The sequence below is a fragment of the Pseudobutyrivibrio sp. YE44 genome, assembly GCF_900104335.1.
GTDB lineage: Bacteria > Bacillota > Clostridia > Lachnospirales > Lachnospiraceae > Pseudobutyrivibrio.
This window is the reverse complement of sequence record NZ_FMXT01000007.1, coordinates 1-57,671: the sequence shown is the minus strand read 5'-3', so window position 1 is coordinate 57,671 and position 57,671 is coordinate 1. Positions and strand designations below refer to the sequence as shown.

51 protein-coding genes, 3 tRNA genes and 1 rRNA gene are annotated in these 57,671 nt (G+C 40.1%); 53 read left to right on the top strand and 2 right to left on the bottom strand.

The genetic code is table 11. The annotated features are described in order from the left end of the window. Positions 1-73: 73 nt before the first annotated feature. Positions 74-1,741 (top strand): hypothetical protein, encoded by a 1,668-nt coding sequence (locus BLR54_RS10600; RefSeq protein ID WP_090420775.1) that lies wholly within the window; start codon positions 74-76, stop codon positions 1,739-1,741. An 83-nt stretch (positions 1,742-1,824) separates the two neighbouring features. On the opposite strand, the gene BLR54_RS10595 is transcribed toward BLR54_RS10600, so the two are convergent. Then, positions 1,825-2,136, bottom strand: a complete 312-nt coding sequence (locus BLR54_RS10595; RefSeq protein WP_090420772.1) for a hypothetical protein — start codon at positions 2,134-2,136, stop codon at positions 1,825-1,827. A 211-nt stretch (positions 2,137-2,347) separates the two neighbouring features. Here BLR54_RS10595 and BLR54_RS10590 point away from each other — a divergent pair. The 17 genes from BLR54_RS10590 (at position 2,348) to BLR54_RS10510 (ending at position 21,146) form a co-directional block, all read left to right on the top strand. Then, positions 2,348-2,420, top strand: a tRNA-Pro gene (locus BLR54_RS10590). Between the two features lie 27 nt (positions 2,421-2,447). Then, complete coding sequence (locus BLR54_RS10585) at positions 2,448-3,188, top strand: alpha/beta hydrolase family protein (RefSeq protein WP_090420769.1); 741 nt, start codon at positions 2,448-2,450, stop codon at positions 3,186-3,188. 129 nt (positions 3,189-3,317) lie between these two features. Next, a complete protein-coding gene (locus tag BLR54_RS10580) occupies positions 3,318-3,875 on the top strand; it encodes a GNAT family N-acetyltransferase (RefSeq protein ID WP_090420766.1) in 558 nt (185 codons plus the stop codon). A gap of 6 nt (positions 3,876-3,881) precedes the next feature. Further along, positions 3,882-4,376 carry a GNAT family N-acetyltransferase gene (locus BLR54_RS10575; protein WP_090420763.1) on the top strand — a complete coding sequence of 165 codons (495 nt, stop codon included), beginning with the start codon at positions 3,882-3,884 and terminating at the stop codon, positions 4,374-4,376. A 33-nt stretch (positions 4,377-4,409) separates the two neighbouring features. Beyond that, complete coding sequence (locus tag BLR54_RS10570) at positions 4,410-5,147, top strand: YdcF family protein (RefSeq protein WP_242871238.1); 738 nt, start codon at positions 4,410-4,412, stop codon at positions 5,145-5,147. Between the two features lie 118 nt (positions 5,148-5,265). Next, positions 5,266-7,182, top strand: coding sequence for an NAD(+) synthase (locus BLR54_RS10565; RefSeq protein ID WP_090420756.1), 1,917 nt, complete (start codon positions 5,266-5,268; stop codon positions 7,180-7,182). Continuing rightward, entirely contained in the window at positions 7,179-7,685 is a 507-nt protein-coding gene (locus tag BLR54_RS10560) for an FUSC family protein (protein ID WP_090420750.1), read from the top strand. The genes BLR54_RS10565 and BLR54_RS10560 overlap by 4 nt, the downstream gene beginning before the upstream one ends. Before the next feature lie 77 nt (positions 7,686-7,762). Further along, positions 7,763-8,557: a pyrroline-5-carboxylate reductase gene (gene proC / locus BLR54_RS10555; protein WP_090420748.1), complete on the top strand. Its 795-nt coding sequence runs from the start codon at positions 7,763-7,765 to the stop codon at positions 8,555-8,557. 80 nt (positions 8,558-8,637) lie between these two features. Beyond that, positions 8,638-9,762 carry an SLC13 family permease gene (locus BLR54_RS10550; RefSeq protein WP_090420746.1) on the top strand — a complete coding sequence of 375 codons (1,125 nt, stop codon included), beginning with the start codon at positions 8,638-8,640 and terminating at the stop codon, positions 9,760-9,762. A gap of 18 nt (positions 9,763-9,780) precedes the next feature. Then, a complete protein-coding gene (locus tag BLR54_RS10545) occupies positions 9,781-12,027 on the top strand; it encodes a glycoside hydrolase family 31 protein (RefSeq protein WP_090420743.1) in 2,247 nt (748 codons plus the stop codon). Then, positions 12,024-12,305, top strand: coding sequence for an antibiotic biosynthesis monooxygenase family protein (locus BLR54_RS10540; protein WP_090420741.1), 282 nt, complete (start codon positions 12,024-12,026; stop codon positions 12,303-12,305). The genes BLR54_RS10545 and BLR54_RS10540 overlap by 4 nt, the downstream gene beginning before the upstream one ends. Positions 12,306-12,307: 2 nt before the next feature. After that, complete coding sequence (locus tag BLR54_RS10535) at positions 12,308-13,360, top strand: extracellular solute-binding protein (RefSeq protein ID WP_090420739.1); 1,053 nt, start codon at positions 12,308-12,310, stop codon at positions 13,358-13,360. A gap of 2 nt (positions 13,361-13,362) precedes the next feature. After that, entirely contained in the window at positions 13,363-15,096 is a 1,734-nt protein-coding gene (locus BLR54_RS10530) for a sensor histidine kinase (protein ID WP_176761924.1), read from the top strand. Then, complete coding sequence (locus tag BLR54_RS10525; protein ID WP_090420733.1) at positions 15,089-15,850, top strand: response regulator transcription factor; 762 nt, start codon at positions 15,089-15,091, stop codon at positions 15,848-15,850. The genes BLR54_RS10530 and BLR54_RS10525 overlap by 8 nt, the downstream gene beginning before the upstream one ends. A gap of 298 nt (positions 15,851-16,148) precedes the next feature. Next, on the top strand, positions 16,149-17,489 hold the full coding sequence (locus BLR54_RS10520) for a hypothetical protein (protein WP_442960232.1): 1,341 nt from the start codon (positions 16,149-16,151) through the stop codon (positions 17,487-17,489). Positions 17,490-17,692: 203 nt separating this feature from the next. Further along, positions 17,693-19,498 (top strand): ABC transporter permease, encoded by a 1,806-nt coding sequence (locus BLR54_RS10515; protein WP_090420727.1) that lies wholly within the window; start codon positions 17,693-17,695, stop codon positions 19,496-19,498. 1 nt (position 19,499) lies between these two features. Beyond that, positions 19,500-21,146 carry an ABC transporter ATP-binding protein gene (locus tag BLR54_RS10510; protein WP_090420724.1) on the top strand — a complete coding sequence of 549 codons (1,647 nt, stop codon included), beginning with the start codon at positions 19,500-19,502 and terminating at the stop codon, positions 21,144-21,146. Positions 21,147-21,861: 715 nt separating this feature from the next. Here BLR54_RS10510 and BLR54_RS10505 read toward each other — a convergent pair. After that, positions 21,862-24,444: a transglycosylase domain-containing protein gene (locus BLR54_RS10505; RefSeq protein ID WP_090420721.1), complete on the bottom strand. Its 2,583-nt coding sequence runs from the start codon at positions 24,442-24,444 to the stop codon at positions 21,862-21,864. Positions 24,445-24,524: 80 nt separating this feature from the next. On the opposite strand from BLR54_RS10505, the gene BLR54_RS10500 reads away from it, so the two are divergent. From BLR54_RS10500 to BLR54_RS10330, 35 genes are all read left to right on the top strand, one after another. Beyond that, the gene (locus tag BLR54_RS10500; protein WP_090420718.1) at positions 24,525-25,178 is read left to right on the top strand and encodes a YigZ family protein; all 654 of its coding nucleotides are present in this window, start codon (positions 24,525-24,527) and stop codon (positions 25,176-25,178) included. A 92-nt stretch (positions 25,179-25,270) separates the two neighbouring features. Beyond that, positions 25,271-25,342: transfer RNA gene (locus tag BLR54_RS10495), tRNA-Gln, on the top strand. A 219-nt stretch (positions 25,343-25,561) separates the two neighbouring features. Beyond that, positions 25,562-26,260 carry an acyl-[acyl-carrier-protein] thioesterase gene (locus BLR54_RS10490; protein WP_090420715.1) on the top strand — a complete coding sequence of 233 codons (699 nt, stop codon included), beginning with the start codon at positions 25,562-25,564 and terminating at the stop codon, positions 26,258-26,260. Then, the gene (locus tag BLR54_RS10485) at positions 26,261-27,091 is read left to right on the top strand and encodes a CvfB family protein (RefSeq protein ID WP_090420712.1); all 831 of its coding nucleotides are present in this window, start codon (positions 26,261-26,263) and stop codon (positions 27,089-27,091) included. Between the two features lie 205 nt (positions 27,092-27,296). Next, positions 27,297-27,671 carry a RidA family protein gene (locus BLR54_RS10480; protein WP_090420710.1) on the top strand — a complete coding sequence of 125 codons (375 nt, stop codon included), beginning with the start codon at positions 27,297-27,299 and terminating at the stop codon, positions 27,669-27,671. Positions 27,672-27,694: 23 nt separating this feature from the next. Beyond that, positions 27,695-28,603 (top strand): thioredoxin-disulfide reductase, encoded by a 909-nt coding sequence (gene trxB / locus BLR54_RS10475; protein ID WP_176761923.1) that lies wholly within the window; start codon positions 27,695-27,697, stop codon positions 28,601-28,603. A gap of 136 nt (positions 28,604-28,739) precedes the next feature. Continuing rightward, positions 28,740-29,954: a C40 family peptidase gene (locus BLR54_RS10470; protein ID WP_090420704.1), complete on the top strand. Its 1,215-nt coding sequence runs from the start codon at positions 28,740-28,742 to the stop codon at positions 29,952-29,954. A gap of 602 nt (positions 29,955-30,556) precedes the next feature. After that, positions 30,557-31,645 (top strand): PucR family transcriptional regulator, encoded by a 1,089-nt coding sequence (locus tag BLR54_RS10465; RefSeq protein WP_090420701.1) that lies wholly within the window; start codon positions 30,557-30,559, stop codon positions 31,643-31,645. Positions 31,646-31,667: 22 nt separating this feature from the next. Beyond that, positions 31,668-32,348 (top strand): cell division ATP-binding protein FtsE, encoded by a 681-nt coding sequence (gene ftsE, locus BLR54_RS10460; protein WP_090420698.1) that lies wholly within the window; start codon positions 31,668-31,670, stop codon positions 32,346-32,348. Continuing rightward, on the top strand, positions 32,338-33,246 hold the full coding sequence (gene ftsX / locus BLR54_RS10455; protein WP_090420696.1) for a permease-like cell division protein FtsX: 909 nt from the start codon (positions 32,338-32,340) through the stop codon (positions 33,244-33,246). Before ftsE ends, ftsX begins: the two co-directional genes overlap by 11 nt. Before the next feature lie 73 nt (positions 33,247-33,319). After that, a complete protein-coding gene (locus BLR54_RS10450) occupies positions 33,320-34,615 on the top strand; it encodes a S41 family peptidase (RefSeq protein WP_090420694.1) in 1,296 nt (431 codons plus the stop codon). Positions 34,616-34,767: 152 nt separating this feature from the next. Further along, positions 34,768-35,905, top strand: a protein-coding gene (gene prfB, locus BLR54_RS10445; protein WP_143008432.1) for a peptide chain release factor 2 whose coding sequence is annotated in 2 segments (ribosomal slippage) — positions 34,768-34,842 and positions 34,844-35,905 — 1,137 coding nt in all. Because the reading frame shifts where the segments join, the coding sequence is not laid out codon by codon here. Positions 35,906-36,100: 195 nt separating this feature from the next. Then, positions 36,101-36,544: an ACT domain-containing protein gene (locus tag BLR54_RS10440; RefSeq protein WP_090420688.1), complete on the top strand. Its 444-nt coding sequence runs from the start codon at positions 36,101-36,103 to the stop codon at positions 36,542-36,544. Between the two features lie 4 nt (positions 36,545-36,548). Then, complete coding sequence (locus tag BLR54_RS10435; protein WP_090420685.1) at positions 36,549-37,745, top strand: homoserine dehydrogenase; 1,197 nt, start codon at positions 36,549-36,551, stop codon at positions 37,743-37,745. 148 nt (positions 37,746-37,893) lie between these two features. Next, positions 37,894-38,496: a bifunctional phosphoserine phosphatase/homoserine phosphotransferase ThrH gene (gene thrH, locus BLR54_RS10430; RefSeq protein ID WP_090420682.1), complete on the top strand. Its 603-nt coding sequence runs from the start codon at positions 37,894-37,896 to the stop codon at positions 38,494-38,496. Between the two features lie 377 nt (positions 38,497-38,873). Further along, entirely contained in the window at positions 38,874-39,452 is a 579-nt protein-coding gene (locus BLR54_RS10425; protein ID WP_090420680.1) for a glycerol-3-phosphate responsive antiterminator, read from the top strand. Positions 39,453-39,519: 67 nt separating this feature from the next. Next, positions 39,520-41,019: a glycerol kinase GlpK gene (glpK, locus tag BLR54_RS10420; protein ID WP_090420677.1), complete on the top strand. Its 1,500-nt coding sequence runs from the start codon at positions 39,520-39,522 to the stop codon at positions 41,017-41,019. A 213-nt stretch (positions 41,020-41,232) separates the two neighbouring features. After that, entirely contained in the window at positions 41,233-41,955 is a 723-nt protein-coding gene (locus BLR54_RS10415; RefSeq protein WP_090420674.1) for an MIP/aquaporin family protein, read from the top strand. A gap of 183 nt (positions 41,956-42,138) precedes the next feature. After that, complete coding sequence (locus BLR54_RS10410; protein ID WP_090420907.1) at positions 42,139-43,596, top strand: NAD(P)/FAD-dependent oxidoreductase; 1,458 nt, start codon at positions 42,139-42,141, stop codon at positions 43,594-43,596. Next, positions 43,596-44,858 (top strand): NAD(P)/FAD-dependent oxidoreductase, encoded by a 1,263-nt coding sequence (locus BLR54_RS10405; protein ID WP_090420671.1) that lies wholly within the window; start codon positions 43,596-43,598, stop codon positions 44,856-44,858. The genes BLR54_RS10410 and BLR54_RS10405 overlap by 1 nt, the downstream gene beginning before the upstream one ends. A 19-nt stretch (positions 44,859-44,877) precedes the next feature. Beyond that, a complete protein-coding gene (locus tag BLR54_RS10400; RefSeq protein WP_090420668.1) occupies positions 44,878-45,243 on the top strand; it encodes a DUF1667 domain-containing protein in 366 nt (121 codons plus the stop codon). Between the two features lie 162 nt (positions 45,244-45,405). Beyond that, positions 45,406-46,464 carry a DUF805 domain-containing protein gene (locus BLR54_RS10395; RefSeq protein ID WP_090420665.1) on the top strand — a complete coding sequence of 353 codons (1,059 nt, stop codon included), beginning with the start codon at positions 45,406-45,408 and terminating at the stop codon, positions 46,462-46,464. A 21-nt stretch (positions 46,465-46,485) separates the two neighbouring features. Further along, positions 46,486-47,532, top strand: a complete 1,047-nt coding sequence (locus BLR54_RS10390; RefSeq protein WP_090420663.1) for an acyltransferase family protein — start codon at positions 46,486-46,488, stop codon at positions 47,530-47,532. Between the two features lie 130 nt (positions 47,533-47,662). Next, positions 47,663-49,822: a Tex family protein gene (locus BLR54_RS10385; RefSeq protein ID WP_090420660.1), complete on the top strand. Its 2,160-nt coding sequence runs from the start codon at positions 47,663-47,665 to the stop codon at positions 49,820-49,822. A gap of 346 nt (positions 49,823-50,168) precedes the next feature. After that, positions 50,169-50,672: a YcxB family protein gene (locus tag BLR54_RS10380; RefSeq protein WP_090420657.1), complete on the top strand. Its 504-nt coding sequence runs from the start codon at positions 50,169-50,171 to the stop codon at positions 50,670-50,672. Further along, a complete protein-coding gene (tsaE, locus tag BLR54_RS10375; RefSeq protein ID WP_090420654.1) occupies positions 50,669-51,100 on the top strand; it encodes a tRNA (adenosine(37)-N6)-threonylcarbamoyltransferase complex ATPase subunit type 1 TsaE in 432 nt (143 codons plus the stop codon). Before BLR54_RS10380 ends, tsaE begins: the two co-directional genes overlap by 4 nt. 14 nt (positions 51,101-51,114) lie before the next feature. Beyond that, the gene (gene tsaB, locus BLR54_RS10370) at positions 51,115-51,834 is read left to right on the top strand and encodes a tRNA (adenosine(37)-N6)-threonylcarbamoyltransferase complex dimerization subunit type 1 TsaB (protein ID WP_090420652.1); all 720 of its coding nucleotides are present in this window, start codon (positions 51,115-51,117) and stop codon (positions 51,832-51,834) included. After that, on the top strand, positions 51,834-52,292 hold the full coding sequence (gene rimI, locus BLR54_RS10365) for a ribosomal protein S18-alanine N-acetyltransferase (protein WP_090420649.1): 459 nt from the start codon (positions 51,834-51,836) through the stop codon (positions 52,290-52,292). The genes tsaB and rimI overlap by 1 nt, the downstream gene beginning before the upstream one ends. 119 nt (positions 52,293-52,411) lie before the next feature. Beyond that, positions 52,412-53,323 (top strand): ribonuclease Z, encoded by a 912-nt coding sequence (locus BLR54_RS10360; protein WP_090420645.1) that lies wholly within the window; start codon positions 52,412-52,414, stop codon positions 53,321-53,323. A gap of 2 nt (positions 53,324-53,325) precedes the next feature. Continuing rightward, positions 53,326-53,910: a DUF6715 family protein gene (locus BLR54_RS10355; RefSeq protein ID WP_090420642.1), complete on the top strand. Its 585-nt coding sequence runs from the start codon at positions 53,326-53,328 to the stop codon at positions 53,908-53,910. Next, the gene (tsaD, locus tag BLR54_RS10350; RefSeq protein WP_090420640.1) at positions 53,900-54,925 is read left to right on the top strand and encodes a tRNA (adenosine(37)-N6)-threonylcarbamoyltransferase complex transferase subunit TsaD; all 1,026 of its coding nucleotides are present in this window, start codon (positions 53,900-53,902) and stop codon (positions 54,923-54,925) included. Before BLR54_RS10355 ends, tsaD begins: the two co-directional genes overlap by 11 nt. A gap of 55 nt (positions 54,926-54,980) precedes the next feature. Continuing rightward, the gene (ispD, locus tag BLR54_RS10345) at positions 54,981-55,673 is read left to right on the top strand and encodes a 2-C-methyl-D-erythritol 4-phosphate cytidylyltransferase (protein ID WP_090420637.1); all 693 of its coding nucleotides are present in this window, start codon (positions 54,981-54,983) and stop codon (positions 55,671-55,673) included. Between the two features lie 139 nt (positions 55,674-55,812). Continuing rightward, positions 55,813-55,898: transfer RNA gene (locus tag BLR54_RS10340), tRNA-Ser, on the top strand. A gap of 146 nt (positions 55,899-56,044) precedes the next feature. Next, positions 56,045-57,067 (top strand): threonine aldolase family protein, encoded by a 1,023-nt coding sequence (locus BLR54_RS10335; RefSeq protein ID WP_090420635.1) that lies wholly within the window; start codon positions 56,045-56,047, stop codon positions 57,065-57,067. A gap of 444 nt (positions 57,068-57,511) precedes the next feature. Beyond that, positions 57,512-57,671, top strand: a 16S ribosomal RNA gene (locus BLR54_RS10330); the annotation flags it as partial.

Below are 57,671 nucleotides of genomic sequence, written 5' to 3'. Positions count from 1 at the left end.
ATCATAAGTGTTACCATTGAAGAAATTATGTGGATATAGATATTGTAAAAGTGCATAAGAAAGCGGGAATGATATGAAGAAAAGATTCTGGTTTATATTAACAATCACAATGGCTACCTGTTTATTAGCCTGCGGTAAAAATGAAGAAGCTGTGGATAACTCAGAGCCAGAAATCCAGGCTGAAGAAATAAAGGATTCGGCTGAGGCTGTGGATTTAACTCAGGAGGAGTTAGATTCATTTACAAAGCTATTTGCCACTGAGGAATACAACGGTTTCTTAGTGAAGCCTTTTAAAGATGCCAGTGAAATCGAATGGGGCGAGGTACTTTATTTAGGAGCGGGCATTTCTGCCAAAGATGTTTCTGAGGATGAAAAGAACGCATTCTATAAGCAGATAGGAGTAGCGGATGGTGAAGAGTGTGGTGATTTGGTTACCCTTAGAGCAGAGGATATAAAGAGTTTTGTTGAGTCTCATACAGACGCTTCCTATGAGGATATTAAGGATAAAATCGACTTCGAATATGTCAAGGAGTACGATTCCTACTATTCCTTACATGGAGATTCAAATTGGGTGAATTACAGCTGCCAAAGTGGCAAGAAGCTTAACGACCAGTATGTAATCCAAATGAAAAATCAATATTTGGAGGATGACAATTCCAACTATTGTGACTATCCAGATATAGAAGTGACCTTTGTTAAAAATGGCGATGACTACAAGATGATTTCTAATGAGTGGTTCTGGGAGGTAGGCAATGATCCAAATCAGACCTTCGATATAAAGGTTCCAGGTCATGACAATCCTGGGCGCTTAATTACTTATCAAGGTAATAGCGAGACAGGAGCAGCGGCTCATATGATTGTCACTGTTGATGGAAAACGCTTTGACTGGCTTGGCACCTGGTATGGGGATGCTGACAATATGTCTATTGATTTTACCACCATAAAGGCTGTTGGAATTTTTGATTTCACAGCAGATGGTGCAGATGACATTGTGGTTGTAGCAGAGGATGCTAATGGCAAAGAGCATGTAGGTCTTTATGAGTATGGTGTCTTTTACGACGTGGAAGGTTACAACTATCTTACTGATGCCTCCAACTGGATAACTAATTATTACTCTGAGGAGCTTACTATTCCAAATGTTAAATCATATCTCTTAGGTGATAATCAGTCTGCAGAATACAAGACTTGGAAGGATGCATACGCACAGGTTGTTCGCATCTGCAATCTTGAGGGAAAATATAAATACAATCTAATCTATTTAGATGAGGATGATGTGCCAGAGCTGGTTGTTGATAATGAGGGTTATTATTTAAAGCTTTATAGCTTTAAGGATGGTCATTCTGTTCCTCTTGCTAACGATTTTGGTTATGGTGCAGCTGGAGTTGTTGACTATGAGTATGCTCCAAAGAAGAATTGCATTAGATATAGTAATTCTGATTATGCTGGATTAATTTGCTTTTTAAACTATATGTCTGTTCATGGCAGTGAGGTTTCATGGGATTATTGCTTGAATATGGACAATTACGACGATTTAGATGGTAATGGATATCCTTCTGAAGATGAAATGACAGACGAGGCTTTAGCAAAGGCCAAGGGCACATCTACTTACACTGCAAAAGATGAAAGCCTCAGCCAGTCTGAAATAAAAGCAAAAATGGATGAGCTGGAAAAGTATGACTTTGAAGCTATCCATGGAAAATATGATATGGTTGAGTTTAATGATGTGATGAAAAAGTTTTAGGAGATATACTAAGGGCGCGGAAATTAATCCGCGCCCTTAATAGTGTAAGGATTGTTTGATTATCTTGTTATAATTAAGAGTTTTTATTTTTCATCCTTTAAATTTTTTCGATACTCTCTATATCGATTAGTCCATGTTCCGATTAATAAGAATATAAGTCCAAGTCCGCCATAAAGAACACAGAACAAGAATCCTACAACTGGAGTCTCTGAATCTGAGCTGATTAAGAAATAATGGAATGCTGTCACAATCACTTCTGCAACTGCAGATGCCAATATAAGCATCCATGCATTTCGATGATGTTTATCGCGGTCAGTAAAAATAATGTTTAGAATTGATATAACAATGATTGAAATCATGGTTAAAGGAATAAACCATGCAACATCAGTTATCATCGATACTAACTCATAAATAATAATTAATAATGCAGGGAAAAAGTTTAATAAGAATAGTATAGTTTGTTTTTCAAATTTTTTATCTTTCATAAATATTGCCTTTCTAAAAACGATGTTTAGATTGTAAAAAATACCAACCAAAATAGCAAGTGGAAAATGACTGTATGTAGAAAAACAGCTTCTCATTGATTATAATTGTAAGAGGGTTTTTCGGGGTGTGGCTCAGTTGGTAGAGCGCTACATTCGGGATGTAGAGGCCGCGCGTTCGACTCGCGTCACTCCGATTTATTAATAGATAGGAGAAGAATATTATGGAAGAATTTTTTATTGAAAGCGATGGCATCAAATTACATTCAAAGCTAGAAAAGCCTGAAGGCACTGATAAGTGTCCTCTTTGTATATTGATTCATGGCTTTACCGGTCATATGGAAGAAGACCACATTATTGCAGTTAAGGATGCAATGCTTAAGGCTAAGGTGGCTGTACTTCGTGTAGAAATGTATGGCCACGGTCAAAGTGAGGGTGAATTTGAAAAGCACACACTCTATAAGTGGGTAACTAATGCACTTTCTGTAGTAGATTATGCTAGGTCTTTAGACTTTGTTACAGATTTATACTTATGCGGTCACTCTCAGGGTGGATTGCTTACTATGCTTGTGGGTGGCATGTGTCCAGATGACTTTAAGGCAATTATCCCTATGTCGCCAGCTTGGATGATACCAGAGATATGTAGAGCAGGTATGATCTTGGGTACTACATTTGATCCAAAACATATTCCTGAGAAGGCATACTCAAATGATGGTTGGTGGTTATGTGGCGATTATATTCGTGTAGCACAGACTATTCATGTAGAAGATGAAATCGAAAGATATGAAAAGGAAGTACTTATTATCCACGGAGATGAGGATGAGACGGTTCCATTTGACTATGCAGAGAAAGCAGAAAAGCTGTATAAAAATGCAAAGCTTATTCCAATCCACGGAGCAGACCACTGCTACGTGAATCATTTAGAAGAGCTTTCAGAAGCTATTTATAGTTTTTTTATTAATTAGTAATTTAAAAATGCTAGTAGGAGACTTGAGATGGTAATGATTACCATCCCAAGTCTTTTGTTGATTTTAGGGGTGTGTTTGGCTATAATCATCATAATTTATTTATGAGCGGAAGATAGGAGACATCAAATGTATTTTGAACCGGAAAAAATTACTAGTAAGAGCGGAAGAGAGTTAAAAATTGCACCTATTGGTCCAGACCATGCAGAGCAGTTCCTTGATTTTATGCGTCAGGTATCTGAGGATACTCATTTTATGTCTAGATATGGAGATGAGGTTGGCCTGACAGATAAAGATATAACTATTGAAAAGAAAAGGCAAAAAGAGCTTTTTGAAGATGAACGACAGGGAATGATTTCCATTTTTGACGGCGAGAGAATAATTGGAAATATTGCTGTCAGAAATGCAGGCAAAGGCAGGAAAACAACTCATCGTTGTAGTGTAGGCCTTGCCGTCAGAAAAGAATATCATGGTGAAGGCTTAGGCACTATTCTTATGGAGTATGCTATAAAATTCGCAAAGTCTGCAGGATATCAGTACATGGAGCTTGGGGTTCTTTCAGATAATATTAAAGCCCAAGGACTATATCAGAAGATGGGATTTGTGGAATGGGGCCGCCTTCCGGAAGCATTTATATTAGATGATGGCACAAGGATTGATGAGATAACTATGTATAAAAAGCTATAGTAGCGGATGGAAAAAATGATAATCAGAAAAAATACAGGTAATGAAGCTGATATTGATGCAGCTTTGAATATATATAATTCTAATAAAGATTTTTTGCTCCATCATATTGGTAGAGATAGTGTTGATAGGGGGTTCATTACAAATGAATTACATGAAATGAAAGACCATGGATTTATTTCCAATATTGTTTATGATGAAGAAAATCCAGTTGGTGTGCTTGACTATATGCTTCAAAAAGATGGGTCTGCATATTTATCACTAATGATGCTGGATTTTAAATATCAAAAAGCTGGAAGAGGAAAATCCCTCTTCAGATTGTTTGAAAATCAGATGATTAATGCGGGTGCAAAGACTATCAGGATTGATGTTGTTAATGACCATGAACCTAATGTGATTCCCTTTTGGGAAAAGATGGGATTCGAAGGCAAGGAGCAACAGGAATTGACCTGGGGAGATAAGACTTCAAGAGTTCTTGTGATGATAAAAAATATAGAAAATTAGGCGATTAGCCTAAAGGAAAGGGTTATAAATAAATTGGCTAAAAGAATTACATACGCTGCACTTGCAGTATTATCATTACTATATTCAGCGACTGTTTTCTTGGTAGGAAGTGGTACATTTTCATTTATTATATGGATTTTTGCAGCAGTCTTCTTTGGATTCCTATGGTTCATGGAGAAGAAGAACTTGTGGGAAAAAGTACCCCAAATCATAAGAAAAATTTTTAGAGCAATCATAGCAGTAGGACTTACTGTATTCATTATCTGTCAAGGTTGCATACTCACTCAGTTCTTTTCAAAAGGTGATGAGGGGGCAGATTACATCATTGTCCTTGGGGCACAAATGAGAGATTGGGGCCCAAGTGTTGTTTACAAGTTTAGATTGGATGCAGCAGCAGAATATCTAAACAGCAATCCAGAAACGGTTGTCATTGTTACTGGTGGACAGGGGGCAAATGAATCAATCAGTGAAGGTGAAGGCGGCAAGGCATATCTTATGGAGCAGGGCATTCCAGAAGATAGAATTCTTGTAGAAAGAGAATCTCTAGATACCAAACAAAATATCAATAATGCTTTGGATTTGATAGATGATGACAGCTCAACTAAGATTGGTATTGTAACCAACAATTTTCATCTTTTCAGAGGAACTCTTTTAGCGAAAAGAGCTACAGATGCAGAAATCACAGGTATAGCTGCATTCACTGAATATCAATTCCTTCCAAACAATATGGTTCGTGAAACCTTTGGAATATTAAAAGATATTATTAAGTAAAACTTGCATCAGGCTCACCATGTTGCCAAATTAGATAAAAAGAATTAAAATTGCATAAGACAATGACGTCTGCTTTTTAGCAGGCGTCTTTTATTTTTTTATGGGAAGGAAAAATAAAGTGAAAGATGGATTTATAAAAATAGCCTGTGCAACACCAGATATTAAGGTGGCTGATACTAAACACAATGCAGACGAGATAGTAAGATTAGTAAAGGAAGCTTCAAATAAGGGCGTAAAGATTATTTGCTTTCCAGAATTATGTATAACAGGATATACCTGTGGTGATTTATTTCTGCAGGATGTATTGCTGAAGGGTTCGATAAAGGCAGTGGAACACATTGCCAGCGCCACAGCTGAAGTGGATATTGTTTCTATTGTTGGCCTACCATATCAAGTGAAAAATAAGCTGTATAATATTGCAGCTGTTATTAAAGCAGGGCAGGTAATTGGTGCCACAGCAAAACGAAATATTCCAAACTATAGTGAGTTCTATGAACTAAGACATTTCACTCCAGCAGATGATGGGCTTACAGAGGAGATTAGCTTTGGCGCAGCAGGAGTCACATTGCTTTGTAGCAACCATATCTTTGCATGTAAGGAGATAAATAACCTTAAATTTGGAATTGAGATTTGTGAGGATCTTTGGGTTGCTGAAACACCATCAGTGAATTTGGCTAAGAGCGGAGCTACAATCATTTTCAATTTATCAGCAAGTGATGAAGTGATTGGAAAAGCAGATTACAGAAGAAATCTTATTAAGTCAAAATCAGGTAGTCTTCTTTGCGCATATGCGTACGCTGATGCAGGTGTAGGAGAGTCAACACAGGATATGGTTTTTGCTGGTCATAATATCATTGCTGAAAATGGTACCGTATATGCGGAATCAAAAATTTTTGACAATGAAATAATAATCGCTGATGTGGATGTGAATAGACTTGTGCATGAACGCAGACGTATGAATACATATATCGTAAATACGAATTGCGACAGCTATGAGTCGGACTTTTCATTAAAACTTGAGGACAACGAGATAACATTTGTTCCACCAAAGACGCCATTCGTGCCCACTGTAAAAAATGATCTGGATAGTCGATGTGAGGAGATTCTTACCATGCAGGCAGTTGGACTCATGACCAGAATCAAACATATTGGCTGCAAGAATGTTGTTATAGGACTGTCGGGGGGACTTGATTCCACACTGGCTCTCATAGTAACTGTTCATGCCTATGACAGACTTGGTCTTGATAAAAAGGGAATCCACTGTATTACAATGCCATGCTTTGGAACTACAGACAGAACCTACACAAATGCTTGCAGACTAGCGGAAGCCTATGGCACAACACTTGAAGAAATCAATATAAAAGCCAGTGTATGTCAGCACTTTGAAGACATAGGACAGGACGCTAACAATCATGATGTCACCTACGAAAATGGACAGGCTAGGGAACGAACCCAAATCCTTATGGATAAAGCAAATATGCTTGGAGGAATTGTAATTGGTACAGGTGATTTGTCAGAGCTTGCCCTGGGATGGGCCACATATAATGGTGACCATATGTCAATGTACGCTGTAAATTCATCTATTCCAAAGACACTTGTAAGATGGCTGGTGGAATACGAAGCAAGCAGAACTGTAGGAGTTCTTAGTAGCACACTAAATGATATTTTTGACACTCCTGTCAGCCCAGAGCTTTTGCCACCAGATGAGGACGGAAAGATTTCTCAGAAGACAGAGGATTTGGTAGGTCCATACGAGCTTCATGATTATTTCTTGTATTACATGCTCAGATTTGGTTTCCCTCCGGCAAAGATTTTTAGACTGGCACAAAAATCCTTTGAAAATGAGTACGGCAAAGAGGAAATACTCAAGTGGATGAAGAAGTTTTATTGGCGATTCTTCACCCAGCAGTTTAAGAGAAGTTGTATGCCAGATGGACCAAAGGTTGGTACAGTGACTTTATCTCCAAGGGGTGATTTTAGAATGCCAAGTGATGCGGCAGTTAATCTTTGGATGAAGGAAATTGAGAAGATTTGAAAAAACTAAAAGAACTAGATTTAGAGTTTCCAAGAATTGGGATGCGAATAATAAAATCTGCAATAGCAGTCCTGCTATGCTTTGTTGTGGATTATTTTAGAAATGGTGCAGGAATAGTTTTTTACTCCCAACTTTCAGCACTATGGTGTATGCAGGCAACACGAGAAAGCACAATTAAAAATGCAAAGCAAAGGATGATAGGAACGTTTATTGGAACCTTTTATGGGTTTCTATATGTTGTTTTAAAGCAACTTCTTTTGCCGAAAACAGCAGACTATGATTATATTGGATCAGTTATAACCTCTGGTATGATTGTGTTGGTAATTTATACTTCTGTGATGATTAAGAAAAAGCAGGCCTCGTATTTTTCGTGTGTAGTGTTTTTGAGTATTGTTGTAAATCATATTGGGGATGCTAATCCCTATTTATTTGCCTGCAATAGATTTTTGGATACTGTTATAGGTATCGCCATTGGTGTGCTGGTTAATATATTTGGATTTTAGAAGATTGTACAAAAATCCCCTAAAATGATACACTTATGGTGTCGTTTTAGGGTTTCTTTTTTATGGAGGAAATATAGATGAAGATTGGTTTTATCGGTACAGGCAACATGGGAACAGCAATGATGGGCGGAATTATTTCTTCTGGTATTGTGGATCCGGAAGATGTTATGGCTAGCGATATTTTCCAAGCTGCTCTCGACAAAGTAAATGAGGAATTTAGTGTAAACACAAGCATCAGCAACAGAGATGTTGTTGAGTTTGCAGATATTGTTTTCTTGGCTGTAAAGCCTCAATATCTTAAAGATGCAATTGATGGCGTCAAGGATATGGATTTTACAGACAAGGTAGTTGTCAGTATTGCAGCAGGCCAGTCTTTAGAAAGATTGACAAGCCTCTTTGGCAAGGAGCTTAAGCTCATTCGTGTTATGCCAAACACACCTGCTCTTGTTGGAGAGGGCATGAGTGCGCTTTCACCTAACGACCTAGTTACAGAGGAAGAATCAGAGACTGTTTTAGAGCTTTTCGAATCTTTCGGAAAGGCAGAGATTGTTCCTGAAAGATTGCAGGATGCAGTTGTTGGCATCAGCGGCTCATCACCTGCTTATGTATATATGTTTATTGAGGCACTTGCAGATGGTGCAGTGGCAGAGGGAATGCCTCGTGCTCAGGCTTACAAGTTTGCCGCTCAGGCCGTGCTTGGCTCAGCAAAGATGGTTCTTGAGACTGGAGAGCATCCAGGCGTACTTAAGGATAATGTTTGCTCACCAGGTGGCACTACTATCGAAGCTGTTGCAGCTCTTGAAGCACTTGGTTTTAGAAACGCAGTTATCGAGGCTGAGAGAGTTTGTATCGAGAAATCGAGAGAATTATAAAAATCTGGACATCTCATAAGCCTTCCCATGTTGGGAAGGCCAGGTGAGGTGTCTTTCTATGTCTAGGAGTATTAGTAGTAATGGAGTCTATAAAGCGATTTATAAACAATGAGATAGTTCTGTGTGTGACATTTATATTAGCGATAGTTTCAAGTTTTGTTGTTCATCCAGATCGCAGGTATATTAGTTACATTGATTTTAGAACCTTGAGTATTCTTTTGGCTTTGATGATTACTATGGCGGGCTTACAAAGGTTACAGGTGTTTCGTCAGATAGGCGAACTTCTGGTGGCAAAAATGTCCTCTATCAGAGGCGTGGTATTGGTGCTATTGGCCCTTTGCTTTTTCTCCAGCATGTTCATCACCAATGACGTGGCACTTCTTACTTTCGTGCCATTTTCAATAGTCACATTATCCATTTCAAACAGAAAAGATTTATATATCATAGTGATTGTCCTGGAGACAATTGCAGCAAATCTTGGAAGTATGCTTACACCATTGGGAAATCCACAAAACCTTTATCTTTATTCCTTGGCAGGAATGAGTCTTCCTAGCTTTATTATGCTGATGCTTCCATATAGTGTGGCAGCCTTGGCTCTTCTTATCCTGTGTGGATTCATTTTTGTGAAAGCTGCGCCAGTCGCCTTGTCAGAAAAGCGTATATATGATCGCACTTCAAGAGATAAGAAGATGATTGGAATGTACGTATTTACGTTTTTTGTTTCTATCCTTGTGGTTGCAAGGGTGTTGGATTACAGAATCGGCTTAGCTATAGTTGTAGTCCTTACACTAATCCTTGATAGACGTGTTTTAAGAAAGCCGGATTACTCTCTGCTTTTTACGTTCATTTTTTTATTCATATTCATCGGAAACATCAAGCGTATGCCAGCACTTTCTGATGCAATTGGCAGCTTTTTGAAGATAAATGAGGTGGGAGTTTCAATTTTTCTCAGTCAGTTTATAAGTAATGTGCCAGCAGCAATTCTTTGTTCAGGCTTTACAGATAATATTGAAAAGCTTATCATTGGTACAAATCTTGGAGGACTTGGTACGCTTATTGCTTCTATGGCAAGTCTTATTTCCTTCAAGCAGTACAGCTACATTGACGGTGCAGATAAGAAAAAATACATTGGGGTATTCACAGTAGCAAATATCATATTTCTACTAATTATGCTGGCTTTAGCCTTTGTGCTGAAAGCTTTGTAAATATATTGGAGGGTTTACATGGAGTTTGGTAAGTTATTAAAGGTAAACACTGTGGATAATACTGTTGAGATAGAATTCGAAAATCAGCAGGTTATTGTTCAGGTCATTACAGATGAGATTATAAGAGTCCTTGTTCCATTTTGGAAAAAGGATTATCAGTCTATAGCAATTGAAGGCCAGCCTTCGCTTCCTTGTGACTTTGAAGTTATAGAGGATGAAGGGGCAGTTCAGATAAAGACACCTGCTGTAATTCTTAATATGTGGGATGATTTTGGCTTCGTATTTACGGATAAATACAGAGACGAAATCCTAACAAGCTACAATGGACAAAGAAGGTTCGAAAACACTCTTTCTGACGAGGCAGTTGGTCTTCTTGAGGCAGAGGGCCACCACATTCAGGGTGGTAATCACCAGAATTATAAGGTGCAGCAGATATTCAGACTGAATGAGGGTGAAAGATTCTATGGTATGGGGGATAAGACTGGCTTCTTAAACAAGCGTGGTTATGCATACGAAAATTGGAACTCGGATATTCCTCAAATTCACCATGAAAACATGCCAGCTCTTTACAAATCTATTCCTTTTGTCATTGGAAAGGGACCAGGCTACACCTATGGCCTTTTCTTTGATAACACCTTCCATAGCTACATGGATATGGGAAAGGAATCCAACGAATATTTCTATTATGGTGCTGATGATGGAAACTTAGATATGTATTTTATGACAGGTGAGTGCATTGCAGATGTTATTGAGCACTACACCTATCTTACCGGTCGTGCTCCGCTTCCTCAGCTGTGGACATTGGGCTATCATCAGTGCCGCTGGGGTTATGAGAGTGAAAATGATATCCGCACAGTTGCAAAGCTGATGCGCCAGCACAAAATCCCTTGCGAGTCAGTTCAGTATGACATTGACTACATGGAGGGCTTTAGAGTTTTCACATGGGATGAAAAAGAATATGGTCCAAAGGGAAAGCTTATTTCAGAGCTTGCTGAGGATGGCTTTAAGGCTGTTTGTATTATTGACCCAGGCGTAAAGGTTGATAAGGGCTACTTCATGTACGACCAGGGCGTGAAAAAGGATTATTTCGCCCATGACAGCCAAGACAAAATATATGTAAATGAGGTTTGGCCAGGGGATTCGGTATACCCAGATTTTGGTCGTGAAGAGGTTCGACAGTGGTGGGCTGACAGCCATAAGAAGCTTGTAGATATGGGCATGCAGGGTATTTGGAACGACATGAATGAACCTGCCAGCTTCAATGGTCCACTTCCTCTTGATGTGAAGTTTCATATTGGTGACCGTCTTACAAACCATGCAGAGGTTCACAATGTCTATGGTCACTTTATGAGCATGGCCACCCACGAAGGTATGGCTGAAATTACCGGCAAACGTCCACTTGTTATTACTCGTGCTTGCTATGCTGGAACTCAGAAATATTCTGCAGTTTGGACGGGAGATAACCAGAGTGTATGGTCACATCTTCAAATGCTGATTCCTCAGCTATGTAATCTTGGAATGAGTGGATTCACCATTGCAGGTACAGATATTGGTGGCTTCGGCGGAGACACTAACCCAGAACTTTTAATGCGCTGGATTCAGGCGGCATGCTTCTGCACCTTCTTCAGAAATCACTGTGCTAAGGGACAAAAGCTACAGGAGCCATGGCAGTTCGGTGAAAACGTGGTGGATGTATATCGTAAATACGTAGAACTTCACTATAGATTTCTACCATATATTTATGATCTGCTTTTTGAAAGTCAGATTACAGGTCTTCCAGTTATGAGACCATTGGTGCTTCATTATGAAAATGATGAAAACACCTTCAATCTCAACAATGAATTTTTAGTAGGTGAAAATATGTTGGTGGCACCTGTTGTAGAGCAGGGTGTCACAAAGCGCATGGTATATCTTCCAGACGGAAATTGGATTAATTACTGGACTAAGGAAAAGTTCTCTGGAAAGAAGCATATCATTGTGGATGCGCCTATAGATGTGCTCCCTATTTTTATCAAGGAAGGCAGCATTATTCCTATGTATGAGCCAGTTCAATATGTGGGAGAAAAGCCTTACGATACCTTGAAACTTTTGGTAGCTGGCGATAGTGCTTGGGGCTCGCATTACCAGGATAATGGAGAAGACTTTGAGTACATTGAGGGTGAGTACAATCTCTACAGCTTCACCTATGAAAATGGAAATCTTGACACAGCTATGCTTCACCAAGGCTACCAGAAATATACATCTATTGAGGTGGAGAAGCTATGAGACATTACATAATTATAAAGTTTAAGAAGGATATTAATTGGCAATCTAATCTAGATGAGATAAGAACTTTATTCAATAGAGCATTACAGATAGAAGAAGTAAATAGTATTCAATTCAATGTATCTAATTCTGATAGAGATAACAGATCTGATTTAATGATAGAGATGAATCTATCAGAAAAGGGTTTAATGGAATTTGATGCTTCTGATATTCATAAAGAATGGAAAAATAATTTTGGAGAATCAATAGAATCAAAAGTAATTTTTGATTGTGAGTAAAAATGGGGATTAGTGTTAAAGGGAGAATAAAAAAGGGTTTTACACTTTTGGCAGGGGCTTCCATGCTCCTGCTTTCTGGCTGTGCAAATGAGGATGCAGCCCAGTCAGTAAAGGAAATTTCAGATAAATATTCTGTAGCTGAGGAGAATCAGCTTATTGTTTACACCTCTCATAAGGAAGAGGTGTATCTACCAATTATCCAAGAATTTGAAAATGAAACAGGAATATATGTGGACATTCAGGCAGGTGGAACACAGGAGATGATGCAGCAAGCCAAGTCCGCTTCAGAAAAGGGAAAGTGCGACATCATGTTTGGTGGCGGTGTGGAAAGCTATGAGGCTTGGAAGGATATTTTTGAGCCTTATGAATCCTCTGAAAAAGAGCAATTGGATGAAGCCTTCCTATCTAAGGATGGCTGCTGGACTCCGTTTACAGAGCTTCCTATAGTGTTTGTCTACAACAAAAAGCTGGTGCATTCATCAATGGCACCTCAGACCTGGGATGAGCTTTTAGATAGCAAGTGGCAAGGAAAAATTGCTTTTGCAGATATGGATAATTCTGGAACAAGCTATACCATAGTTTCTACTATTGCACAAATGCAGGGCAAGGAGCCTTCGGACGTGGTGGAGACTATAATTCATCAGACTAATGGTGCAATTTTAAAATCCTCTGGTGATATTATCCCTGATGTTTCAAATGGAACAAGCCTGGTTGGAATCACTCTTGAGGAAACCGCTTTAAAGGCTATAGATAGGGGCTATAACATAGATATGGTTTATCCAAAGGATGGCACTAGCGCTGTTCCAGATGGTTGCGGAATTCTTAAGAATGCACCCCATGAGGAAAATGCTAAGCGATTTATTGATTTTATTACCAGCAGTCAGGTTCAAGGCTTTGCCATGAATCAATTTTATCGTAGACCAATTAGAACAGACGTGGAGCTTCGAGAGGATTTTGGAAAGCTAAATATAATAGATTTTGATGTAGCAAAGTCAGCGGAAGATGAAGAGGCTACCTTTGATAGATGGCATCAGCTTACAGGACAGGAGGATTGATTATGTACGTAATAAGACAATCCTTCAAAAGACAGCTATTTTTTATTTTTCTGGTGGTTACACTGATGCTTGTTATAATCAGCGGCGTTGTAACGGTTCAGGCCTTTCAAGCAAGGGTTGAGGCTGATTATGCCAAGGAGGATGCTACACAAGAGCTTGCCATCCGAAATAACATCCTTGACATGCTCACCAAATCAGATGAGTCTATAGATAAAATTTCTGAGGATGAGACACTCATTAATGCTTTTACAATAAACCGTGACAATAATCAGGTGATATATTCAGCTTTATACGAGGATACAAGTGCCATTAGAGAATATGCTACTGTGGATTTGTATTCCAAGGGAAATATACTTTTCTCCACCCAAACAGGCCTTACTCCTGTGACTTTACCGGAGAATTTTTCCATTCTAAGGGAGGCGTCAGAGCACCCTGGTAAAACTGTTTTTGCCAATGATCCCAAAACTACCACTTCAGAGGGAGGAACACTTTTGATGGCAAGGCAGCTTACAAGTGATTCCAGCGCAGGAGTTGTGGTGGTCCGTATAAATCAAGAAGGTATAGAAAAAATAGTAAGTTCTGAAATGAATGCTAAGGATGGTTTCGTTCTTACTAACAGCTTTTTTCGACCTTTCTGTCAAGTTGGAACAGCAAAGGATGGAAAGATTATATCGTATATACGAAATAACCTAATGACGAAGAATCTTTATAATGAGGGACTTCAATCTAATGTTTATATTAATGATATTGGAAGCACTGGTTTGGTTGGAATCTATGTAACCCCAAAGGCATTGGATGAATCTGCCACAGAAACTGGATATCAAATCATTGCTATAATGGCAATTGTGTCGATTCTTGTTTGTTTGCTTGCGGCAAATCGAATGAGTGAATATTTCTCAAAGCCAATCACCGTTCTTGCAAAGGCTATGAAGCAGTTTAGAAAGGGTGATTTTAATACTAAGCTGGAGCTAAATAGACAGGATGAATTTGAGCAGCTGGCCACAGGCTTTAACAAGATGACCACTCAGCTAAAGGATACTATGGAGGAGCGTGTTGCCGCAGAACGAAAGATTAATGAGACTCGAATCGCCATGATGCAATCTCAGCTTAATCCACATTTCTTGTACAACACCTTAGATACTATAAAATGGGTGGCAAAGGCCAATCAGGTTCCGGAGGTTGCAACACTTTCTTCAAGTCTTGCAAGCATCCTTCGAATGTCTATCTCTACCCAGCACTTCTGTACATTGGAAGCAGAACTTAAACTAGTGGAGAAATATTGTGATATTCAAAAGATAAGATTTGACGACTTTTTTAATCTTATTATTAATGTTCCAGAGGAACTGATGGATGCTGTGGTTCCAAAGCTTATCTTACAGCCCCTTGTAGAAAACGCAATAATACATGGCCTGGAGGATAGAGATGAAGGCAGACTATATATTTCTGCGGAGGCTGTTGAAGGTGATTTTGAAGCAGGTGAAACACAGCTTTTGAAAATCTATATTGAGGACAATGGCAAGGGAATCAGTGATGAGATGATAGAAATTCTTGAGGCTGACGACCCTAGCAAGTTGGAAGGTCACCTGGGATTAAATAACGTAAATACGATAATAAAGCTGTATTATGGAAAGGACTATGGTATAACAGCGAGACGTTTGGATGTAGGGGGAACTATGATGTGTATGGTTCTTCCACTATCAAAAAAAGCGCCGGATGAGGATATTAAAAATGACTAAGGTATTGATAGTAGATGACGAGAAATTCGTCCGCAAAGGAATTATAAACAACACTGATTGGGCACTTATAGATTGTGAAGTGGTGGGAGAAGCTGCTAATGGTCAGGAGGGAATAGAAAAGGCTAAAGAGCTTAGACCCGATTTAGTAATCTCAGACATAAAGATGCCAAAGCTCACAGGTATACAAATGTCGGAGCAGCTTTTGGAAAAGTACCCTGATATGAAGGTGATTTTTCTTACAGCCTATGATGATTTTGAGTATGCAAGGGCAGCTATTAGAATCGGGGCCTCTGATTATCTCTTAAAGCCTTTTGAGGATGGTGATTTGGAGGGAGCCATACAGCGTCTATTACATCTTCATCCTAATGCACCGGAGAGCAGCACTAAGGAACAGGAGCTTATACCACTAGTAGATAGGGCAGCCATTAGCAATAAGTATATTCTTCAAGCCCTTGATTATATTGAAAAGAATTACAGTGATAGCGAATTTTCCATTGTGGCAATGGCAGAGTCCATTGGCGTTAGTGAAGGCCATTTAAGTCGTCTCTTTAAGGGAGAGACTGGAGCCAGCATAAACAACTATTTAACTAAATATCGTATTAGAAAGGCTATGGATTATCTGAAGGATATAAAGGTGAAGGTGTACGAGGTATCTGACAAAGTTGGATATCAGGATATTGCATATTTCTCCAACACCTTCAAAAAGCTTGTAGGGAAAACCCCTTCGGATTATCAAAATAAAGGTCTAGACTAGAATTGTAATAGGGTTCAAATCCTCTACTGAGAGTAATATTTCTCGGTAGAGGATTTTTTGTTTTTACCTACAATGCTTTGGGTCCTCATATAAATTGGAAAAAAATGATGTTCAAAATTTACAAATAATATCAGTTTTGTCATCTACAAAAGAACATTTTGCACAATTACACTATAAGTAACAAATGTGAAAGCCCTAAAACAAGGGCTCCAGAGGAGCTTAAGGGCAGTAAAATGTATATTTCAAAGGAGGGTAAAAAGTGAAAAGAAAGGTATTATCACTAATCATGGCTGCATCGATGATGATGGCCAGCTTTGTAGGATGCGGTGGCGCCAGCACAGGTTCTGGCGATTCGGCAGGGGGAACCGAAGCATCCGCAGATGCTCCTGCAGCAGAGCTTACAGGAATCGACAAGATTATCGCTGAAGCAGAAACAATGACTCTTGATGAATTGGCAAAGAAGGCTATTGAAGAGTCTAACGGAAAGACCTTCTACGGCGTTGGTAACTCTAGCCGTGGTAAGACAGCACTTCCATTATTCATTGAATATCTTCAGGGGATTGATAGTTCTTACAGCATGGAGTTCGAGTGGCAGCAGCCAAAGAACAACAAGATTTTCGAGCAGCTTACTTCTGATTCCTTAAAGAGTGAGGGAACCTTCGCAATGACTCTTATTCAGGATGGAAATCAGATTCAGTCTAAGATGGTAGATACAGATATTCTTAAGACCTATGTGCCTAAGGAATGGGCAGAAGCAAATGGAACAACTCCAGATGCATATGAAGGCTTCCTTCCGCTTCAGACACTTAACAAGGTTTTCATGTACAACAATACAGGCTCTGCAGAGTTTACAAACTGCTGGGATTTTGTAGCTGAAGGCTCACATCCATTATTCATGGGCGTTGACTCAGAAATCGTAGGAAAGAACTTCCTTATGATGCTCACAAGAGATGATTACGCAAAGATGCTTAAGGATGCTTATGACAAGCTTGATGCTTCACAGAAGTCTTACTTCGATCCAACAATCAAGGCTATGGAATCTGAGGCTTCAGACCTTGGTCTCGGTGCAGACGCAAAGTATTCTCTTGCATGGATTAAGCTTTGGATTAACAGCTACAACGAACAGACAGATGATGGCCCAATCTGCAACACACTTGTAGATAAGTCAGCTAAGGATCAGTCAGGTCTTTTAGTATACTCTAAGCTTCGTTCAGTTGAAGAGTCAGCAACAGTATCAGTTAACAACATTAACGTAGCAGCATACCAGGATGGCTACACAGGAATCGGTGGATACGGATATTGCCATTATCTCTTCCTTACAAAGAACAGCCCACTTCCATGGACAGCATGTGCATTCATCGCTTTCATGACAACAACTGAGCAGGGCTTTGATGCTTGGGGCAAGGATATGGGTGGTTACTCATCTAACCCAGAAGTAGCAAAGGCAATTGAGGAAACATATCACCACAGCGAAGGTGGCGGAGATGAATTCCCAGCAAAGAACGACCGCGGATATGACTGGTGGACAACAGATGGACAGCTTGTTCTCGAAGACCCAGCATACTGCTCAGAGGTTTCGTTTACTGTAGGTAGCTGGATCGACGTACAGGATCACTATTCTACAGGCGATGAGGAGTAGTTAATTTACGAAGTTATGTTGGAGACTTTCAGTTTTCAATGAGTCGGTAGACATCAAACTATCGAAGAGTCGGTAGATATCAAGCTCATAGATGTCTCAAGCGAACCTTTCTAGGGTGAGCGGAGATATCTATGGCTTGTAGTCGTAACCGACGGACTAATTGTAGTCGTAACCGACGGACTTCAATTCTAAAGGAGAATAATATGACTAAGGCTATTTTTAAGAATAAAGTTAAGACTTGGTTCTCGCAGCCACAGAACATAATCCTGTTGCTGTTTGGCATTGTCTTAACCTTTTCTACGGTAGCCCCAATTGTTGCCATAGTTCAGGATACAATGAAGATTCATCCTGGAACAATCGACCAGCATCTTACCGGTCAGGTAACGGGCTATACGTTAGTAAATTATGTGGATTTGTTTACTAGCCGCCTGGCAAAAACAAATCTTTGGATACCACTTTTAAACACAGTAATTCTTTCGGTTTTAACTTGTTTTATTTCAATTTTGTTTGGTGGTCTGTTTGCGTTTTTGGTAACTCGAACAGATATGAAATTTAAAAGATATTTAAGCTCAATTTTTATTTTTCCATACATCATGCCACAGTGGACACTTGCAGTTGTGTGGCAGCATATGTTTTACAGTAACAAGGTTACTGGAACTTCAGATGGATTATTAGCAGCAATTTTTCATATATATTTCCCAAGCTGGTGGTGTCAGGGTGCATTCCCAAGTGCCATGGTTTTAGGTCTTCACTATGCACCATTTGCTTACATTTTAATCGGTGGAATTTTCAAAAACATGGATGCTAACTTAGAGGAGGCTGCAACCATTCTTGATACTCCAAAGTGGAAAATCATGAGAAAGGTTACACTTCCAATGATTAAGCCAGCTATCCTTTCTACCATTCTTCTTGTATTTGGTAGTGCAATGGGCTCATATCCAGTTCCACATTATTTGAATCTTACAACTCTTTCTACAAAGTACATCTCAATGAATAGTATGTACACCGGTGAGGCATCAATCCTTGCAATCATTATGATGGTATTCGGTGTAATCATCCTTGGTATGAACCAGATGAGTTTGAAGAGTAGAAAGAACTATACAACTGTTACCGGTAAGTCAGGTCAGCTTACAAAAATTAGAATCGGCAAAATTGGCAAGTATCTTGTGGGTATTATTTTCATCTTTATTACTTTCTTCACAAGTATATGGCCAATCCTATTGTTTGCACTTGAGACCTTCCTTCCAAACCCGGGAGACTACAGCTTCCTTTACACAGGAAACCTTGCACACCTTACTACCAAGTGGTGGGTGACAAACGAAAACATTACCGAAAACGGTATGTATGGTCAACCGGGAATCCTTTACAACAACACTATCTGGCACGCCTTCTTTGGAACACTTTTCCTTGCAGTGGTTTGTGCTCTGATAGCTGGAACTATAGGAACACTCATTGGCTACGCTGTAGCTAAGAAGAGAAGAAATAAGTGGGCTAACTACGTTAACAACGTGGCATTCCTTCCATATTTGATGCCATCAATCGCTGTTGGTGCAGCCTTCTTCATTCTCTTCTCAAATGAGCGTATCAACCTTTTCAACACCTACACACTTCTTATTATTGCCGGTGTTGTAAAATACATTCCATTTGCATCGCGAAGCTCACTTAACTCTATGCTTCAAATAAGCAACGAGCTTGAGGAAGCTGCAATCATCCAGAATGCATCATGGATAAAGAGAATGACAAGAATCATCATTCCTATTCAGAAATCATCAATCATAAGCGGATACCTTCTTCCATTTATGACTTGCTTAAGAGAGTTGTCATTATTCCTTCTCTTATGTACTCAGGGCTTTATTTTATCAACAACCCTTGATTACTTCGACGAGATGGGATTATATGCCTTCTCAAGTGCAATCAACCTGATTTTGATTGTCACAATTCTTGTTTTTAATACCTTAGTTAACAAGCTGACTGGAGCTAGCCTCGACAGCGGAATTGGAGGAAAGTAAAATGCCAGAAATCAAATTGGAGAATATAACAAAGCGTTGGGGAAAGTTCTTTGGCGTAGACAACGTAAGCTTAGACATTCCTGACAATTCATTTATAACCTTGCTTGGTCCATCAGGATGTGGAAAGACAACAATCCTTCGTATGATTGCAGGTCTTGAAACACCAACTGAAGGACGCATCACTATCGGAGACAAGGTAGTCTTCGATAGCAACGCAGGTATCAACGTGCCAGCCAATAAGAGAAAGGTAGGATTCCTTTTCCAGAACTACGCTCTTTGGCCAAACATGACAGTTTATGAAAATATCTCTTTCGGTCTTAAGAACATTGATGAGGAGCTTCCTCAGGTGGATGTTAAGGCTAAACAGGCTTCTGATATGATTCGTGCCTTAAAGACAGGTGTACGAATTAAGGAAGTTGTAGAAGAGTGCCGCGATAAAAACGGCAAGCTTGATGAAGGCAAGGCTCTTATAAAGCTTATTGATACTTACACAATGTCTATCTATACAGCAAAAGAGCTTATGGGACTTGGCGTGCATACTTCAAGTAATCCAGAAGATGCTGCAGCAAATTTTGTTATCAAGTACGAGGGTGAGCTTGAAACAATCAAAAAGAATCTTGCAGCAGATGGCAAGAGCCTCAACGAGAAATTTGAAATCCTTAAGGATGGAAAGGTTCTTGTTTCTAAGAGAAAGCTTACAAAGGAAGAAATCGATTCAAGAGTTCGTGCATGTTCACGAATCGTAAAGATTGGTATGTTCATGGACAGATATCCTGCAGAGCTTTCAGGTGGACAGCAGCAGCGTGTTGCTATCGCTAGAACCCTTGCGCCAGAGCCACAGGTACTTTTCATGGATGAGCCACTTTCAAACCTTGATGCAAAGCTTCGTCTTGAAATGAGATACGAGCTCCAACGTCTTCACGTAGAAACTGGAAGCACCTTCGTATACGTTACCCACGATCAGATGGAGGCCATGACTCTTGCAACTAAGATTTGCCTAGTAAACAACGGTGTATTGCAGCAGTATGCGCCACCACTTACAGTTTACAACCGTCCATCCAACCTTTTTGTAGCTGATTTCGTAGGAAATCCTTCTATGAACTTCGTAGACGCAAAAGGAATCCAGGAGGCAGATGGAAATCTCTCTCTTACTATACTAGGAGACATCAAGGCAAAATTCGTTCCTGAATATTCACTTGATATGAATGCATGGCGTCACGTCCGTGACCAGAGCCTTGCAGAAAAAGCTGAGGCAGAAAAACAGCGCTTATCAAAGAAGGGTGCTGTAGAAAAGAGCAACAAAGACGAAGTCTTTAGATACCATGTACAAAAGGTTGAAGAAGTAGACGAAAGCCTTCTTGAAGACCCTATCATCACCGACGAAGACTTTGTCCTCGGCATCCGTCCTGAAGCCATCGACATCGACGAAAATGGCGGCATCGACACAGATATCTACGGCGCAATGCCTACTGGTATGGAGTCAACCCTGAAGCTTCGCGTAGGCGACTTCCTCCTTACCAGCGTCATCTTCGGAGGCGTCATCTACCAAATCGGCCAAAAGGAAAAAATCAACATCAACGGCAACGACATCCTCCTTTTCGACAGAAAATCTGGACGACTCATCTGCGCCGGCCACCTAGAAATCTAAACCATAGCGGCTCCCATTCTTCTCCTGGGGGTCGCTTTTTTCGTGCCCACCTTTTTCTATAAACCCCGGCCCCCGTCCCTGTCCACCGGCTACCCACACCAGGTCATCCTTGCATGATTGACAAAGAATTTTGTATTTTCTTAATGCTACAAACGAGCTTTTAGAAGGTGTCTTTTCATTGGTGTTGCACTTTGAAGCAACTGTATGTATAGCACAGACACTTGTAAGTATAAATAATGCTCCCCCTCAGGGTATATAACTATCAGTTGCTTCCATACTCCGCTTGCTAAGTAAAATTAAAAAAGCAGGTTTTGAATGTATAGTCACCGTGGCACATTCAACATCGTGTCTCAAGTGACCACTGCAGCCGTCGTCCTAGCGGCTGCTGCCTATACATACAAAACCTGCTTTTTATTTTACTAAGCGCACTCCAAATTACAGCAACTGATAGTTATATACCCTGAGGGGGAGCATTACTGAAAATTTTTGTGTGTCTGAGCAATACATACAGTTGCGATAAAAGTGCAAGGAATTGAAAAGACACCTTCAATAAAGAAAGCGCAGTGTAGCATTTAGAAAATACAAATTCTTTGGCTTTGCAAGGGTGCCTGGTGTGGGTAGCCGGTGGACAGGGGCGGGGCAGGGAAGATGATTTGGAGGGCAAGAAAAAAGCGACCCGCCACAATAGGATGTGGGGGCCGCTAGGACTTTGGATTTATTCGCCGCCGATGACTTGGATTTGGATGTCGTCGGTGGATGGTTGTGTGTTGCCAGAGGCTGAGCCTCCGAAGGAACCTGAGTTTGGAAGTGGCTCGCCTGGATGAAGTGGACAGTACTGTCCGAACTTGCCGGCATCCACGCCGTATGGTTCATCCTGTGAGCCAGGGCCTGCTCCGATGATAAATACGCCTGAGTAGTAAGGGCATGTAGAGTTTGCGAACATGTGAGACTGTGTACATACGCTACCGAGATAGTGGTGGTCGCAGTATTCCGTAGGCTGTGTACCTTCCTCGAAGTATTCAGTGTAAACCATTGAGCCTCGTGGGTCGCAATCGCAAACGCCTGGAACTGCAAGCTTGCCAGATTTCTTGCAAACCTGGCAGGTGACGATTCCTGAAGGTTGAGTGAAGTTCTTGCTAGGCAAGCCTTCGTTGATACGACTCATTACAGCCTTCCAAATTACCTTTGAGTAGGTAGTGTAGCTCTGTGGTGTATTGTCATCAAAACCACCCCAGATAACGCCTGTATAGTAAGGTGTGAAGCCTGCGAAAACCGTATCCTTATTCTTTGTGGTGGTACCAGATTTACCTGCAACTGGCATGCCTTCAAAGTTTGCAGCTTTACCAGTACCCTGAGTCATAACGTCTTGCATTGCGCTGGTTAATAGCCATGCAGTAGTTTCTTTAAGCACTCGAGTAGGGGTGTTTTCTCTGTTGTCTAAGATGATGTTGCCCTGATGATCTACAACAGTTGTGTAGAAGATAGGTTTGTTGTATTCGCCGCCGTTTGCGATAGTTGAGTAAGCGGCAGTTAAGTCTAAGTTTGTAACACCGTCTGTGATTCCACCTAAGGCAAGTGCCTGGTTGTTATCCTTGTCAGAAAGTGTTGTGATGCCTAAATCCTTTGCGTATTGGTAGCCAAGGCTTGTACCAATGTCGGCCATAACCTCGATTGTTACTACGTTGATGGAATTGGTGATGGCTGTTCTGATGTTTGTCCATCCCAGGTAAGCATTGTTGTAGTTCTTAACCGGTGTTCCATTCTGGTAGGTTGTTGGCATATCGTTTTCAACGGAAGCAAGTGTCATTCCGCCTGCATCTAAGGCTGCTGCGTAGCAGGCGATTACCTTGAAGGTTGAACCTGGCTGACGCTTAATGCCTGTGGCACGGTTCAAGGTCTTTGCTGCTGTCTTATCGCCTCTACCACCTACCATGGCAACTACTTCGCCTGTAGAGTGGTTGATAATGGTCATGGCAGCCTGTGGCTGAAGGGTGTAGGTGATGGATTCGCCACCAACTGTGTCGCCATCTTCCATGATAGCTGCCTTGTAAGCCTCTATAGCTGCGGCTGCATCCTCTTCTGAATCAAACTCAAGATTGTAGCTCTTGTTGCTTGATTGATAGTAGGAAAGCATTGTGATATCTGAGTAATTCTTTGTAGAACCATCTGCTTTGTTTACGGTGAGTCGATATGAGAAGGAAACCTTCTTAATATCCTTATAATTATCTGTATTGTTAATCTCTTCTTCAACAATTGACTGGATGTTAGAATCCTGTGTTGTATAAATTGAAAGACCGCCTGAGTATAACAAAGCGTATGCTTCAGACTCTGAGTAGCCAAGCTTATCCTGTAAATCTTCCACGATTTCATCTGTAAGAGCATCTACAAAATATGAAGTTGATGAACTTGAAAGCTCAGTATTTAATACCTGAATTCTTCCATACACATCATCTGCTAAGGCTTCCTCGTATTGTGTTTGATCGATAAAGCCCTGACTGAGCATGTCGCCTAATACCTTTTTGCGGCGCTTAGCATTTTCTTCTGGATGTGTAATAGGATTGAATCGCGATGGGTTCTGAGTGATACCAGCTATGACAGAGCTTTCAGAAAGTGTCAAATCTGAAACTGACTTATTGAAATATCTCTGTGCTGCAGACTCAACACCTAAAGTATTTTGACCTAGGTTGATACTGTTAAGATAGTTTTCAAGGATAGTGTCCTTAGAAACTATTTTTTCAAGCTGCACTGCTAAATACTGCTCCTGAATCTTTCGGTTCAAGCTGTCCATCTTTGTTCGCTCGGAAGTCCAGGTTGTGAAATAGTTATTCTTTAATAACTGCTGGGTGATTGTTGAAGCACCCTGTGAGAAGTGGAACCCATTTGAAACTCCGGTTACACCAGCTCGGATAATACCCTGAATGTCTACACCATTGTGTTCATAGAATCGAGAATCCTCTATAGCGACAAAAGCATGTTGTAAATCCTTAGGAATCTGATCCAATTTCACGTAGGTTCTATTGGCACCTGTTGAAGCTAGGGTTTCAATTTCTTTTCCATCTGAATCATAGACTGTACTTAAATATCCTGTTGGGGAAATATCTATGGTAGATACATCCGGCAACTCGTCTATTAGATTTCTGGCATAGAGGTAAGCAATAATACCGCCAGCGATTACTACAGAAACGACACAAATCAAAGCGATTCGGATAACGGCAAGCCCAGCGCTATGGCGCTTTCGCTTTCCTCGTCCTGCAAGCTTGGCTGATTGCTTAGCTGCATTTTCTTTTCCGTAATTCATAATAACCTCCAATTTAGACTTCATTATACCAAAATAATCCTATATAATGAAGTAACAGATTTTAAAAGTGAGATTGGTCTATGAATGAGAACGAATTTAGAATTGTATACGAAGGTGGAACAGGGGAAATCGAGGAGAAAAAATCCCGCTTTATTGCCCATATTGCACCTGTGACTACTGAGGAGGAGGCAGTTTCTTTTATCAATGCTAAAAAGAAAGAGTTTTGGGATGCCAGACACAACTGCTCAGCTTTTGTTATTGGTCAGAACAATGAAATTACCCGATGCAACGATGATGGAGAGCCAGCCCAGACTGCCGGTCGCCCAATGCTAGACGTTCTTCTTCGAGAAAATATTCACAACTGTGTTGTAGTTGTCACCAGATATTTTGGTGGAGTTCTTCTTGGAACAGGTGGATTGGTTCGTGCTTATCAGGGAGCAGTTCAGGAAGGCTTAAAGAACTGCAAACTTTTAGCTCCTAAGAATGGTTGCCCATGTACCATCCAAACAGATTATAATGGTTATGGCAAAATTGAATTTGTTTTGAGAGAAAATAATCTTCCAATTTTAAATACAGATTTTGGAGCTGACGTTAAAATTTCTTCAGTAGTTCCATCGGAACTTGTAAGTAAGATTAATGTTGCCGTGGCAGATAAAACTGTTGGAAGTGCCGTAATTACGTGGTTTGATGAGGTTAAATATGACGTTTTAGACGGTGAATTATTGACCTTCTAAAAAAGTTTAAAAAAAGTTTAAAAAAGTACTTGCACTTTTAAAAACTATGCCTTATAATAGCATTCGTTGACGCACAGAAGTGCAAAAAACAATGGCCCATCGCCAAATGGTAAGGCAACGGACTCTGACTCCGTCATTTCAAGGTTCGAATCCTTGTGGGCCAGCTTTTAGGACCTAAGCGAATGCTTAGGTCCATTTTTTTTCTATAAAGCGTAGCAGTCTGGTAAGCGCTGTTATATGAAAGATCATCAATATTTAAATGAGCTGGTAGTTAACAAGCTCATATATCTCTTAAATGAAGCTTTCTTCAGCTGAATGTAGAGATATATGGCTTGTTACCATAACCAGCGGACATAGATTATTAGTAACACTTGGAGAATGATATGTATCAATATAATAGTAGAGTCAGCTATAGCGAAGTTGACGCGAATCTTAATCTTACATATTTTGATTTAGTAAATTATATGCAGGACTGCAGCTGCTTCCACTCAGATGATGTAGGTGTTGGAGTTTTTTATCTTGCTCCAAAAGATTTGGGCTGGTTTGTTACTAGCTATGAAATTCATATTGTAAGAATGCCTGAGTACATGGAGGAGATTGTGATTACCACATATCCTTATCAAGTGAAAGGCATGATGGCAAGACGTATCTACAAGATGGAAACCGTCGCTGGCGAGCTTTTAATGTATGCGGATTCCTTGTGGGTTCTCATGGATCTTAAGGAGCTTCGCCCAGCCAGACTTACAGATGAAATAATAGCTGCTTACCCAGAAGATCCAGACAGACCAAAATTTGAATTTTCAAGAAAGAAGCTTCGCTATGAGAATAATGGCAAGTTGGTTGGAAAATTCGTGGTAAACGAAAATCATATTGATACCAACAGTCACATGAATAATTCTTGGTATATCGATGTTACCCGTCGCTATCTTCCAAGTGAAGATTTTAATTCTATTCATGTGAATTACAAAAAAGCAGCAATGCTATTTGATGAACTAGAGGTATATTTGGTAGAATTAGAGCAGGGCTACCAGGTAGTCCTTATTAAGAACGATGAAGTATATACAATTGTGGAGTACAAATAAATGAAGCTAGGTGAAATTCAAAAGCTTAAAATTGAAAAAAAGGTGGAGTTCGGTGTTTATCTTTCTGATGGCACAGATCGAGTTCTTCTTCCAAAGAAACAGATTCCTGAAGGAGCAAAGCCAGGAGATGAGGTGGAGGTCTTCCTATACAAGGATTCAAAGGATAGACTTATTGCCACCACAAACACCCCAAAGCTTACCCTTGGTAAGTATGGTGTTCTTTCTGTAAGTCAGCTTAACAAGGTTGGGGCTTTCTTAGACTGGGGTCTTGAAAAGGATTTATTCCTTCCTTTTAAGGAAATGACTCGTCAGCCTTCAGAGGGAGACGAAATCCTTGTTAGATTATATATTGATAAGAGTGAGCGCCTTTGCGCCAGCATGAAGGGCATCTATGAGCTTCTTTCAAAAAAGCCTCCTTATCAGGTTGGAGACGAGGTAGAGGCTCGCATTTATGAGTTCGGTCATGATTTTGGTACCTTTGTAGCTCTTGAGGATAAGTATTCTGCAATGATTCCACGTCACGAGGATGTAAAGAACTACCGAATTGGCGATGTGCTTATGGTTAGAGTTACAGGTATAAAAGAAGATGGTAAATGTGATGTTACCATCCGTGATAAGGCTTATGTTCAGATGGAAGATGATGCAGAAAGCTTGCTTCAGCTTATAGATAGCTATGCGGGAGTTCTTCCATTTACAGAAAAGGCATCTCCAGAAGTTATCAAAAGAGAGACTGGCCTTTCAAAGGCCGCTTTTAAGCGTGCCGTAGGCCGTTTATACAAAGAAAGAAAAATAACTTTAGAAGGCGGCAAAATTAGACGTGCCGTTGAGTAAATTACGTGGTATAATAGTTTTACTATTTCGGTAAGTCGTTATGTCCAGCGGAAATACATTTGGCTTATCAAGTGATACTAGAAGATATTAGGCTTAAAATGAGTCGGTAGACATCAAGCTCTTAGGTCTTTGAATGAGGCGTATTAGCCGAGAGAGAAGAGCTAAGGCTTGTAGGCGTAACCGACGGGGTAAGGAGGATTGTGCTATGAAAAATGTAATTTCTACAGACAAGGCACCGGCAGCAATTGGCCCATATTCTCAGGCTATCGAAGTCAACGGAATGGTTTATACCTCAGGTATTATTCCAGTTGATCCTGCCACAGGCGAGATTCCTGAAGGTGCAGCTGCTCAGGCAGACAGAGTTTTCAAAAGCATGTCAGCTCTTTTAGAGTCGGCAGGCACATCTATGGCAAAGGTTGTTAAGACAACAGTGTTCATTAAGAACATGGAAGATTTTGCAGCCATCAATGAGGTTTATGCAAAATATTTCCCAGAGCCATTCCCTGCGCGTTCGTGCATAGAGGTTGCCAGAATCCCTAAGGATGTTCTTCTTGAGGCGGAGGCTATCGCCACTAAGTAATACTATTAGTTGGAGAAATTTTTATGATTTATGATGTGATTGTTGTGGGAGCCGGTCCGGCTGGGCTTTCTGCGGCCATTTATGGCAAAAGAGCGGGGCGAAACATTCTTGTTTTGGATACTAGCTCTATTAGCGGAGGCCAAATCCTCAGCACGTATGAAATAGATAATTATCCTGGTATGCCTGGAATATCAGGAGAGGCATTGGCTCAGGCTATGGCAGACCACTGTATGAAGCTTGGTGTAGAGTTTGCCAGAGGTCGTGTTACTTCTATTATAGATAAGGGTGACACAAAGGAGCTTGTTACTAAAAAAGCCTCCTTTGAGACAAAGGCAATCATACTTGCCACTGGAGCTACCAACAGAAAGCTTGGTTGCAAAGGTGAGGAAGAGTTATCAGGTGTTGGTGTATCCTACTGTGCTACATGTGATGGTGCCTTCTTCAAGGATAAGACCGTTGCAGTTGTAGGCGGCGGAGATGTTGCTCTTGAGGATGCCATTTATCTTGCTAGATTCTGTGAAAAGGTTTACCTGATTCATAGAAGAGATGAATTCCGTGGAGCTATGGTTCTTCAGGAACAGGTTAAAGCAACTGATAAAATTCAGATTATCTATGACACAGTGGTTGAAGAGATTCTTGGTCAGGATAAGGTCGAAGCTCTTCATATTAAAAATAAGAAGACAGAGGCTGAAGAGGATTTGAAAGTGGACGGAGTTTTCATTGCAGTTGGAAACATGCCAAACACTGGATCAATAAAAGGCTTACCAAATCAGGATGAAGGCGGCTACATAATTGCAGACGAAACCTGTGCTACTTCAGTACCTGGAATCTATGCGGCGGGAGACGTTCGCACAAAGCAACTTAGACAGGTTATTACAGCCACCGCAGACGGCGCAAATGCCATCGCATCTATCGAAAAATATCTTGGCTAACCTATTACAAAACCTCAGATGAGGATGTATGAATGGCGCCTCGAGAGTGAACAAGACTTGACAGAAAGATTGATAGATTATATAATGTTAAAAGTTGTAACAAAGTTGTAACATATTTGGAGGTTTTCTTACACTTATGAATTCAAAATTGACAAGAGCTGTTAGCTATACAATTGCCGCTTGCGTCGTTGTTTCTAGTATATCTCTTAGCTCAGATGCAGCTAGCGCTACATCGGGCGTTAGTGCACTTTCAAGTGCTACTGGCGTTTTAGAAACTACTAACTACACAGCATTCGCGGGAGCACAGCTTTCAGTTAACGATATGCTTGCTAATGCTACCACAATCGCAGCTGAATCACAGCTTGCTGATAACGGTGCAGACGCAGTTACTCAATCAGAAGATGAGTATGCTAATATAGCAATCGCTCAGGTTGACAATTATGTATATATTCGTGAGCAGGCAACTGCCGACAGCGAATATGTTGGTAAATTATATAACAACTCAGCAGCTACTGTTTCAGAGACAGTTGAGCAGGCTGATGGTACATGGCTTAAGATCACATCAGGTGATGTTACAGGTTATGTAAAGAGCGAATATGTAGTACAGAATAATGAGGAACTTGCTAAGAAGGTTTCTAAGCGTCTTGCTACAGTTACTACAACAACACTTAAGGTTAGAGAGTCAGCTTCTAAGGATTCTTCAGTTATGGATCTTCTTCCAATGGGAGATGACTTAGTAGTAGTTGATGAATCTACAGCAAGTGATGGTTGGATTAAGGTTACTTGTAACGCTGGTGAAGGATATGTTAGTACTGATTATGTTTCTTTATCTACTGACTTCACTGTTGCTGAGTCAAAGACAGCAGAGATTGCTCGTTTAGAGAAGGAAGAGGCAGAGAGAAAGGCAGCTCAGGAAGCAGCTAAGAAGGCTACAGCAGCTAGCCAGACAAAGTCAGCATCTAAGTCATCATCTTCTTCATCAAGCAAGAGCTACTCAGCACCATCTGGTTCAGGCGGTGGTTCAGTTGTTTCATATGGTTCTCAGTTCGTTGGTAACCCATATGTATACGGTGGATCTTCACTTACAGGTGGAACAGATTGTTCAGGATTCGTTATGAGCTGTTATTCAGCTTTTGGCGTTAGCTTACCACACTCATCTAGTTCAATGCGTAGTGTAGGCTACGGAGTTTCTACAGATGAGATGCAGCCTGGTGATATTGTGTGCTACTCAGGTCACGTTGGAATCTATGCTGGTAATGGAACATTACTTCATGCATCTAACAAGAGAACTGGTATCACATATTCAAATGTAAATTATAAGCCAATTTTAGCAGTTAGAAGAATCTTCTAATTCCAAATGGTTACTTATAAAAGGCATCACATCTGTGATGCCTTTTTTGTATCAATTATTAGAAATTGTGACAAGTTATCTGAAAACTATTTTTCAAGACCTGGATTATTTTTCAATAAAAGTGCACAAAATATTTCCATATTAAACATAAATATAATTTTTATTGTGAGGCTAAATGGAATTTTATCAACAAAATTTCACATAATAGGCACGAAAAAAATGGACTTGTAAACGACTTATCCACTTTATCCACTATAAATGTGAACTTATCTGAAAAGTTATCCACATATTCTCGAAACAAATGTTTTGTCCTTTATCAACAAAAGTAGGCAAATTGCCAAAAATCCTTGACTTTAGAATTGAATAAATCTTGTCAGAAAAATCTGAGTATTATCTGACAATATACTATATTGACTATATAATTAAGACAGATGTTTACATAGCGAAATATGGTATAGTTGTAAATTTGCATAATAAAATGTTGATTAACTATTTCATTTTTTGGTTATTTATATTAGAATAAGCATAGATTATGTGAATTTGTATGCAAAATGAGGTTTTTTGATTGTTTATATTGCATAGATTAGCAGGAGGTATTCGATATGATTTCGAATCAAATTATGCAAAATACTTTGGAGGGATTACATCAGCTCACTAAGATTGATTTAGCTGTAATGGATTCTGATGGGGTAATGTGTGCAGCTACCTTTGGTGACACTGCTCAGTATACAGATGCAGTTGCAGTATTTGCAGCTTCAGAGGCTGAGAGCCAGGTGGCATTAGGCTGTCATTTTTTCAAAGTTTTTGATGATCAGCAGTTGGAGTTTGTTGTACTTGCCATTGGTGACAATGAGCAGACTGCTACAGTAGGAAAGATTGCAGCATTCCAAATCCAGGAGTTGATGATTGCTTATAAGGAACGTTTTGATAAGGATAACTTTATCAAGAACTTACTATTAGACAATCTTCTTCTTGTAGACATCTACAATCGTTCAAAGAAGCTCCATGTTGGTATTAATGCCAGACGTGTAGTTATGATTGTCGAAGTGGGCCCTGAGAAGGATGGCGATGAGCTTGATAGGGTTCGTTCAGTATTTGGTGGAAAGAACAAAGACTTTGTCACAGCTGTTGATGAGCGCAATATCATTGTTGTTAAAGAGTTGGGCGAGAACGATGGCAATAACGAAATCGACAAGATTGCTGCAGTTATCATCGACGCTTTCCATGACAAGGAAGACAAGCATGTCAGAGTTTCTTATGGTACAGTAGTTGGAGAAATCAAAGAGGTTTCTCGTTCTTACAAAGAGGCTTCTATGGCTATGGACGTTGGTAAAATATTCTTTAGCGACCAGAGTGTTATCGCTTATTCACAGCTTGGAATTGGTCGTCTTATTTATCAGCTTCCTATACCACTTTGCAAGATGTTTATTTCAGAGATTTTCGAGAATAAGTCACCAGATGATTTCGATGATGAAACACTTGTTACTATTAGCAAGTTCTTTGAAAATAGCTTGAACGTATCTGAGACATCTCGTCAGTTATATATACACAGAAATACTCTTGTATATAGACTTGATAAGCTTGAGAAGAGCACAGGTCTTGACTTGCGAGTTTTCGAGGATGCTATTACTTTTAAAATCGCCCTCATGGTAGTAAAATACATGAAGTATATGGAGAGCGAAAAGTTCTAATAGTTAGAAATGAGGTATTGTAGTGATTAGATTAGATCATGTTAGCAAGTCCTATGAGGCTGGAAAACCAGCTTTAGAGGATGTTACTATTCACATTGATCCAGGTGAGTTTGTTTTTGTAGTTGGTGATAGTGGTTCTGGTAAGTCCACTCTTATCAGACTTCTCCTCAAGGAGCTTGAGCCAACCAAAGGCAAGATATATATAAATGGTCAGGATTTAAAGAAGGTTACCCACAAAAAGATTCCTATGTATCGTAGAAATGTTGGTGTTGTCTTCCAAAACTTCCGACTTCTTCCAGATAGAAATGTTTATGAAAATGTGGCCTTTGCCTTAAAGGTAGTTGAATCTTCCAATAGAGAAATCAAAAAGAAGGTTCCTACAATGCTTTCATTGGTTGGTCTTGCCGCAAAATATAAATCAAAACCTAGCCAGCTTTCCGGTGGAGAGCAGCAGAGAGTAGCCATTGCAAGAGCTCTTGTTAATGAGCCAAAGATTATCCTTGCTGATGAGCCTACTGGAAATCTTGATAGCGACAACACATGGGAAATTATGCGTCTCCTTGACGAGATTAATCAGAGAGGAACTACAGTTGTTGTAGTTACTCACAACATGGAGATTGTCAGAGCTATGAATAAAAGAGTTATCACCATAAAGAAAGGCGTGGTAGTTAGCGACGTTGGAGGTGATGACTATGAAGATTAGTACACACATCTACAACATAGGTCAGGGCTTAAAGAATGTATGGAGAAATAAAATGTTCTCTCTAGCTTCAATCGCTACAATGACCGCTTGTATATTTTTGTTTGGTATTTTTTATTCACTTGGCACCAATTTCCAGTCGATGGTAAAAAGTGCTGAGGAAGGTGTAGCTGTTACAGTATTCTTCGACGAAGGTCTTTCACAAGATAGAATCGATGAAATTGGTAACGAGATCAAAAAGAGAGTAGAAGTATCAAGTTACAATTATGTTTCTGCAGATCAGGCCTGGGAAGATTATCAGAAGGAATACTTCGGTGATAATCCTGATTTAGCAAAGGGCTTTGAGGAGGATAATCCTCTTGCAAATTCTGCAAACTACGAAATCTATCTCAATGATGTTTCAATGCAGCCAACACTTGTGTCTTTCCTTGAAAAGCTTGATGGTGTTAGAAAGGTTAACCAGTCAGAGGTAGCAGCAAAGACTCTTACAGATATTAATAAAGCTATTACTATTGTTTCAATGGCTATTGTCATTATTCTTTTGGCTGTATCTGTATTCTTGATTAGTAATACTGTTATGGTTGGTATCTCAGTTCGTAGAGAAGAGATTGCAATCATGAAGCTTATAGGCGCGAAGGATGCATTCGTCAGAGCTCCTTTCGTAGTGGAAGGTATTTTCATTGGACTTATTGGTTCAATTATTCCGCTTGTGCTTTTGTTCTTTATTTACGATAAGGTTGTAAAATATGCTAGTGAGGAATTCAATTTCCTCAGCAATATGGTTTCCTTCATTCCAGTGGAAACAATCTTTAGAACTCTTATTCCAATTTCATTGTTGCTTGGTATTGGTATTGGTTGGGTTGGTTCCCGTGTAACCTTACACAAGCACTTGAGAGTTTAGTTAAAACGTGCCTTGGCGTAAGCTAAGGCACTTGCTATATAAGCAAATTTTTGCGCACATAAGGAGGCATAAAATGTACGACGAAACAGAAAAGCAGGAGCCACAGGAGGTTTCTGAAGAATACACTTATGTATATGATGAGGGCGCTGAAAAGCCTAAGACTAAAAAATGGCCTATATTTTTAGCGGCTATTATTGGTTTAGCGGTAGGTTGCGCAGCAACACTTGGAGTTGGCTTGGTGCTTGTGGGAAGCAGGCTTACTTTTAAGGACCAGTCATCAGAACAGGTGCTTGAAAATCTTCAAGAGGGTGATAGTTCTGGCTCAAAGCTAAGCACTATTATTTCTTACATTGAGAATTTCTATTATAAAGATGTAGATGCAGATACCTTGGTAAAGGGTGTATACAAGGGTATAGTTGAAAGCTTAGATGATCCTTATTCAGAGTATTATACTGCAGAGGAATACAAGGATTTAATGACAACCTTAACAGGTAACTATGCAGGAATTGGAGCACTTCTTCAAAAGAATCCTCAGACAGGAGAGGTTACAATTACAAAGGTATACGCGAACACTCCTGCTGAAAAGTCTGGGTTACAAAACGGAGATAATATCATTTCAGCTGATGGCTTTTTAGCTACAGATGAGGAGCTTGATACCTTCGTTCAGCATATCCGCGGCGAGGAAGGAACAGATGTTAAGCTTGTTATTTCTCGAGATGGAAAGGAACAAGAAGTTGTTTGTACCAGAGCTTCTATCTCAACTCCAACTGTTGAGTATCAGATGCTTGATGGAAATGTTGGTTATATTGTTGTTTCTCAGTTTACTGAGAACACAGCTGACGATTTCAAGGCAGCCTTCCAGGATTTGGAAAGCCAGGGAATGACTTCAGTAGTCTTTGATATGAGAAATAATGGTGGTGGACTTCTTGATTCTGTAGTTGAAATGCTTGATTACATCCTTCCAGAGGGCACAGTTGTTTACACTATGGACAAGCAGGGGAACAGAGAAGACTTCACATCAGATGATATCCACAAGAAGAATATTCCAATGGTAGTCCTTGTAAATGAGAACACTGCTTCAGCTGCAGAAATTTTTACAGGTGCTATTAGAGACTTTAAATATGGTACAATCATTGGTACTAACACTTTCGGTAAGGGTATTGTTCAATCTACTATCCCTCTTACCGATGGTTCAGCCCTTAAGTTGACCACACAGACTTACTACACTCCAAGTGGCGAATGTATCCACGGAACAGGTATCAAGCCTGATATCGAGCTTGAGTATGAGTTCCAAGGCGGTGAGGACGACGCATACAGCGTTGATCTCGACAACCAAATCCAAAAGGCGTTGGAGGTATTGCGTAAATAGGGCAAGAAATTATCTGGCTACTTATTTATAAAATGTAAGCCTGTAGCTATCTAGCTCTGAGTGTTACTCCAGCGAAGCTTTCTATAGCTGAGCTGAGTAATATCTCAGGCTTGAGAGCGTGACAGGCGTAGAATTTGAAAAGAGGTGATTTCGTGATAGAACTTGATCAGTTCAAACTGCGACTTACGTCGCAAAAAAATTCTATGACGGAAGTGAGGGATTCACTTTGACGTCGCAGCAAAGAAAGCACGCATAGAAGAGCTTGAGCGTGAAATGGAAGCTCCAGACTTTTGGACAGATGCACAAGTATCAACTGCCAAAATGAAAGAGCTAAAATCCATGAAGGACGATGTTGCTGTTATAGATAAGCTTGAAGACTTATATAAAGAAATAGAGGATTATATTGAGCTTGGAAACGAGGAAGAAGATCAGGAAATCGTTGATACCGTAGCGCTTCTTATTGAAGAGTTCGAAGGTGATTTGGAAAATCTTCGTATGAAGACTTTACTTTCCGGCGAGTATGATTATGATAATGCTATTGTCACCTTGCATTCAGGTGCAGGTGGAGTTGAGGCTTGCGACTGGGTTCAGATGCTATATAGAATGTATAGCAGATGGGCTGGTGATATGGGCTTTTCCCTTGAAGAGCTTGACTATCAGGAGGGTGATGAAGCAGGAATAAAGTCTGTAACCTTCCAGGTGGATGGAGAAAATGCCTATGGCTATCTAAAATCTGAAAAGGGAATTCATCGTTTGGTTAGAATTTCTCCTTTCAATGCGCAAGGTAAGCGTCAGACATCCTTTGCTAGCTGCGATGTAATGCCTGATATCGAGGAAGATGTAGATGTAGAAATCAAGGATGAGGATATCAGAATCGATACCTATCGTTCATCAGGTGCCGGTGGTCAGCATATTAACAAGACCAGCTCGGCTATTCGTATCACTCACTTCCCTACAGGCATTGTTGTAACCTGTCAGAATGAGCGAAGCCAGTTCCAAAACAAGGATAAGGCGATGCAGATGTTAAAGACAAAGCTTCTTCTTTTAAAACAGGAAGAAAACGCTGCTAAAGCCAGCGGCATCCGTGGAGAAGTTTCTGAAATAGGATGGGGCAATCAGATTCGTTCCTACGTCCTTCAGCCATACACAATGGTGAAAGATCTTCGTACAGGCGAAGAATCTGGTAATGCTGATGCTGTCCTTGATGGCAAACTTACACCATTTATGAACGCATATCTTAAATGGCTCTCCCTGGGCTGCCCAGACCGTGGAACAACCGTAGATGACTAAAACGTAATTCGTAATAGATAAAATTAAATATTTAATAAAATAAGCATTCCATAGAAATACTTGGTGGCGCGAGCAAGAAAGAAAAAATGGAATGCGTATATTTATACAAAACACTTGATTATAGGTAGTATTTAATGTTATCATCTTCTGAAAGCGCACAAATGTATTTGTGCGAAAGACACTTATGGAGGAGATATGGCAGAGAAGACTACCTATTTTGTTTTAAAAGAAAAGGCTGTACCTGAAGTATTGCTAAAGGTTGTTGCCGCTAAGAAGCTTATTGACACAGGGAAATGCGATTCTGTTCAAGAGGCTACTGAGAAGGTTGGCATTAGCCGTAGCTCATTTTATAAGTACAAGGATGACATTTTCCCATTCCACGAGGATACAAAGGGAAAAACAATCAATATGGTCATCCAATTGGAAGATGAGCCAGGAATTCTATCTAGTGTGCTAGATGAAATCGCTCATTTCCGTGTGAATATTTTGACTATACATCAAAGTATTCCGGTTAACGGCTTCGCCACCCTCACTATTTCGGTGGATGTGTTGGAAGATTCAGGAGATTTTTCTGATTTGGTCAACGCTATAGAAACTGTTAACGGTGTTCATTATGTAAAAATATTAGCAAGGGAGTGACAGAATGAAAGCAGCAATTATGGGTTACGGAACAATAGGTTCCGGTGTAGCAAAGGTTCTTGATACTAACAAAGAGGTTTTGGCAGAAAGATTGGGAGAGCCATTAGAGCTAAAGTACATTCTTGATCTTAGAGATTTTCCTGGAGATCCACACGAGGATTGCTTCGTTAAGGATTATAAGAAAATCGCTAATGATAAAGAAGTTAAGATTGTAGTCGAGACAATGGGTGGCGTTGAGCCGGCATTTACATTTGTTAAGGCTATGCTCGAAGCTGGCAAATCTGTTACTACATCAAATAAGGCTTTGGTTGCAGATAAGGGCGCAGAGCTTATGCAGATTGCAGAGACTAATAATGTAAACTTCGTATTTGAAGCTGCGGTAGGCGGAGGAATTCCTATCATCCGTACGCTTACAGCTTGTCTTACAGGTGATGTTATTGAGGAAATGGCTGCAATTTGTAATGGTACTACAAACTACATGCTTACAAATATGGAGCAGTATGGTAGTGACTACGTCGAGATTCTTGCAGAGGCTCAGGAGTTAGGTTATGCAGAGAAGGACCCAACTGCTGATGTAGAAGGCCATGATAGCTGCAGAAAAATAGCAATTCTTACATCTCTTGTTTCTGGCAAGAATGTAGATTTTAACGACATTCCTACTGAAGGAATTAGCAAGATTTCATCAACAGATTTCAAATATGCAAAGGCTATGGGAAGAAGCATTAAGCTTATTGCACACAGCAAAATGATTGGAAAGACCTATTCATGCCGTGTAGCGCCATTCTTGGTTAAGCCTGATAATATGCTTTATCACGTATCTGGCGTTATGAATGCTGTATCTGTAAAGGGAAATATGCTTGGCGAGTCTATGTACTATGGTGCAGGTGCTGGAGCTCTTCCAACAGCTTCAGCAGTGGTTGGAGATATGGTTTTCCTTGGCCGAAACCTTGATAAGCATATAAAAATTGGTTGGAGCGAGGAAAAGCTTGAGCTTGCAAATGCAAATGAAGAGAAATATAGATATTTCGTTAGAACTTCAGCTCTTCAGTCAAATATCGAAAATGAATTTGATGAAGTTGAATACGCAAATCTTGATTTAGATGAGGAAGTTGGTTTTATTACAAAGGAAATGACAGAAGCTGAATTCAATGAGCGCAAAGCAGCCCTTGGCGGTATTATTTCCGTGATTCGTCTATATTAATCGTAGATAATTTCAGAAGAAGTTTATTAATAGGGTGTTTAGATGAGCGGTAGACATCAAGCTCATAGATGTCTTAAGTGAACCTTTCTGTGGGTGAGCGAAGATATCTATGGCTTGTAGGCGTAACCGCGGATTTGGAGAATTTGTTATGTATATTACTTGCTTAGATTTAGAAGGTGTTTTGGTTCCAGAAATCTGGATTGCTTTTGCTGAAGCTTCAGGCATCCCAGAACTTAAAAAGACTACAAGAGACGAGCCAGACTATGACAAGCTTATGAATTATCGAATCGGTATCCTTAAAGAGCACGGTTTAGGACTTAAGGAAATCCAGGAGACAATCGCAAAGATTGATCCACTTCCTGGCGCAAAGGAGTTTTTAGATAAGCTTAGAGCACAGGGACAGGTTGTGATTATCAGCGACACATTTTCACAGTTTGCTGGTCCTCTTATGGAAAAGCTTGGCATGCCAACTATTTTCTGTAATGAGCTAGTGGTTTCCGATGATGGTGAGATTACAGGCTACAAGATGCGCTGCGATAAGAGTAAGCTTACGACAGTAAGAGCATTGCAGTCATGTGGTTTTGAAACAATTGCCAGTGGTGATAGTTTCAATGACTTGGCTATGATTGAAGCTTCTAAGGCTGGATTCTTGTTTAGATCTACTGAGCAGATTAAGAAGGATTACCCACAGTACCCAGCCTTCGAAGAGTATGATGATTTATATGATGCAATTGTTGAGGCTCAGGTGTAGGGAACAATTTAAATATCAACTAATAAAAAGCACGTTTCGAAAACGTGCTTTTTTTATTGGGCTATTATACTAATTATTGTGGATTATACAATGTGAACAATTTAACAATCCTGCAAATGCGCCGTATTATTAATTATATATAGTGCGAAAACTTATAAAGGATAGCAATTTTAGTTAATTATGTACATATAGTGTTTGTATTGTGAAAAAAATATGTTGATATTTACTCACATGTCGTGTATTATTTAACTAGTAAAGTTAATAAATGCCCGTGAGAGATGAGAATGTGGCTGCTTCAAGAGTTGGAGCTCTTGTGTGATTAGGCATGTTCTTTTTTTGTGCCTAAAAGCAATAGGGGGTATTGAGGAGTATAAGTAATGCACAGAGACTTCATCGAAAAGCTGGAGGCAAATCCAGTAATCGCAGCCATCAAGGATGACAAGGGATTAGAAAAAGCAGTTGCTACTGATTGTGAGATTATCTTCATTTTATATGGAGATGTGTGTACGATTCCAGGTATCGTGTCACGAATCAAGGATTCAGGGAAGATTGCAATGGTTCATCTGGATCTGATTACAGGTCTTAATAACACCAAAGAAATCTCAGTCGATTTCATCAAAAACAACACTCTTGCAGATGGAATTATTACCACCAAGGGAAATCTTATCGGAAGGGCAAAGGAGTTAGGGTTATATACAGTGCTTAGATATTTCGTGATTGATAGCATGGCTCTTGTAAATATTGAAAAGCAGGACCGACACGGAATAACTCAGCCTGACGTCATCGAAATTCTTCCTGGAATCGTCTTACCAAAAATCATTAAGAAGGTTAACCAGGTAAGTAGGGTCCCTGTTTTGGCAGGCGGACTTATCAGTGATCGAGATGACGTGATGAACGCACTTAATAATGGGGTGCTTGCCGTATCCACTACAAATGAGCAGGTATGGAAGCTTTAAGAGCGTTATTGATATAGCCACTCCTAGTATTAGCCAAAGCCAAAAAGGCAAAAAAGGAGGAGTAATAATGGCAAAATACGTAATGGCTCTTGATGCCGGAACAACAAGTAACAGATGTATCCTTTTCAACGAGAAGGGCGAGATGTGCTCAGTCGCACAGAAGGAATTCACACAGTACTTCCCACAGCCAGGTTGGGTTGAGCACGATGCTAACGAGATTTGGCAGACACAGCTTTCTGTAGCTCGTGAAGCTATGAGAAAGGTTGGCGCTAAGTCAGAGGATATCGCAGCAATCGGTATCACAAACCAGCGTGAAACTGTTATCGTATGGGATAGAGCTACAGGCCAGCCAATTACACACGCTATCGTATGGCAGTGTCGTCGTACAGCTGACTGGGCTGAGCAGATGAAGGGAAAAGTTCCTGGAATCGTTGAGAAGTTCCAGCAGAAGACAGGTCTTAAGTTTGATCCTTATTTCTCTGGTACAAAGATTCGTTGGATCCTTGACAATGTTGAGGGTGCACGTGAGAGAGCAGAGAAAGGTGAGCTTTGCTTCGGTACTGTAGATTCTTGGTTAATCTACAAACTTACAAAGGGCAAAGTACACGTTACAGATTACTCTAACGCATCAAGAACATTATTATTCAACATCAACACTCTTGAGTGGGATGATGAGCTTTGCCAGATTCTTGACATTCCAAAGAGCATGCTTCCAGAGGCTAAGCCTTCAAGCTGTATCTATGGTGAGTCAGATCCAGAATTCTTTGGTGGTCCTATCCGAATCGCTGGTGCTGCTGGTGATCAGCAGGCAGCTCTTTTTGGACAGACATGTTACAAAGAAGGCGAGGCAAAGAACACATACGGAACTGGTTGCTTCATGCTTATGAACACAGGTGAGAAGCCAATATTCTCTAAGAATGATCTTCTTACAACCATCGCTTGGGGATTAGATGGAAAGGTTACATACGCACTTGAAGGTTCTGTATACGTTGCTGGTGCTGCTATTCAGTGGCTCCGTGACGAATTAAAGATTGTAGATTCTTCACCAGACTCAGAGTACTTCGCTACTCGTGTTAAGGACACAAATGGTTGCTACGTTGTACCTGCTTTCACAGGTCTTGGTGCTCCATATTGGGATCCATACGCACGTGGAGCTATTACAGGTCTTACACGTGGTGTTAACAAATATCACCTTATCAGAGCAACACTTGAGTCTCTTGCTTATCAGACATATGATGTTCTCCATGCTATGGAGCTTGATTCTGGAAAGCACCTTACAGCTCTCAAGGTTGACGGTGGTGCATCAAACAACAACTTCTTGATGCAGTTCCAGTCTGATATTATCAACACTGACGTTCTTCGTCCAAGCTGTGTTGAGACAACAGCTATGGGTGCTGCTTACCTTGCAGGTCTTGCAGTTGGATACTGGAAGAGCAAGGAAGATGTTATCCAGAACTGGTCAGTTGACCGTGAGTTCAAGCCAGAGATGACAAATGCTGATAGAACAGCAGCAATCAAGGGCTGGAACAAAGCTGTTGCAGCTACTCGTGGTTGGGCTAGAGAGTAGTAGCGTGCGTCGTAAATACAAATTGAACAATAAGCACCCTTCATAATTTAAGAGAGTGTTTGCATTATTAACATGAGCTAGTAGCTGACAAGCTCTTAGATTACTTTAGCGAGACGTGTTAGTCGAGCGGAGTAATACTAAGGCTTGTAAGCGTAACTAGCGGGTTGTGGAGGTAGTGCTATTAAATTATTTTAAAGTAAGGGGGAAATTTTTATGTCAGTTTACGTAGGCGAGTTTATAGGTACAATTTTACTTGTATTACTCGGAGATGGAGTTTGCTGTAACGTTTCTTTAAACAAGTCAGGCTTTAAGGGCGGCGGAGCTGTTCATATCCTTATTGGTTGGGGAATGGCAGTTATGGTTCCTGCATTTGCGATGAGCAATTTCACAGGATGCCCATCAGCATTCAACCCTGCAGTTACAATCGGCCTCGCTATCAGAAGCGGTGACTGGAGCACAGTTCCAGGACAGATTGTTGCTCAGATGCTTGGCGGTTTCGTTGGCGCTGCTATCCTTATGTGCTTATATCATGATCACATTAAAGAGACAGCTGACGACGCAGTTGTTAGAGGATGCTTCTGTACAGCACCTTCTATTCCAAACCAGGTACTCAACTTCCTTTCAGAGTTCGTAGCTACATTCGTACTCGTATTCACACTTGCTCTTATTCCTGCAGGTGAGGATCGTACAGTTTGGGTACTTGTTTACGGCGTAATCGTTGCTTGTGGTGCTTCATTCGGTGGTCTTACAGGATACGCAATGAACGCAGCAAGAGATACAGCTCCTCGTATTGCATACCTTTGCCTTGCACCAAACTTTGGTAAGAAAGATGGCAACTGGAGCTACGGTTGGATTCCAGCAGTTGCACCTATCTGTGGTGGTGTTGTAGCATCCCTTCTTTACAACGCACTTGCAGCTGCTCAGATGTTTGGTTAATAAGTGACCTACACTTATCAAAATGCATTAGTTATTCAGTATTCAATACTGAAACCATTTTAAAACTTTATTATTGATACACTGAGGATTGGAGTCGGTATTGAACGCATGTTGAGATGCGTTTACTTACCGACTCCTTCTTTACTTAGTAATAGAAAAATTAAGTTAGGAGAAAAAATTATGTTGTATGATGTCATAATCATAGGCGCAGGCGTTTCTGGTAGCGCAATTGCAAGGGAACTCTCACGTTTCGAAGCTAACGTCTGTGTTCTTGAAAAATGTGAGGATGTATGTGAAGGTACATCAAAAGCTAATTCAGCAATTGTTCATGCAGGTTTTGATGCTGCAGCCGGTTCATTAATGGCAAAATTAAATGTACGTGGAAATGAGATGATGGACGACCTCTGCCGTGATTTGGACATTCCGTTCAAGAGAAATGGCTCAATGGTTGTTTGCATCCATAAGGAAGCACTTCCAGGACTTCAGGATCTCTATGACAGAGGTGTTAAGAACGGTGTAAAGGATTTAAAGATTCTTACTCGTGAAGAAGCTCTTGAGATGGAGCCAAATCTTTCAGATAACGTGGAAGGAGCATTATATGCACCAACTGGCGGTATTATCTGCCCATTTAAGCTTTGCATTGCTATGGCAGAAAACGCAAATGTAAATGGAGTTGACTTTAGATTTAATACTAAGGTTGAAAATATTGAAAAAGATGAAGATGGATTATGGCACATTCGCACCAATAATGGTGAGTATGTTTCTAAATATGTAGTTAACGCAGCAGGTGTTCACTCTGATGAAATCCACAACATGGTTAGCAAGGCAGATGACAAGATTGAAATCATCCCACGTCGAGGTGATTATTGTCTTCTTGATAAAGAGGTTGGCGGACACGTTAGTCACACAATCTTCCCACAGCCTACTAACCTTGGTAAGGGTGTACTCGTATCACCTACTGTTCACGGCAATCTTATCGTTGGTCCAACAGCTATTGATATTGAAAACAAAGAAGGAACAAACACAACAGCTGATGGCATCAATGACTTAATCGCAAAAGCAAATGATCACGTAAAGAACCTTCCAATGAGAAAGGTTATTACATCCTTTGCTGGCCTTCGTGCACACGAAGCACGTCATGAGTTTATTATCGGTGAAGTTGATGGCGCTCCACACTTTATTGATTGCGCAGCTATCGAGTCACCAGGACTTACCTCAAGCCCAGCTATCGGTGAGATGGTAGGAAATATGTTAAAGGATATGATGGGTCTTACACCAAAGGCTAACTGGATTAGCACACGTAAGGATGTTATGAACCCAGCAGATCTTTCAGTGGAAGAAAGAAATGAGTTAATCAAGAAAAATCCAGCATATGGTAACATCATTTGCCGCTGCGAATCTATTTCAGAGGGAGAAATTCTTGATGCAATTCATCGCCCATTAGGCGCTCGTTCTCTTGATGGAGTTAAGAGAAGAACACGTGCAGGAATGGGAAGATGCCAGGCAGGTTTCTGTTCTCCAAAGACAATGGAAATTCTTCACAGAGAGCTCGGCCTTGAATATGAAGAAATTACAAAGAGCGGTGGTCGCTCTAATATCGTTTTAGAGCGCACCAAAAATCAGAAGGGAGGCGAGCAGTAATGTTGAATTATGATATTGTTATTGTTGGCGGCGGTCCAGCAGGTCTTGCAGCTGCTGTTGCAGCAAGAAATGCTGGTGTAGATAAGATTCTTATTTTAGAAAGAGATAAAGAGTTAGGTGGTATCCTTAACCAGTGTATCCACAATGGTTTTGGTCTTCACACCTTCAAAGAGGAGCTTACAGGTCCTGAATATGCATACCGTTTCATTGAGAAGGTCCTTGATGCAAAGATTGAATACAAGCTCAATACAATGGTAATGGATATTTCAAATGATAGAGTTGTTACAGCTATGAGCCGTGAGGATGGCATGTACCAGATTAAAGCGGGCGCAGTTATCCTTGCCATGGGATGTCGCGAGCGTCCAAGAGGAGCCTTAAATATTCCTGGCTACAGACCAGCTGGTATTTTTTCAGCAGGTACAGCTCAGCGTCTTGTAAATATCGAAGGCTACATGCCAGGCCGTGAGGTTGTTATCCTTGGTTCTGGTGATATCGGACTTATCATGGCACGTCGTATGACACTTGAAGGCGCTAAGGTAAAGGTCGTAGCAGAGCTTATGCCATACTCAGGCGGTTTAAAGAGAAATATTGTTCAGTGTCTCGATGACTTTGGCATTCCACTTAAGTTGTCCCACACAGTTGTTGATATTGAGGGCAAGGAGCACCTTACAGCTGTTACAATTGCAGCAGTTGATAATAAGGGTAAGCCAATCCCTGGCACTGAGGAAAGATACACTTGTGATACTCTTCTTCTTTCTTGCGGACTTATTCCTGAGAATGAACTTTCAAGAACAGCAGGTGTTGAGATGAGCCCTATCACAAGTGGTCCTGTTGTAAACGAGTCTCTTGAAACAAACATCCCTGGTGTATTTGCTTGTGGTAACGTTCTTCATGTACATGATCTTGTTGATTATGTTTCTGAGGAAGCTGATAGAGCTGGCCAGAATGCAGCTAAGTTCGTAAAAGGCGAGCTTTCTGATGGGGCAGCGGATATTGAAATCTTTGCAACAGATGGCGCACGCTACACAGTTCCATCTACAATCAATGTAGATAGAATGGATGACAAGCTTACAGTCCGTTTCCGTGTTGGCGCTGTATATAAGGATTCTTATGTAAGCGTATACTTTGATAATGAAAGAGTAATGCACAATAAGAAACGTATCATGGCACCAGGTGAGATGGAGCAGGTTATCCTTCTTAAGGATACGCTTGCTGAAAAGCCAGGCCTAAAGAAGATTACAGTAAAGATTGAAGCAGAGTAATTAGGGGGTAGAAGATAAAATGGAAAAAAGAGAATTAACATGTATCGGCTGCCCAATGGGTTGTCAGATTACAGTAGAATTAGAAAATGGAGAGGTTACTTCTGTTACTGGTAACACCTGCAAAATAGGTGAGAACTATGCAAAAAACGAAGTAACTCATCCTGAGAGAACAGTTACATCAACAGCTGTTATTTTAGGTGGTGACAAGCCTCGCGTATCAGTAAAGACTAAGTCAAATATTCCAAAGGACAAAATCGCTGACGTTATGAAAGAGATTGATGCAGCAGTTATGAAAGCTCCAATTCATATTGGAGATGTGGTTGTAAAAGATGTTTGCGGAACTGGCGTAGACGTTGTTGCAACTAGAAATGTAGAAATAATATAAGAAAACAAAGCCTTCCCCTTGAGGGGAAGGGGCGGATGAGGTGTTTCCTAATACAGGAGACACCTCTTTTTTGTCGTTCGCCTCGGTTTACTTTATTACGGGGCATCTGTATAATGAAACAATCGGCTTTGTAATATATAAGCAAACGAAAAGGACAAAAACATGAAAAAATATTTTGATTATAGTAGCAGAATAAGAAGAAGAGAATTTTTTAAGGGAATGTTGGTCTTGTGGTTTGTTACCATTGGAATCAGACTTATGCATATTTATCTTTTTGAATATAATTACAATATTTTGGTATATATGCTTTATTTCATTGTGGGACTTTCGTCTTTATCTTTTCAGGTTAGAAGACTCCATGATATAGGAATGAAAGGGTGGATAGCTCTTTTCCCATGTATAACAATTACATTGCTTATGCCAAGTGATGAATGGGGTGGTATTTTAACAAGCCTTTTGAGCGCTTATTGTGCGTGCATGATTTATCTTTTTGTTCGTGATTCATCACCATTGTCTAATGAGTATGGCGATAGTCCTAAGCCACTAGAAGGTAATGATATAATTCTTGCAGAGATAAATAACAGAAAAATGATAAACATTGTTATGGCGCTTCTTTTTGTTACTAAAATATTAGTAATGATTGGATATGCTATATGGTTTGATATAACAAGCCCATTGGGTGTTTCAGTTATGAGACTTAGCGATGTTCCGTTATACATTCTTGCAAGTATTTCTTTTATCTTCATAATGTTTGACTTTACAAGGAATCAGAAATTTACAATAATCGGAGCGGGATTATCACTTTTGGATATTCCTGCATATATTATTGGGATAATGAGAGCTACTAATAACGAACCATTAAAGTATTTAAAAGTAGGTCAAATCCTATTCATGATGATTAGGGATAGCGCACCCATTATTCTCGGTGCTCTTATAATTATTGTGGTTGTAAGTGCCCGTAAGGAAAAAAAGATTCCTGCAAAAGTATTTTTTGTTTTGTATTTTGTTCCATTTATCTGGGGTATAATCTTTTCAATAATTGGTGGAAATAATGACCCGTTCTTTGTTGGTTCTGCATATGAAACTTTCATTCATACTATGCGTCAAGAGTGTATTACTATTTATTGTAGTAAATTTGTAAGAGCAATTGCGTTAATTGTAATATATAATAGAATAAAGCTGTCAGAAGCTTTACATGAAAATAATCAGTTTGCAGCATAAGCAAACAACAAGGAGAATTTTATGAAAAAGCGAATCATCGGCCTTGATATCTTACGAGATATCGGTGTTGTCTTTATATTTTTCTACCACTTTTTTGTGGAATATACTATCTCTGGAAACGGCCCAGATCCTTCCATAAATGGATACACCTATTTCTTTAATATTTTAGCCCGTCCAGCCAGTCTGTTTTTGTTTATAATTTCTGGCTATGCACTTATGTACAATCACGAGGATGAAATCTCTCTGGTGAAGTATTATAAGCGTCGTTTTAAAGGGCTTTTTATTCCATTTTACGTAGCATACACCATTATGTTTTTAATTTGCTTCTTAGTAAATGGAGAGGTTGTTGGACATAGCCTTCCTATCAGCAGATTCATTCTTACTTTGATTGGTATGGATGGAGTTACACAGCTTGTGGTTTTTAACTTTTATTTGATTGGCGAGTGGTTTATGTCTTGCATCGTCATATGCTATTTGCTGTTTCCACTTTTAGCCAAGCTTCTTAAAAAGTTTAAATATATTACGCTTGCTGCTATGATGGCTTGGTATGTATATCTTCTTTACATTCACAACCCATTTGCTTTTACACAGCTGATGAACCCACTTTTTGTAATGGTTTATTTCTACATTGGAATGTTTCTTCATGAAGTTTTCGGTGAAAAGGCAGTTCCAAAAGCATTTAAGAATACTTGTGCAGTTTTGTCAGTATTGATATTTGTATATTTCATCCTTATAGGATTTGTTCCTAGCATGGCATTTCTTAAGCTTGGTCAAGAACAAAGCGAGATTATTTATTTTGTTATTAGCATGACAATGTTAATAGCATTAAGAGATGTGGAAATCTCACCTGAAAAGAACAGCTATAAGTTTATAACTTACCTTTCGGGAATAAGCTGGTTCATAATCTTAACTCATCACAGAATAATGATTTTATTCTATTCAAAGATGAATATACAAAATTTTGCCCATCGAGAAATCTTCGCATTGATGCTCGTATGCATGGCTTGTACATGGATTGCGTCAATCATCGTCCGCGACTTGTCATCGAAATTGAAGAAGTTGTTATAATTAAAGTTTAAAAATAGCATGTAGCCATCAAGCTCATAGATTTCTTAAGCGAAGCTTTCTATAGCTGAGTGTAGAAATCTATGGCTTGTAGGCGTAACATGCGAGTCACTAAAGTTAGGAGTGTTACAACATGGATATTACTAAACAGATAGCATCAGAATTACAGGTTAGACCTGCCCAGGTTGAGGCAGCCGTTAATTTGTTAGATGAGGGCAACACTGTCCCATTTATTTCACGATACAGAAAGGAAGCCACTGGCGGTCTTAACGACGAACAGCTACGTGCACTTTCAGAGCGATTAACGTATTTACGAAATCTGGAAGATAAGAAGGCAACCTGTCTTGCATCAATTGAAGAGCAGGGGCTTCTTACAGAAGAACTTAGGAAAGCTATTCTTGAGGCAACAACTCAGGTGGCAGTAGATGATTTATATCGCCCATATCGTCCTAAGCGTCGTACTCGTGCAACTATCGCCAAGGAAAAAGGCTTGGAGCCACTTGCAAATATCATCATCCTTCAGATGACAGATAAGTCTCTTGAGGAAGAGGCAAAAGCTTTTATTAACGAGGAAAAGGAAGTTAATACTCCACAGGAAGCAATCGCTGGCGCGTGTGACATCATCGCTGAAAGCATTTCTGATGACGCTGATTATCGTACATGGATTAGAGAGAAGACTTTCAAAAACGGTCGTATAGTATCAAAAGCGAAAGATGCTGAGGCAGAATCAGTTTATGAGAATTACTACGACTATGATGAGGCTATTGCAAAGCTGCCAGGTCACAGAATTCTTGCTCTTAATCGTGGTGAAAAGGAGAAGATTCTCAAGGTGAGCATTGAGGCTCCAGTTGAGGATATCCTTAATTATCTCCAGAAGAAAATAATTAGCCGTGATAACGTAAATACGAATCAGGTACTTCTTGATACAATTGAAGATGCATACACAAGACTAATTGCACCTTCCATCGAAAATGAAATCAGAAACAATCTTACTGAGATGGCAGAGGATGGAGCTATCAAAGTATTCGGTAAGAACCTTACCCAGCTACTTATGCAGCCTCCAATTGCCGGTCGCAACGTACTTGGCTGGGATCCAGCTTTCAGAACCGGATGCAAGATTGCAGTTGTTGATGCTACAGGAAAGGTTCTTGATACCACAGTAGTTTATCCTACAGCTCCACAGAACAAGGTTGAGGAAACAAAGAAGGTTATCAAAACTCTTATTAAGAAGCACAATGTATCACTTATCTCTCTTGGTAATGGAACAGCCAGCCGTGAATCAGAGCAGATTATTGTGGATATGCTTAAAGAGATTCCTGAAAAGGTTGAGTATATTATTGTAAATGAGGCGGGGGCTTCAGTTTATTCTGCCAGCAAGCTTGCTACAGAAGAGTTCCCTAACTTTGATGTTGGACAGCGTTCAGCCACTTCCATGGCCCGTCGTCTCCAGGATCCACTTGCAGAGCTTGTAAAGATTGATCCAAAGTCTGTAGGTGTTGGTCAGTACCAGCATGATATGAATCAGAAGAAGCTTGATGAGACTCTTGCAGGTGTAGTAGAGGATTGTGTTAACGCAGTTGGTGTTGATTTGAACACTGCTTCAGCATCTCTTCTTGAATATGTTTCAGGCATTAACAAGACTCTTGCGAAGAATATTGTTGAGTACCGTGAATCAAATGGTAGATTTAATTCTAGAACAGAGCTTAAGAAGGTTCCAAAACTTGGACCAAAGGCTTTTGAGCAGTGTGCTGGATTTATGCGTATAACTGGAGGTAAGAACCCTCTTGATGCCACAGCAGTTCATCCAGAAAGCTATGACGCTGCTAAGGCGCTTCTTGAAAAGCTTGGTTTTGATACTAAGGATATTGCTGCCGGCACTTTAAAGGATATCCACAAGAGTATTTCTAATATAAAGGCTTTGTCCACAGAACTTGGTGTTGGTGAGATGACCCTTGAAGATATTGTAAAAGAGCTTGAAAAACCAGGCCGTGATCCTCGTGAGGATATGCCAAAGCCTATTCTTAAGAGCGATGTTCTTGAGATGAAAGATCTTAAGCCAGGTATGCAGCTTAAAGGTACTGTTAGAAATGTAATCGACTTTGGTGCTTTCATAGATATCGGCGTTCACCAGGATGGCCTTGTCCACATCTCTCAGATGACAGACCGTTACATCAAACATCCTCTGGAAGTTGTTTCTGTAGGGGATATTGTTGATGTTGAGGTTCTTTCTGTGGACGAAAAGAAAGGCAGAATAGCTCTTACCATGAAACTTAACAAGAATAAGCAAGCTTAAAGGTTTAAGTTTTCCTATACAGTTGTGACTATCACAAATTGTCACATTCTTACAAAATAATACTCTAAGGCCCACCTGCTGTTGACAATAATCACTATAATACCTATACTTTCAATTAGTGAAGAAAAGTAACAGAAAGTGTGCTTTTTAGGAGAAATGGATTGATAGTGAGTCGTTAGGGGTTTCGACTCACTATTTTTTTGTCCAAAAGCCTTCCCCTTGAGGGGAAGGTGGCTGCGTAGCAGACGGATGAGGTGTCTTTTTTGCGAATGTATGCTGAATAGAAACTTTGTGATTATAATCTATATATGTTAGAATAAAGAAAAATAGGGAGATTGCGTGCATTATGGAAAACATTAGCTTTGATATCAAAATCAAAGAGGAGGATTTATACAAATTCAACCTGCATCATGCCTACAGGTCTAGTCAGGGTATAGTGTCTATTTTGTTGGGCGTGCTATTGCTTGCTATATGGGCACTTAGATTATCTACCCTTTCGATGATTTATAAATGCTTATATCCTGTTTTTGCATTGGTAATTATGGTTTATATCCCTATGAGCCTTAAGCTTAGGGTTAAGAATCAAATGACCCAGGAAGTGTTTATGCACCCTCTTCATTATGAGCTTACAGAACGAGGCCTTGTTATTTCATCGCCTACAACAGACGAGCCAGCAGAGCTTCCATGGGAATATATTTACAAGGTTTCCACTTGGAAGAAATATCTTCTTATATACAGCAACAGGGTAAATGCCTACATCATTCCTAAAGAGGACATTATCGATGTGTATGAGCCAGCTGTTGCATACATCAAAAATCACGTAGAGGATTATAAAATACAAATAAAATGATTGAGATAATAGAAACTAATTCACCAGAAGAAACAGATGCAATAGGACGCAAGCTTGCTTCCCAGGCAGAGCCTGGCCAAGTCTTCACCTTAATCGGAGATTTAGGCGTTGGAAAAACCGTTTTTACTCAGGGTTTTGCATCAGGTCTAAACATTGATGAGCCTATTTGCAGCCCAACCTTCACTATCGTTCAGGTATACGACAGTGGTAGACTTCCCTTTTATCATTTCGATGTATATCGAATCGGTGATGTAGAGGAAATGGACGAAATCGGTTACGAGGATTATGTATATGGAGATGGTGTGTCCTTAATAGAATGGGCAAACCTTATAGAAGAAATTCTCCCAGATCATTACACTAGAATCACCATTGAAAAGGATTTGGAGAAGGGCTTCGATTATCGAAAAATTACAATAGAACAAATATAGGAAAAATCAGTTATATGAAGATTTTAGGAATAGATGGCTCAGGCTTAGTCGCTTCAGTAGCCATTGTAGAAGATGATAATTTAATTGGTGAATACACCACAGGTTATAAAAAAACTCATTCACAGACTTTACTGCCAATGTTGGATGAGTTGAAAAAGATGGTAGAGCTTGATTTAAATTCGATTGATGCTATAGCAGTTGCCGCAGGTCCAGGCTCCTTTACTGGTCTTCGAATTGCGTCAGCAACAGCAAAAGGGTTGGGGCTTTCTTTGGGATGTCCGATAGTTTCAGTGCCTACTGTGGATGCTTTGGCCTACAATCTTTGGGGTCAGGAAACAATCATTTGCCCAATAATGGATGCTAGACGAGGTCAGGTCTACACTGGTCTTTATTCTTTTGAGTCGAATGGCGATTTTAAGGTTGTTCAGCCACAGTGTGCTGTTGATTTTAATGAGATAGCTGAAGCAATTAATACAAATGGTCAGCCAGTCACCTTCCTTGGTGATGGGGTTCCGGTGTTCAAGGATAAGATATCTGAAATTGTTAAGGTTCCATACAAATTTGCACCTGCACATCTCAATCGTCAACACGCGTCGTCAGTTGCTGCGCTTGGTGCAATTTACTATGCAAATGGTGATTGTGAGCCAGCAGCAGATCATCGTCCAGAGTATCTTAGACTGTCCCAGGCAGAGCGGGAGCGTATGGAACAGATGAAAAAGGAAGGAAAAGCTTAATGGCTTTATCATATAGATTTGCTAAGGAAAACGATTTGCAAGCTATATTTCATATGGAACAGGCTTCAATGAACAGTCCTTGGTCTCTTAAATCCTACGAAGAGGCCTTCGAATCTGATTATTCTATGATTCTTGTTGCAGAACAAGATGGTCAGCTTGCAGGTTTTTCGGTTTTTTACCTTACTCCACCAGAGGCAGAGCTTCCAGATATAGTCGTTGACGAGGCTTTTCGTGGTAATGGTGTAGGGCGCTTTCTCTTAGAAAAATCTATAGAGGAATTAAGAAAAAAAGATGTTGAAACAATCTTTTTGGAAGTTCGTGTTTCCAATATTCCTGCACGCACTCTATACGAACACCTAGGCTTTGAGCAGATTGGCGTTCGTAAATACTTCTACAATGATCCTGTGGAAGACGCAATATGTATGCGTGCAGATATAAAAGTAGATTTTAAAAACTAGAAGTAGGCAGTAGTAAACAAGCTATTGTATTACTCAAGCGAAACATTCTCGTGGAGCGGAGTAATATTATGCTTGTCAGTGTAACTGCCGATAAATAGACCTTGATGAAAGGATTATAGATGTTAGATGTTTGTTTATTAGGCACTGCGGGTATGATGCCACTTCCAAATAGATGGCTTACTTCGTGCCTATTTAGATTTAATGGTGAGGGTCTACTTGTGGATTGTGGTGAAGGAACACAGGTGGCTTTACGTGAAGCAGGATTTTCCCCAAACCCAATCTCGATTATCTGTATAACTCATTTTCATGCAGATCATATTAGCGGTTTGCCAGGCTTGCTTTTATCAATGGGAAATTCCGATAGAACAGAGCCAATCACCATCGTTGGACCTAAAGGCGTAGAACGAGTTGTTAATTCCCTTAGAGTTATTGCTCCAGAGCTACCCTTTGAAATTATTTTTCACGAGATTAATGGAGCTGATGAGAGGTTTGAACTTTTAGGCTATCATATCCATGCTTTTAGAGTTAATCACAATGTTTTATGTTATGGTTACACAATAGACATTCCTAGAAAAGGAAGATTCGACGTTGAGGCTGCAAAAGGACTAGGCCTTCCTGTAAATCTTTGGAACCCTCTTCAAAAGGGTAATGATGTAGAGTTCGAAGGAAAGACCTACACTCCTGAAATGGTAATGGGAGCAGCAAGACGAGGAATAAAGGTTACATATTGTACCGACACTCGCCCAACCAAATCTTTAGTGGAGGCAGCCACCGAGTCAGATCTTTTAATCTGCGAGGGTATGTACGCAGAAGAAGAAAAGCTTGTTAAAGCAAAACAGAATAAACATATGACCTTCTATGAAGCAGCTCAGGTTGCTAAGGATGCAAAGGTTAAAGAGCTTTGGCTCACACACTTTTCACCTTCTATGACAGGTCATAAAAGATATATGAAAGCAGTTTGTGATATTTTCCCGCAGTCATATTTAGGGGAGGACGGCAAGTTTTTAGAACTTGATTTTGCGGAGGAGTAATTATGAAAAAGGTGCTGCGAATTACAATAGCGGTAATATGTATGGTCACTCTTGTGGTGGGATACTATGCCTATCTATCAAAGAAGAATGCAGCTGCGCAGGCTGAACAACAGGTAGAGTTGTCTGAAGTTCAAGCCATTATCTCCAAAAATTTTACGAAGGATTATCCGGCTACACCTCGTGCTGTAGTCAAATGGTATAATCGAATAATTACTGCCTACTATTCAGAGGACTACGATCAGAAAGAACTTGAACAGATGGCGGATCAAGCAAGGTTTCTTATGGATGATGAACTTTTGCAATACAATCCAAGAGATACATATCTTGCCTCTCTTAATTTGGAAATTACAGACTATAAGAATCGCAACAGGACTATCGTTTCCAGCACTATTAGCGATTCTAAAGAAGTTCAATACAAGACAGTTAACGGTTATGAATGTGCATTCCTCACCTGTAACTATTTCGTTAGAGAAGGAAGTAGCTATGATAGAACTTACGAGGATTTCTGTCTTCGTAAAGATTCCAATGGCAATTGGAAAATTCTTACCTGGCGACTGTCTACAAAGGATGAAATAAATGGATACTAAAGAAATAAAAATACTTGCAATCGAAAGCTCTTGCGACGAAACAGCTGTGGCTGTGGTTGTAAATGGAAGAGACGTTAGAAGTAATGTAATATCTACTCAGATTCCACTCCATACTCTTTATGGCGGAGTTGTTCCTGAAATCGCTTCTCGTAAACATATAGAAAGAATTAATCAAGTAATTGAACAAGCTCTTGATGAAGCTGACATGGGGCTTGAAGATATGGATGCAATTGCTGTTACCTATGGCCCTGGCCTTGTGGGAGCCTTGTTGGTTGGCGTTGCTGAGGCTAAGGCTATTGCATTTGCAACAGAAAAGCCTCTTATTGGTGTACATCACATCGAAGGCCATATCAGCGCCAACTATATCGAAAATAAGGATTTAGAGCCACCATTTTTATGCCTAGTGGTTTCTGGAGGGCACACACATCTTGTTCGTGTTGCAGGCTATGGTGAGTACGAAATTCTTGGACGTACTAGAGATGATGCAGCAGGTGAAGCCTTTGACAAGGTGGCTCGTGCAATTGGCTTAGGATATCCAGGCGGTCCTAAAATCGAAAAGGCTGCTCATGAAGGAAATCCTCAGGCTATACAGTTTACACGACCAAAGGTATCTGATGGAGTATATGATTTCTCTTTCAGTGGCTTGAAATCTCAGGTCCTTAATTATATAAATGGTGCACAAATGAAGGGCGAAACAATTAACGAAGCTGATGTCGCAGCATCCTTCCAGCAGACAGTTATAGATACTCTTTGTGAGCATGCAGCTATGGCTATAGATGAGTTTAAAATGGATAAATTTGCCATTGCAGGTGGCGTTGCCTCAAACCAGACTCTTAGAGCTGCTATGGAGAAAATGTGTGAAGAAAAGGGTGTTAAATTCTATCATCCTTCTCCAATACTGTGCACCGATAATGGCGCAATGATTGGAGCAGCTGCTTATTATGAGTATCTAGCAGGTCGTCGCGATAGCTGGGATTTAAATGCTATACCAAACCTTAAATTGGGAGAAAGATAATTAAAGGCTTTTCATTGAGGAGAAGCTGTCACCGAAGGTGACTGATGAGGTGTTTATGAATAAATTTACAGCAATAGTTCTTGCGGCAGGTAGTGGCAAGCGTATGCAGCAGGAAGTCCCAAAGCAATATATGAACATTGGTGGAGCTCCTTTGATGGTTCACTGCTTACGTACCTTTCAGGAAAGCAAATGTACACAAATCGTTTTGGTGGTAGCTCCTGGTGATGTAGAAAAGTGTCGCAAAGAGATTATAGAGCGATATCATATTGATAAGTGTATAGCTATTGTTGAAGGAGGCGAGGAGCGCTACAACTCTGTCTATGCCGGCCTTCAAGCAATAAATGATGGTTATGTGTTGATTCATGACTGTGCCAGAGCATTTGTTTCTATAGATATTATTCATAGATGTATGTCTGCAGTTGCTCTTTATGAGTCTTGCGTTGTAGGTATGCCTTCTAAGGATACAGTGAAGCTTACAGATGATCACCGCAAGGTATTAGATACCCCAGACAGAAGTAACGTATGGATTGTACAGACTCCACAATGCTTTGAATACAATCTTATTCGCTCTGCCTATGACAAGATTATTGCTGATGCAGATACATCAATTACTGACGATGCAATGATTGTTGAGAAGGTTACTGATCATGATGTACATATGATAGAAGGATCCTATATCAATATTAAAGTTACCACCCCAGAAGATGCTGCCTTTGGAGAAGCTATTTTAAGAGGAAAACGACAGTAGATTATTTGTCGTTAACTCTTAGAAAAATGGCTTTTGTCGCAATTTTCTGAATTCAAGATTTTTAGAAAAAACTTCCAGGATTTCTGTTGACATATAGGTGGTCGGATGGTATTATACTATTCGTGTCCAAGTGATACATGCAGAGGTATCGAAGTGGTCATAACGAGGCGGTCTTGAAAACCGTTTGTCCGCAAGGGCGCGTGGGTTCGAATCCCACCCTCTGCGTTAACATAGGCAATCGCGAAAGCGGTTGCCTGTTTTTGTATATTCACATATATATAAATATAGATTCAGGATTATGACTATATGTATGTCAGATGGAAGCTATAACGTTTAAAAATGTTAGTAAAGTAAAGCGGTAGGAGGTTGTTATGCTGTATTTTTCTTGCGATTATGCTGAGGGTTGTCATCCTAAGGTACTTGAAGCTATAAATAAGACTAACATGGTATCTACACCAGGTTACGGTCAGGATGATTTTTGTGAAAGCGCAAAAGAAAAGATTCGAAAATATATCAATTGTCCCGATGCGGACATTTACTTCTTAGTAGGTGGAACACAGACTAACCAAGTGGTTATCGATTCAATGCTTTCTAACTATGATGGAGTTGTGGCTGCATTCACCGGTCATATAGCTGTCCATGAGGCTGGTGCAATAGAGTATAGCGGACACAAAGTTATAGCATTGCCTGCTCATGAGGGAAAACTTGATGCTGCTGAGCTAAAGCAGATGCTTGAGGATCATTATGCAGATGACAGTGCGGAGCATATGGTTAATCCTGGAATGGTATATATTTCATATCCGACAGAGTATGGTACCTTATATTCTAGACAGGAGTTAGAAGCTATTTCTTCCATATGTAAGGAGTATGAAATTCCTTTGTTTATAGATGGTGCTCGCCTTGCATATGGATTGGCTGCTCAGGATGATTTAACTATGGCGGATATAGCTGCCTATGCTGACGTATTTTATATTGGTGGAACAAAGGTTGGTGCGCTCTTTGGTGAGGCTGTTGTTTTTACAAAGGGCAACACTCCAAAGCATATGATTACCCAGATAAAGCAACACGGTGCGCTTCTTGCTAAGGGAAGACTTCTTGGAGTGCAATTTGGGGCAATGTTTACAGACAATCTCTATATGGAGATGGGACGTCATGCAATTAAACAAGCTTCTATAATAAGGGATGACCTAAAAAAGAAGGGTTATCAGCTCTATATGGAAAACCCTACCAATCAAATCTTTGTAGTAATGGATAATCAGGCCCTAAAAAGCTTCGGTGAAAAGGTGGCTTATGGCATCTGGGAAAAGTATGATGATAGCCATACTGTAATAAGAATTGCTACTAGTTGGGCGACCTCTGATGAGGCAGTTTCGGAGCTCAAAAAAATATTATGATTTTTTTGAGAAATTTGTTGACAGAAACCAGTCACGATGCTATTATAAACAAGCTGTCGCGTGAGCGAGAAACACTTGTAAAAACTTGTGTTAGCTTCACAAAAAGACAGTCAAAAAATTAGTAAAAAGTGCTTGACAAAATGTTGCTCACTTGATACTATATACAAGCTGACTCGAAAGGGCGAAGCGCTTGATTTTCCTAAGAAAGTCAAGAAAAAATAATTTAAAAAGTTGTTGACAAAGATAGCTTCTCATGATAATATATACGAGTTGCTGCTGAGAGCAACAACAAAGCGAAGATTGATAACTGAACAGTGAAACAAACCTTGAATTAATACAAGTTTTAAAACATGTATCCTTGAAATTCATTTAGTTTCTAGACGAAACAATACAAACCTTTATTAGTAAACAAGTCAGTTTTATACTGATTCGGAATTAAACTTTTAACATGAGAGTTTGATCCTGGCTCAGGATGAACGCTGGCGGCGTGCTTAACACATGCAAGTCGAACGAAGCAATTTTCCACGATCCCTTCGGGGTGACGGATTATTGACTGAGTGGCGGACGGGTGAGTAACGCGTGGGTAACCTACCTTGTACAGGGG

Bases quoted from the DNA above. Each gene is read 5' to 3' on its own strand.
- BLR54_RS10600 (WP_090420775.1), top strand. From the start codon at position 74: ATGAAGAAAAGATTCTGGTTTATATTAACAATCACAATGGCTACCTGT.
- BLR54_RS10595 (WP_090420772.1), bottom strand. From the start codon at position 2,136: ATGATAACTGATGTTGCATGGTTTATTCCTTTAACCATGATTTCAATC.
- BLR54_RS10585 (WP_090420769.1), top strand. From the start codon at position 2,448: ATGGAAGAATTTTTTATTGAAAGCGATGGCATCAAATTACATTCAAAG.
- BLR54_RS10580 (WP_090420766.1), top strand. From the start codon at position 3,318: ATGTATTTTGAACCGGAAAAAATTACTAGTAAGAGCGGAAGAGAGTTA.
- BLR54_RS10575 (WP_090420763.1), top strand. From the start codon at position 3,882: ATGGAAAAAATGATAATCAGAAAAAATACAGGTAATGAAGCTGATATT.
- proC (WP_090420748.1), top strand. From the start codon at position 7,763: ATGAAGATTGGTTTTATCGGTACAGGCAACATGGGAACAGCAATGATG.
- BLR54_RS10550 (WP_090420746.1), top strand. From the start codon at position 8,638: ATGGAGTCTATAAAGCGATTTATAAACAATGAGATAGTTCTGTGTGTG.
- BLR54_RS10545 (WP_090420743.1), top strand. From the start codon at position 9,781: ATGGAGTTTGGTAAGTTATTAAAGGTAAACACTGTGGATAATACTGTT.
- BLR54_RS10540 (WP_090420741.1), top strand. From the start codon at position 12,024: ATGAGACATTACATAATTATAAAGTTTAAGAAGGATATTAATTGGCAA.
- BLR54_RS10535 (WP_090420739.1), top strand. From the start codon at position 12,308: ATGGGGATTAGTGTTAAAGGGAGAATAAAAAAGGGTTTTACACTTTTG.
- BLR54_RS10530 (WP_176761924.1), top strand. From the start codon at position 13,363: ATGTACGTAATAAGACAATCCTTCAAAAGACAGCTATTTTTTATTTTT.
- BLR54_RS10525 (WP_090420733.1), top strand. From the start codon at position 15,089: ATGACTAAGGTATTGATAGTAGATGACGAGAAATTCGTCCGCAAAGGA.
- BLR54_RS10520 (WP_442960232.1), top strand. From the start codon at position 16,149: ATGATGATGGCCAGCTTTGTAGGATGCGGTGGCGCCAGCACAGGTTCT.
- BLR54_RS10515 (WP_090420727.1), top strand. From the start codon at position 17,693: ATGACTAAGGCTATTTTTAAGAATAAAGTTAAGACTTGGTTCTCGCAG.
- BLR54_RS10510 (WP_090420724.1), top strand. From the start codon at position 19,500: ATGCCAGAAATCAAATTGGAGAATATAACAAAGCGTTGGGGAAAGTTC.
- BLR54_RS10505 (WP_090420721.1), bottom strand. From the start codon at position 24,444: ATGAATTACGGAAAAGAAAATGCAGCTAAGCAATCAGCCAAGCTTGCA.
- BLR54_RS10500 (WP_090420718.1), top strand. From the start codon at position 24,525: ATGAATGAGAACGAATTTAGAATTGTATACGAAGGTGGAACAGGGGAA.
- BLR54_RS10490 (WP_090420715.1), top strand. From the start codon at position 25,562: ATGTATCAATATAATAGTAGAGTCAGCTATAGCGAAGTTGACGCGAAT.
- BLR54_RS10485 (WP_090420712.1), top strand. From the start codon at position 26,261: ATGAAGCTAGGTGAAATTCAAAAGCTTAAAATTGAAAAAAAGGTGGAG.
- BLR54_RS10480 (WP_090420710.1), top strand. From the start codon at position 27,297: ATGAAAAATGTAATTTCTACAGACAAGGCACCGGCAGCAATTGGCCCA.
- trxB (WP_176761923.1), top strand. From the start codon at position 27,695: ATGATTTATGATGTGATTGTTGTGGGAGCCGGTCCGGCTGGGCTTTCT.
- BLR54_RS10470 (WP_090420704.1), top strand. From the start codon at position 28,740: ATGAATTCAAAATTGACAAGAGCTGTTAGCTATACAATTGCCGCTTGC.
- BLR54_RS10465 (WP_090420701.1), top strand. From the start codon at position 30,557: ATGATTTCGAATCAAATTATGCAAAATACTTTGGAGGGATTACATCAG.
- ftsX (WP_090420696.1), top strand. From the start codon at position 32,338: ATGAAGATTAGTACACACATCTACAACATAGGTCAGGGCTTAAAGAAT.
- BLR54_RS10450 (WP_090420694.1), top strand. From the start codon at position 33,320: ATGTACGACGAAACAGAAAAGCAGGAGCCACAGGAGGTTTCTGAAGAA.
- BLR54_RS10440 (WP_090420688.1), top strand. From the start codon at position 36,101: ATGGCAGAGAAGACTACCTATTTTGTTTTAAAAGAAAAGGCTGTACCT.
- BLR54_RS10435 (WP_090420685.1), top strand. From the start codon at position 36,549: ATGAAAGCAGCAATTATGGGTTACGGAACAATAGGTTCCGGTGTAGCA.
- thrH (WP_090420682.1), top strand. From the start codon at position 37,894: ATGTATATTACTTGCTTAGATTTAGAAGGTGTTTTGGTTCCAGAAATC.
- BLR54_RS10425 (WP_090420680.1), top strand. From the start codon at position 38,874: ATGCACAGAGACTTCATCGAAAAGCTGGAGGCAAATCCAGTAATCGCA.
- glpK (WP_090420677.1), top strand. From the start codon at position 39,520: ATGGCAAAATACGTAATGGCTCTTGATGCCGGAACAACAAGTAACAGA.
- BLR54_RS10415 (WP_090420674.1), top strand. From the start codon at position 41,233: ATGTCAGTTTACGTAGGCGAGTTTATAGGTACAATTTTACTTGTATTA.
- BLR54_RS10405 (WP_090420671.1), top strand. From the start codon at position 43,596: ATGTTGAATTATGATATTGTTATTGTTGGCGGCGGTCCAGCAGGTCTT.
- BLR54_RS10400 (WP_090420668.1), top strand. From the start codon at position 44,878: ATGGAAAAAAGAGAATTAACATGTATCGGCTGCCCAATGGGTTGTCAG.
- BLR54_RS10395 (WP_090420665.1), top strand. From the start codon at position 45,406: ATGAAAAAATATTTTGATTATAGTAGCAGAATAAGAAGAAGAGAATTT.
- BLR54_RS10390 (WP_090420663.1), top strand. From the start codon at position 46,486: ATGAAAAAGCGAATCATCGGCCTTGATATCTTACGAGATATCGGTGTT.
- BLR54_RS10385 (WP_090420660.1), top strand. From the start codon at position 47,663: ATGGATATTACTAAACAGATAGCATCAGAATTACAGGTTAGACCTGCC.
- BLR54_RS10380 (WP_090420657.1), top strand. From the start codon at position 50,169: ATGGAAAACATTAGCTTTGATATCAAAATCAAAGAGGAGGATTTATAC.
- tsaE (WP_090420654.1), top strand. From the start codon at position 50,669: ATGATTGAGATAATAGAAACTAATTCACCAGAAGAAACAGATGCAATA.
- tsaB (WP_090420652.1), top strand. From the start codon at position 51,115: ATGAAGATTTTAGGAATAGATGGCTCAGGCTTAGTCGCTTCAGTAGCC.
- rimI (WP_090420649.1), top strand. From the start codon at position 51,834: ATGGCTTTATCATATAGATTTGCTAAGGAAAACGATTTGCAAGCTATA.
- BLR54_RS10360 (WP_090420645.1), top strand. From the start codon at position 52,412: ATGTTAGATGTTTGTTTATTAGGCACTGCGGGTATGATGCCACTTCCA.
- BLR54_RS10355 (WP_090420642.1), top strand. From the start codon at position 53,326: ATGAAAAAGGTGCTGCGAATTACAATAGCGGTAATATGTATGGTCACT.
- tsaD (WP_090420640.1), top strand. From the start codon at position 53,900: ATGGATACTAAAGAAATAAAAATACTTGCAATCGAAAGCTCTTGCGAC.
- ispD (WP_090420637.1), top strand. From the start codon at position 54,981: ATGAATAAATTTACAGCAATAGTTCTTGCGGCAGGTAGTGGCAAGCGT.
- BLR54_RS10335 (WP_090420635.1), top strand. From the start codon at position 56,045: ATGCTGTATTTTTCTTGCGATTATGCTGAGGGTTGTCATCCTAAGGTA.